40 protein-coding genes are annotated in these 43,438 nt (G+C 67.4%); 22 read left to right on the top strand and 18 right to left on the bottom strand.

The genetic code is table 11. The features are described from left to right. Positions 1-339: 339 nt before the first annotated feature. Positions 340-1,356 carry a LacI family DNA-binding transcriptional regulator gene (locus CK944_RS16205; RefSeq protein ID WP_103174118.1) on the bottom strand — a complete coding sequence of 339 codons (1,017 nt, stop codon included), beginning with the start codon at positions 1,354-1,356 and terminating at the stop codon, positions 340-342. A gap of 165 nt (positions 1,357-1,521) precedes the next feature. Between CK944_RS16205 and CK944_RS16200 the strand changes: the two genes are divergently transcribed. The 17 genes from CK944_RS16200 (at position 1,522) to CK944_RS16120 (ending at position 19,812) form a co-directional block, all read left to right on the top strand. Continuing rightward, complete coding sequence (locus CK944_RS16200; RefSeq protein ID WP_205049069.1) at positions 1,522-2,760, top strand: ABC transporter substrate-binding protein; 1,239 nt, start codon at positions 1,522-1,524, stop codon at positions 2,758-2,760. A gap of 56 nt (positions 2,761-2,816) precedes the next feature. Then, on the top strand, positions 2,817-3,710 hold the full coding sequence (locus CK944_RS16195) for a carbohydrate ABC transporter permease (RefSeq protein WP_103174117.1): 894 nt from the start codon (positions 2,817-2,819) through the stop codon (positions 3,708-3,710). After that, the gene (locus tag CK944_RS16190; RefSeq protein WP_103174110.1) at positions 3,703-4,653 is read left to right on the top strand and encodes a carbohydrate ABC transporter permease; all 951 of its coding nucleotides are present in this window, start codon (positions 3,703-3,705) and stop codon (positions 4,651-4,653) included. The genes CK944_RS16195 and CK944_RS16190 overlap by 8 nt, the downstream gene beginning before the upstream one ends. Before the next feature lie 3 nt (positions 4,654-4,656). Then, positions 4,657-5,769, top strand: a complete 1,113-nt coding sequence (locus CK944_RS16185; RefSeq protein WP_103174109.1) for an ABC transporter ATP-binding protein — start codon at positions 4,657-4,659, stop codon at positions 5,767-5,769. Between the two features lie 18 nt (positions 5,770-5,787). Beyond that, positions 5,788-6,543 (top strand): sugar phosphate isomerase/epimerase, encoded by a 756-nt coding sequence (locus tag CK944_RS16180; RefSeq protein ID WP_103174108.1) that lies wholly within the window; start codon positions 5,788-5,790, stop codon positions 6,541-6,543. A 5-nt stretch (positions 6,544-6,548) separates the two neighbouring features. Next, the gene (locus tag CK944_RS16175) at positions 6,549-7,694 is read left to right on the top strand and encodes a Gfo/Idh/MocA family protein (protein WP_103174107.1); all 1,146 of its coding nucleotides are present in this window, start codon (positions 6,549-6,551) and stop codon (positions 7,692-7,694) included. Positions 7,695-7,707: 13 nt separating this feature from the next. Further along, positions 7,708-8,778 carry a sugar phosphate isomerase/epimerase gene (locus tag CK944_RS16170; RefSeq protein WP_103174106.1) on the top strand — a complete coding sequence of 357 codons (1,071 nt, stop codon included), beginning with the start codon at positions 7,708-7,710 and terminating at the stop codon, positions 8,776-8,778. 3 nt (positions 8,779-8,781) lie between these two features. After that, entirely contained in the window at positions 8,782-9,876 is a 1,095-nt protein-coding gene (locus CK944_RS16165; protein WP_103174105.1) for a Gfo/Idh/MocA family protein, read from the top strand. A gap of 123 nt (positions 9,877-9,999) precedes the next feature. Beyond that, on the top strand, positions 10,000-10,239 hold the full coding sequence (locus CK944_RS16160; RefSeq protein ID WP_103174104.1) for an AbrB/MazE/SpoVT family DNA-binding domain-containing protein: 240 nt from the start codon (positions 10,000-10,002) through the stop codon (positions 10,237-10,239). After that, on the top strand, positions 10,236-10,643 hold the full coding sequence (locus tag CK944_RS16155; RefSeq protein WP_103174103.1) for a type II toxin-antitoxin system VapC family toxin: 408 nt from the start codon (positions 10,236-10,238) through the stop codon (positions 10,641-10,643). Before CK944_RS16160 ends, CK944_RS16155 begins: the two co-directional genes overlap by 4 nt. A 158-nt stretch (positions 10,644-10,801) precedes the next feature. Then, on the top strand, positions 10,802-12,295 hold the full coding sequence (locus tag CK944_RS16150; RefSeq protein WP_103174102.1) for a sugar ABC transporter ATP-binding protein: 1,494 nt from the start codon (positions 10,802-10,804) through the stop codon (positions 12,293-12,295). Between the two features lie 45 nt (positions 12,296-12,340). Further along, the gene (locus CK944_RS16145; protein WP_239986106.1) at positions 12,341-13,366 is read left to right on the top strand and encodes an ABC transporter permease; all 1,026 of its coding nucleotides are present in this window, start codon (positions 12,341-12,343) and stop codon (positions 13,364-13,366) included. 79 nt (positions 13,367-13,445) lie between these two features. After that, the gene (locus CK944_RS16140) at positions 13,446-14,417 is read left to right on the top strand and encodes a substrate-binding domain-containing protein (protein ID WP_370463870.1); all 972 of its coding nucleotides are present in this window, start codon (positions 13,446-13,448) and stop codon (positions 14,415-14,417) included. A gap of 92 nt (positions 14,418-14,509) precedes the next feature. Next, the gene (locus CK944_RS16135; protein WP_103174100.1) at positions 14,510-15,268 is read left to right on the top strand and encodes a GolD/DthD family dehydrogenase; all 759 of its coding nucleotides are present in this window, start codon (positions 14,510-14,512) and stop codon (positions 15,266-15,268) included. Between the two features lie 38 nt (positions 15,269-15,306). After that, on the top strand, positions 15,307-17,052 hold the full coding sequence (gene dhaL / locus CK944_RS16130; protein ID WP_103174115.1) for a dihydroxyacetone kinase subunit DhaL: 1,746 nt from the start codon (positions 15,307-15,309) through the stop codon (positions 17,050-17,052). Between the two features lie 58 nt (positions 17,053-17,110). Beyond that, positions 17,111-17,770: a dihydroxyacetone kinase subunit DhaL gene (gene dhaL, locus CK944_RS16125; RefSeq protein ID WP_103174099.1), complete on the top strand. Its 660-nt coding sequence runs from the start codon at positions 17,111-17,113 to the stop codon at positions 17,768-17,770. Next, a complete protein-coding gene (locus tag CK944_RS16120; protein WP_103174098.1) occupies positions 17,770-19,812 on the top strand; it encodes a bifunctional sugar-binding transcriptional regulator/dihydroxyacetone kinase subunit DhaK in 2,043 nt (680 codons plus the stop codon). The genes dhaL (CK944_RS16125) and CK944_RS16120 overlap by 1 nt, the downstream gene beginning before the upstream one ends. Positions 19,813-19,827: 15 nt before the next feature. On the opposite strand, the gene CK944_RS16115 is transcribed toward CK944_RS16120, so the two are convergent. Further along, positions 19,828-23,007: a DEAD/DEAH box helicase gene (locus CK944_RS16115; protein ID WP_103174097.1), complete on the bottom strand. Its 3,180-nt coding sequence runs from the start codon at positions 23,005-23,007 to the stop codon at positions 19,828-19,830. Positions 23,008-23,241: 234 nt separating this feature from the next. Between CK944_RS16115 and CK944_RS16110 the strand changes: the two genes are divergently transcribed. Further along, positions 23,242-24,180 carry a 3-hydroxyacyl-CoA dehydrogenase NAD-binding domain-containing protein gene (locus tag CK944_RS16110; RefSeq protein ID WP_103174096.1) on the top strand — a complete coding sequence of 313 codons (939 nt, stop codon included), beginning with the start codon at positions 23,242-23,244 and terminating at the stop codon, positions 24,178-24,180. An 84-nt stretch (positions 24,181-24,264) separates the two neighbouring features. Then, positions 24,265-25,044: a GntR family transcriptional regulator gene (locus CK944_RS16105; protein ID WP_103174095.1), complete on the top strand. Its 780-nt coding sequence runs from the start codon at positions 24,265-24,267 to the stop codon at positions 25,042-25,044. Here CK944_RS16105 and CK944_RS16100 read toward each other — a convergent pair. From CK944_RS16100 to CK944_RS16025, 16 genes are all read right to left on the bottom strand, one after another. Continuing rightward, complete coding sequence (locus CK944_RS16100) at positions 25,032-26,435, bottom strand: MmgE/PrpD family protein (protein ID WP_103174094.1); 1,404 nt, start codon at positions 26,433-26,435, stop codon at positions 25,032-25,034. The genes CK944_RS16105 and CK944_RS16100 overlap by 13 nt on opposite strands. A gap of 1 nt (position 26,436) precedes the next feature. Further along, positions 26,437-27,213: an aspartate/glutamate racemase family protein gene (locus tag CK944_RS16095; protein WP_103174093.1), complete on the bottom strand. Its 777-nt coding sequence runs from the start codon at positions 27,211-27,213 to the stop codon at positions 26,437-26,439. Then, entirely contained in the window at positions 27,210-27,983 is a 774-nt protein-coding gene (locus CK944_RS16090) for an aspartate/glutamate racemase family protein (RefSeq protein WP_103174114.1), read from the bottom strand. Before CK944_RS16090 ends, CK944_RS16095 begins: the two co-directional genes overlap by 4 nt. A 17-nt stretch (positions 27,984-28,000) precedes the next feature. Then, complete coding sequence (locus CK944_RS16085) at positions 28,001-29,401, bottom strand: FAD-dependent oxidoreductase (RefSeq protein WP_103174092.1); 1,401 nt, start codon at positions 29,399-29,401, stop codon at positions 28,001-28,003. A gap of 17 nt (positions 29,402-29,418) precedes the next feature. Beyond that, positions 29,419-30,312 (bottom strand): oxaloacetate decarboxylase, encoded by an 894-nt coding sequence (locus CK944_RS16080; RefSeq protein WP_103174091.1) that lies wholly within the window; start codon positions 30,310-30,312, stop codon positions 29,419-29,421. A gap of 62 nt (positions 30,313-30,374) precedes the next feature. Then, positions 30,375-31,076, bottom strand: coding sequence for an ABC transporter ATP-binding protein (locus CK944_RS16075; RefSeq protein WP_103174090.1), 702 nt, complete (start codon positions 31,074-31,076; stop codon positions 30,375-30,377). Further along, positions 31,069-31,809, bottom strand: coding sequence for an ABC transporter ATP-binding protein (locus CK944_RS16070; protein WP_103174089.1), 741 nt, complete (start codon positions 31,807-31,809; stop codon positions 31,069-31,071). The genes CK944_RS16075 and CK944_RS16070 overlap by 8 nt, the downstream gene beginning before the upstream one ends. Next, on the bottom strand, positions 31,802-32,779 hold the full coding sequence (locus CK944_RS16065; RefSeq protein WP_103174088.1) for a branched-chain amino acid ABC transporter permease: 978 nt from the start codon (positions 32,777-32,779) through the stop codon (positions 31,802-31,804). Before CK944_RS16065 ends, CK944_RS16070 begins: the two co-directional genes overlap by 8 nt. Continuing rightward, entirely contained in the window at positions 32,779-33,648 is an 870-nt protein-coding gene (locus tag CK944_RS16060) for a branched-chain amino acid ABC transporter permease (RefSeq protein WP_205049068.1), read from the bottom strand. Before CK944_RS16060 ends, CK944_RS16065 begins: the two co-directional genes overlap by 1 nt. A gap of 61 nt (positions 33,649-33,709) precedes the next feature. After that, positions 33,710-34,933, bottom strand: a complete 1,224-nt coding sequence (locus CK944_RS16055) for an ABC transporter substrate-binding protein (RefSeq protein WP_103174086.1) — start codon at positions 34,931-34,933, stop codon at positions 33,710-33,712. Between the two features lie 57 nt (positions 34,934-34,990). After that, positions 34,991-35,605: a 3-isopropylmalate dehydratase small subunit gene (gene leuD, locus CK944_RS16050; RefSeq protein WP_103174085.1), complete on the bottom strand. Its 615-nt coding sequence runs from the start codon at positions 35,603-35,605 to the stop codon at positions 34,991-34,993. A gap of 10 nt (positions 35,606-35,615) precedes the next feature. Next, positions 35,616-37,028, bottom strand: a complete 1,413-nt coding sequence (gene leuC / locus CK944_RS16045) for a 3-isopropylmalate dehydratase large subunit (RefSeq protein ID WP_103174084.1) — start codon at positions 37,026-37,028, stop codon at positions 35,616-35,618. Between the two features lie 30 nt (positions 37,029-37,058). Continuing rightward, positions 37,059-37,982, bottom strand: a complete 924-nt coding sequence (locus CK944_RS16040) for a polysaccharide deacetylase family protein (RefSeq protein WP_103174083.1) — start codon at positions 37,980-37,982, stop codon at positions 37,059-37,061. After that, a complete protein-coding gene (locus CK944_RS16035; protein WP_205049067.1) occupies positions 37,982-38,917 on the bottom strand; it encodes a polysaccharide deacetylase family protein in 936 nt (311 codons plus the stop codon). The genes CK944_RS16040 and CK944_RS16035 overlap by 1 nt, the downstream gene beginning before the upstream one ends. A gap of 1 nt (position 38,918) precedes the next feature. After that, positions 38,919-39,596, bottom strand: a complete 678-nt coding sequence (locus tag CK944_RS16030) for an isochorismatase family protein (RefSeq protein WP_103174082.1) — start codon at positions 39,594-39,596, stop codon at positions 38,919-38,921. Between the two features lie 314 nt (positions 39,597-39,910). Continuing rightward, positions 39,911-40,795, bottom strand: a complete 885-nt coding sequence (locus CK944_RS16025; protein WP_103174112.1) for a LysR family transcriptional regulator — start codon at positions 40,793-40,795, stop codon at positions 39,911-39,913. Between the two features lie 94 nt (positions 40,796-40,889). On the opposite strand from CK944_RS16025, the gene CK944_RS16020 reads away from it, so the two are divergent. From CK944_RS16020 to CK944_RS16010, 3 genes are all read left to right on the top strand, one after another. Next, positions 40,890-42,089: an acyl-CoA dehydrogenase gene (locus tag CK944_RS16020; protein ID WP_103174081.1), complete on the top strand. Its 1,200-nt coding sequence runs from the start codon at positions 40,890-40,892 to the stop codon at positions 42,087-42,089. Further along, positions 42,082-43,239: a CaiB/BaiF CoA-transferase family protein gene (locus CK944_RS16015; protein ID WP_103174080.1), complete on the top strand. Its 1,158-nt coding sequence runs from the start codon at positions 42,082-42,084 to the stop codon at positions 43,237-43,239. The genes CK944_RS16020 and CK944_RS16015 overlap by 8 nt, the downstream gene beginning before the upstream one ends. Further along, a partial coding sequence (locus tag CK944_RS16010; RefSeq protein WP_239986104.1) for a 3-hydroxyacyl-CoA dehydrogenase NAD-binding domain-containing protein occupies positions 43,236-43,438 on the top strand: 203 nt, incomplete at its 3' end. The genes CK944_RS16015 and CK944_RS16010, both read left to right, overlap by 4 nt.

Genomic DNA, 43,438 nt, shown 5'->3' with positions numbered 1-43,438 from the left:
CATTTGCAGGTAAGCGTGCCGCCGGAAAAATCCGGCCTGGCTCGTTTGATGCCGCCATCGACGGCAGGGTGAATAAGGACGGCCTGTGTATTTTCCATGGGCATCTCCTCCGGTGACCAGATCATCCCAGTCTCTCTCCCGCCGGGATGAAGGGCAGACTAACAGAAAACTATGGTTTGGGCATTTGGACTTAAGGGTGTTCTAGCCAGAGGTCCAAGGCAGGCCGTATGCCGGATTGCCGGGATGATGTCGGCAGACCGGCTGTTCATGCCGCTGCGTCCATCGTCGGAACCAAAGACTGGCGAGGCAAAGGCCTTGAAAGGCGCACCGGCGCCCAGGTCACCCCGCCGGTGCCGCCGCGGTCGAGTGGCGCACCACGATTTCCACGGGCAGGGTGGTCAGCGTCTCGGCCAAGGGCTTGCCCGACAGGCTGGACAACAGCCGCTCGGCGGCGATGCGGCCCAGGCGGCGGCGGTCCTGGCGGATCGTGGTCAAGGGCGGGCGGGAATAGGCGGCAAGCGCGATGTCGTCGAAGCCCACCACGGAGACGTCCTGGGGGACGCGGACGCCCAGTTCCGACAGGCCGGAAATGCAGCCGATCGCCAGTTGGTCGGAACTGCACAGGATCGCGGTGGGCCGGGACGGCATCCGCATCAGGTCGCCCGCCGCGCGAAAGCCGTCGCGGATCTCGAAGCTGCCGCCGGCGATTCGCGAAGGGGGAAGCGACAGCCCCGCCTGCGCCAGGGCGGCCTCGGCCCCTTCGCGCCGTTCGCGGGTCAGCACGTTGCCCTCGGGGCCGGTCAGCAGCGCGAAGTCGCGGTGGCCCAGCCCGACCAGGTGCTGCACGGCCAGGGCCATGCCCGCGCGGTTATCGCTGCGCACCACGGGAAAGCCGCGCCCTTCGGGCCATTCGCAGGCGAAGACCACGCGGCCCGCCACGTCGCTTGCCGCAAGATCGTCCAGGATGCCCGCCGGCAGGGCGCCGTCCAGGCAGATCAGCCCGTCGGCCCGCGCGGCCTGCAGATGGGTGACGGGCGATTGCCGCCGCGCCTGCTGGGACAGGCTGTCGGTCACCAGCAGATCCAGGCCCGCAGGCGTCAGGCCGTCCTGGATGCCCGCGATGATCTCGGAAAAGAACGGGTTGCCCAGGTTTGGCACCAGGGCCAGCACCGCGTCGGCCCGGCGCACCCGCAAGGATCGGGCGAAGGAGTTCACGCGATAGTCGTGTTCCTCGACCACGGCCATGACCTGCGCCCGCGTTTCGGGCGAAACGCGGTCCGGATGAGACAGCGCGCGGCTGACCGTCGCCGTCGAAACTCCCGCCAGCCGAGCGATGTCCTTGATGCCGATAGCCATGATGTCCCGCCGATAGGTTCGCATGTAAAGGATTACATTTTTTCTTGACGGAAAGGCAATGGTCATGAGATGGATGTTTGCAGCAATCGTTTACATCGGCAGGGAAGAGGCTGAACCGGTTGCTGCCTGCGCGAAACCCGCGCCGGGACAAACGGGAGGATGACAATGCAAAAGATTTCGATGCGCCGCCTGCTGGCGGGCGTTGCCGTGACAATGTTGCCTGCGACGGCGATGGCGGCCGATCTTGAGGTGACGCACTGGTGGACCTCGGGTGGCGAGGCTGCGGCCGTGCAGGAACTGGCCCGCATCTTCGAGGAACAGACCGAACATAGCTGGGTCGATGGCGCCATCGCCGGTTCGGGTTCGACCGCGCGGCCGATCATGGTGTCGCGCATCATCGGCGGCGATCCGATGGGCGCCACGCAGTTCAACCACGGCCTTCAGGCGCAGGAACTGGTCGAGGCCGGGCTGATGCAGGACCTGACCGAGGTGGCCGAGGCGAATGGCTGGCGCGACACCATCAACCCCGTCTCGCTGCTGGATGCCTGCACCTTCGAGGGCCGCGTTTATTGCGCGCCGCTGAACATCCATTCGCCGCAATGGATGTGGACCTCGCTGTCGGCCTTCGAGAAGGCGGGCGTCGAACCCGCGACCACCTGGGAGGAACTGAAGGCCGCCGCCCCGGCGCTGCGCGAGGCGGGCATCCTGCCCCTGGCGCAGGGGATGCAGGGCTGGCAGACGGCGCTGCTGCTTTACGGCATGATCTCGGGGATCGGCGGGGCCGATTTCTACAACCAGGTCTTCGCCGAGCGTGACGAGGAGGCGCTGAACAGCGACACGCTGAAGAACATCTTCGCCGAATACGCCATCGCCCGCGACCTGGCCTCGGGCGGCAATCTCAGCGACTGGAACATGGCCACCAACCGCATCATCGAGGGCACGGCCGCGGCGCAGGTGATGGGCGACTGGGCGCAGGGCGAATTCGCCCTGGCGGGCAAGACCGCTGGCACGGATTACGGCTGCCATATCGGCCTGGGGGGCGAACCCGTCATCGCGACCGGGGGCGATGCCATCTATTTCCCGGTGAACAGCGACGCGGCCGTGACCGAGGCGCAGCGCGCCTTGGCCCAGGTGATCCTGTCCGAGGAAGCGCAGGTGGCCTTCAACGCGGCCAAGGGATCGCTGCCCGTGCGCGGCGACATCGACCTGGCCGCGGTCAACGAATGCACCCAGGCGGGTCTTGAAACCCTGAAGGCCGGCAACACGATCCCCACCATCGACCTGGTGATGTCGTCGGATTCGCGCGGCCAGATCGAGGATCTGACGGCCGAGTTCTTCGGATCGGACCTTTCCGCCGAGGACGCGCACGCGCGCTTCGTCCAGATCGTCCAGTCCGAAATGTGATGCCCGCGCCCGGCCCCCTGCGGGCCGGGTTTTTTCCCCTGACCGGAGGCACCCTCATGGCCCGATCCGGCCCTCCCATCCGATTGTTCCAGAACTGGCCGGCCAAGCTTGCCGCGACCCCGATGATCCTGACGGCCCTTGTGGTCTTCATCGGCTGTTCGCTCTGGACGGTGGTCCATTCCTTCACCAATTCGCGCCTGCTGCCCCGGCTGGATTTCGTGGGCCTGGCGCAATACGAACGGCTGTGGTCCACGCCCCGCTGGCAGGTGTCCATCGAGAACCTGGCGATCTATGGCCTCTGCGCCCTGGTGCTGACGCTGGCCATCGGCTTTCTGCTGGCCGTGCTTCTGGACCAGAAGATCCGGTTCGAGGACGGTTTCCGCACCATCATCCTGTTCCCCTATGCGCTGAGCTTCATCGTCACGGGCGTCGTCTGGCAGTGGATCCTGAACCCCGATTTCGGGCTGCAGCACATCGTCCGCGGCATGGGCTTTTCAGGCTTCAGCTTCGATCCGCTGAACGATCCCAGCCTGGTGATCCTGGCGCTGCTGGCGGCGGGCATCTGGCAGGGGGCGGGGCTGACCACGGTCATCATGCTCGCGGGCCTGCGCGGCATCGACGAGGATGTCTGGAAAGCCAGCCGCGTGGACGGGATCCCCGCCTGGAAGACCTATATCTTCGTGATCCTGCCGATGATGAAGCCGGTCTTCGCCACCTGCATCGTGCTGATCTCGGCCGGGATCATCAAGCTTTACGACCTTGTCGTCGCCCTGACGCGCGGGGGGCCGGGCATCGCGTCCGAAGTGCCCGCGAAATACGTCTATGACTACATGTTCGGCAACCAGAACCTGGGGCAGGGCTTCGCCGCCTCGACCATGATGCTGGCCGCGGTGCTGGCGATCATCATCCCCTTCGCGCTGTTCCGCTTGGGAAGGAAACGCCATGTCTGACGCGGCATACCCCGCGGCCGCCGCCGCGCCGCCCCGCAGCGCCGCCCCGCGCGGCCGGCTGCTGGACGGACCGGCCGGCCTCGCCCCCACGCGCCGCCTGTCGGGCAAGCGCATCATGATCTATGGCGGGCTTCTGATCTTCTCGGCCTATTACCTGCTGCCGCTGTGGGTGATGGTCATGACCTCGCTGAAGGGAATGCCCGAGATCCGCATGGGCAACATCTTCGCCCCGCCGGTCGAGATCACCTTCGAACCCTGGGTCAAGGCTTGGTCCTCCGCCTGCACCGGGCTGAATTGCGACGGGCTGTCGCGCGGCTTCTGGAACTCGGTCGCGATCGTCATACCGGCCACGATCCTGTCGATCGCGGTGGCGGCGGTGAACGGATACGCCCTGGTCAACTGGCGCTTCCGCGGGTCCGAGGTGTTCTTCACCATCCTGATCTTCGGCGCCTTCATCCCTTATCAGGTGATGATCTATCCCATCGTCATCATCCTGCGCGAAATCGGGCTGATGGGGTCGGTCTGGGGGCTGGTGCTGGTCCATGTGGTCTTCGGGATGCCCATCATCACGCTTCTGTTCCGCAACTACTTCAGCTCGCTGCCGCCGGAACTGTTCAAGGCCGCCCGCGTGGACGGTGCAGGCTTCTGGGGCATCTTCCTGCGCGTGCTGGTGCCGATGTCGCTGCCGATCTTCACGGTGGCGGTGATCCTGCAGGTCACGGGGATCTGGAACGACTTCCTGTTCGGCGTGATCTATACCCGGCCCGAAAGCTATCCGATGACGGTGCAGTTGAACAACATCGTCAACTCGGTCCAGGGCGTGCGCGAATACAACGTCAACATGGCCGCGACCCTGCTGACCGGCCTTGTCCCGCTGACGATCTACTTCCTCTCTGGCAAACTTTTCGTCCGCGGCATCGCCGCAGGCGCCGTGAAAGGCTGACCCATGGCACAAGCACTCCGCGCCGAAACCCGCCCGGAACTGGACGGTATCTCCGTCTCGATCCGCGACCTGAGCCTCGCCTATGGCGCGGTCGAGGTTCTGGGCGACCTGAACCTGGACGTGAACGAGGGCGAGTTCCTGGTGCTGCTGGGCGCCTCGGGCTGCGGCAAGTCCACGCTGCTGAACTGCATCGCCGGGCTGCAGCCCGCGACCAAGGGGCAGATCTTCATCTCGGGGCAGAACGTCACCTGGGCGGAACCCTCGGAACGCGGCATCGGCATGGTCTTCCAGTCCTATGCGCTCTACCCGCAGATGACGGTCGAGGGGAACCTGTCCTTCGGCCTGAAGAACGCCCGCGTGCCGCGGGACGAGATCGCCCGCCGCATCGCCCGCGCCGCCGCCACCCTGCAGCTCGAACCGCTGCTGAAGCGCAAGCCCGCGGCCCTGTCGGGCGGTCAGCGCCAGCGGGTCGCCATCGGCCGCGCCCTTGTGCGCGACGTGGACGTGTTCCTGTTCGACGAGCCCTTGTCGAACCTGGACGCCAAGCTGCGGGCGGAACTGCGGGTGGAACTGAAGCGACTGCACCAGAATCTGGGCAACACTATGATCTATGTCACCCATGACCAGATCGAGGCGATGACGCTTGCCGACCGCATCGCCATCATGCGCGGCGGCAAGATCCAGCAGCTTGCCACCCCCGACGACATCTATCGCCGCCCCGCGAACCTTTACGTGGCGGGCTTCATCGGATCGCCGCCCATGAACCTGCTGCCGGGCCGGCTGGAAGGCAACATCTTCCATGGCCCTCTGGTGGCCGATGTCACCGGCTATGACTTCACCAGCCGCCCGCGCGGCGGCGAGGCCGTGCTGGGCATCCGCCCCGAGCATGTGCGCACCGGCGAGGCGGCGGCAGCCCTGCCCATCCGGGCCCAGGCCCGGGTCGAGGTGGTCGAGCCGATGGGCGCCGACACCCTGGTCTGGACGCGGCTTGGCGACACCCCCTTCCGCGTCCGCCTGGACGGCGAGGACCGCGTGCGCGCGGGCCAGGTGCTGTCCATCGGCTTCGACCCCGCCAGCCTGTCGCTGTTCGACGCCGCGACCGAGACGCGGATCTGAGACTTTCCCACGGAGAAGATGATGAAACTGTCCCTGCAACTTTATTCGGCCCGCTTCGCCACGCCCTATGCCGATGTGATCCGCCGTCTCGGCGCACTTGGCTATGACGCGGCCGAGGGCTATGGCGGCGTCTTCGACGACCTGCCCGCCATCGCCGAGGCCCTGTCGGCCGCAGGCATGACCATGCCGTCGCTGCATGTCTCGCTGGACCTGATCGAGGAAAACCCCGACCGCGTTGCCCAGATCGCGGGCCAGGTCGGCGCCACGATGATCTTCGCCCCCCATATCGGCCCGGACCAGCGTCCTGCGGATGCCGCAGGATGGCAGGCCTTCGCCGCCCGCCTTGCCGCCGCGCATGGGGCGATGGCCCAACGCGGCCTGACCTTCGGCTGGCACAACCACGACTTCGAATTCCACGCCCTGCCAGGCGGCGAAACCCCCATGCAGATCATCCTGGACGAGGCCCCGATGATCGACTGGGAAGCCGACATCGCCTGGATCGTGCGCGGCGGCGGGGACCCGCTGGACTGGATCGCCCAATACGGCCCGCGCATCACCGCCGCCCATTTCAAGGACATCGCGCCTGCGGGCGAAAAGACGGACGAGGACGGCTGGGCCGACCCCGGGACCGGCACGATGGATTGGCCCGCGATCCTGGATGCCCTGCGCGCCCAGGCCCGCGTCGAGGTGCTGGTGGCCGAACATGACAAGCCCTCGGACTTTGACCGTTTTGCGACCCAGGCCGCGAAGGCCTGGCAGACCCTGAAAGGCTGAACCTCATGAGCGACCTGAAACTGGGCCTGATCGGGGCCGGCAACATCTCGGCATCCTATCTGGGCCGGGCGCCGCATTTCGCGGGCATCCGCTTCGTCGCCGTGGCCGACATGAACCATGCCGCGGCCGAGGCGCGCGCCACCGAATACGGGATCGAGGCGCGCGGCGTGGACGCGCTGCTGGCAAGTCCCGACATCGACCTGATCGTGAACCTGACCATTCCGGCGGCACATTTCGAGATCTCGAAACGCGCGCTGCAGGCCGGAAAGCACGTCTATTCCGAAAAGCCCTATGTGCTGACGCTGGAGGAAGGGCGCGAACTGGCCCGGATCGCCGCCGAACGCGGGCTGCGGATCGGATCGGCGCCCGATACCTTCCTGGGCACCAGCCACCAGCTTGCCCGGCATATCGTGGACAGCGGCGCGATCGGCCGCGTCACCTCGGGCACCTGCGCGGTGATGTCCAGCGGCATGGAGGGCTGGCACCCGAACCCGGATTTCTTCTTCCTGAAGGGCGGCGGGCCGGTTCTGGATCTGGGGCCCTACTACATCTCGAACCTAGTGCAGCTTCTGGGGCCGGTGGCCCGCGTCGCGGCGCTTGCCTCCACCCCCAGCCCCACCCGGACCATCGGATCGGCCGCCCGCAAGGGCGAGCAGATCCCGGTCGAGACGCCGACCACGATCCACGCGCTGCTGGAATTCGAAGGCGGCGCGGTCATCAGCTTCCAGTCCAGCTGGGACGTCCACCAGCACGACCTGAAGCCAATGGCGCTTTACGGCACCGAAGGCACGCTGCACATCCCCGACCCCAACTTCTTCGACGGAGAGGTGCGCGTGACGCGCCGCGCCGATCCCGCCCCGCTGCCCGCCTGGGACCACCCGCTGGGGCCCCCGAACCGAGAGACGAACAACGGCAAAAGCGTCGCGGATTATCGCGCCTCGGGCCTTGCGGACATGGCGCTTGCCATCGCCGAAGGCCGCCCGCACCGCTGCAACGACGAACTGGCGCTGCATGTGGTCGAGGTGATGACCGCGATCCTGCAATCGGGCGAGGAAGGGCGCTTCGTGCCCATGACCACCACCTGCGCCCGCCCCGAGGCGCTGGATCCACAGGCCGCCGCCAGCCTTCTGGCCCAGCCCGTGCCGGCGTAGGAAAGGAACCATCATGGCAAGTGACACGCAGCGGGGCATCAAGGGCCCCGCCATCTTCCTGGCGCAGTTCGCGGGCGACGCCGCGCCCTTCGACAGCCTGCCGAACATTGCCCGATGGGCGGCGGACCTTGGCTATCGCGGCATCCAGGTGCCGGTCGATCCGCGCTTCATCGACCTGGACCGCGCCGCCGAATCCAAGGACTATTGCGACGAGATCGCGGGCGCCTGCCGCGAGGCGGGGGTCGAGATCACCGAGCTTTCGACCCACATGCAGGGCCAGCTTGTCGCCGTCCATCCGGCCTATGCCGCGCAGTTCGACGCCTTCGCGCCCGAGGCGCTGCGGGGCAAGCCGCGCGAGCAGTCCGAATGGGCGGCGGGGCAGGTCATCAAGGCCGCCCGCGCGTCCCGCCACCTGGGCCTGGATGTGCAGGTTGGCTTTTCAGGCGCACTTGCCTGGCCCTATCTCTATCCCTGGCCGCAGCGCCCGGCGGGTTTGGTCGAGGAAGCCTTCGCCGAACTCGCCCGCCGCTGGAAGCCGATCCTGGACGCGCATGACGAACAGGGCGTGGACTATGCCTATGAGCTGCATCCGGGCGAGGACCTGATGGACGGTGCCAGCTTCGAGCGTTTCCTTGAGGAAACCAGCAACCATCCCCGTGCCGCGATCAACTATGACCCGTCGCATTTCGTGCTGCAGCAACTGGACTACCTGGGCTTTATCGACCATTACGCCAGCCGCATCCGCGCCTTCCACGTCAAGGATGCGGAATTCCTGCCCTCGGCCCGTCAGGGAGTCTATTCCGGCTTTTCCGGTTGGACGGACCGGGCAGGCCGCTTCCGCAGCCTGGGCGACGGGCAGGTGGATTTCGCGGGCGTCTTCTCGCGGCTGACGCTGGCCGGCTATCGCGGTTGGGCGGTGCTGGAATGGGAATGCTGCGTCAAGTCGGCGGCCCAGGGCGCCGCAGAAGGGGCGCCTTTCATCGAGGCGCATCTGATCGAGCCGACCGAAACCGCCTTCGACGACTTCGCCGGGGGCGAGGCGCCCGACCGGGCCGCGCTGCGCGCCATGCTGGGCCTGGGCTGAGGGATGCAGCGCATCGCCCTGGGCATGGTGGGCGGCGGGCAGGGCGCCTTCATCGGCGCCGTCCACCGCATCGCGGCGCGGATCGACGACCGCTTCACGCTGGAGGCCGGGGCGCTGTCCTCGGACGCCGGCCGCGCGGCGGCCTCGGCCCAGGCCATCGGGCTTCAGCGCAGCTATCACGATTGGCGCGAGATGGCGCGGGCCGAGGCGGCGCGGTCCGACGGCATCCGCGCCGTGTCGGTCGTGACGCCCAACCACCTGCACCTGCCGGTCGCCCGCGCCTTTCTGGAAGCGGGCATCCATGTAATCCTGGACAAGCCCCTGACCGCGACCCTGCCCGAGGCCGAGGACCTGGCCCGGGTCGCCAAGGACAGCAAGGCGCTGCTGATCCTGACCTACAGCTATTCAGGCTATCCGATGATCCGCGAGGCGCGGCGGCTGGTGGCCGAGGGGACGTTGGGCCGCATCCGATTGGTCCATGCCGAGTTCGTGTCGGACTGGCTTGCCCGTCCCGGCCGCGCGGAACAGCAGGGCTGGCGCGCGGATCCCGCCCTTGGCGGCGAAGGCGGCGCGATCGCCGACATCGGCACCCATGCGGCGCATCTGGCGACCTATGTCTCGGGCTTGCCGATCGAAGCGGTCGCGGCCGAACTGACCGCCTTCCTGCCGGGCCGTCAGATCGACGACAACGGCCATGCGATGCTGCGTTTTGCCGAAGGGGCGCGGGGAATGCTGTGGACCAGCCAGGTCGCGGCGGGGTCCGACAACGAGGTGCGTCTGCGCGTGATGGGCGACAAGGCGGGGCTGGACTGGACCCATGCCGATCCCAACCGCCTGCGCCTGACCCGGCTGGGCGAGCCGTCGCAGATCCTGACGCGCGGCGGCCCCGAATTCATGGGCAGCGCGCGCCTGCCCTCGGGCCATGCCGAAGGGTATCTCGAAGCCTTCGCCTCGATCTATACCGACGCGGCCGACGCCATCGGGGCGGGGCAGGTGCCGCCGGGCCTGCCGGGGATCCAGGACGGCCTTGACGGGATGCGCTTCGTTGCCGCCTGCATCCGGTCAAGCCGCGCCGACGGGGCGTGGCAGCCGCTTTAAGCGCGGCGCCGGACGACTGTCATTCCGTTCACGCCGACCGGGGCCTTGTCGCCGCTGCTTGCCCTTTCGTCATCCCCTGTGGTAATACTTCCAGGTATTACCGCACATTGTGAAGGACGGGCCATGCGCATCACCACCAAGGGTCAGGTCACCATTCCCCAAAGCGTGCGTGACTTCGCCGGGTTTCGACCGGGGGACGAGGTTGATTTCGTCATTGGCGAGGACGGGGTGGTCCGGATCCTGCCGGCGGGACAGGGTGTGCGCCACAAGGCAAGCCGCCTGCAATCGGTTATCGACGGATTGCGCGGCAGCGCGGATACCGGGCTTTCCACGGACGAGATCATGGCCCTGACCCGCGAATGACGCCGGTCCTGGTCGATGCCAATGTCCTGATCGACATCGCCACCAGCGATCCCGAATGGGCGGAATGGTCGGCGGAGTCCCTGATGCGGGCGGGGCGCGATGCCCGGCTTGTCATCAATCCGCTGATCTATGCCGAAGTTTCGGTCGCCCACAGCCGGATCGAGACACTGGAGGCGCTGCTTCCCGAAGATGTCTTTCACCGCGAACCCCTGCCTTGGCCCGCCGCCTTCCTGGCGGGCAAGGCCTTCCTGGCCTATCGACGCCGGGGTGGGGTGCGGCGCTCTCCTCTGCCGGATTTCTATATCGGCGCTCATGCCGCCATCCGTGGCTATCGGCTGCTGACCCGCGATCAAGGGCGATACACGACCTATTTCCCTTCGCTGGACGTGATCTCGCCCCAGTAAGGCGCACACCATTCCAATCCGACCTTTTTTTGCTGGCCCTTTGAAGAAGCGGCCGGCGGTGACGTTTTTCAGCTTGTTCTTGACAGAAGTCACGATCTGGTTTTTACAAATGTCAGGGGGCGGTTGAATTTGGTCTCGGCGTTATGACGGAGGGAGCGATGACACCACGGATCGACGAACCGCTGCTGCGGGCGGTCGGCTTCCGCAAGTCGTTCAGCGGAGTTCCCGCATTGCGCGACGGGCAGTTCACGCTGATGCCGGGTTCGGTCCACGCGCTGTGCGGCGGGAACGGCGCGGGGAAATCGACCTTCCTGAAGATCCTGATGGGCATCCACCATCGCGACGCCGGCACGCTGCTGCGCAACGGCCGCGAGGTTTCGTTCGACAACCCCTCGCAGGCGCTTGCCAACGGCATTTCGATCATCGAGCAGGAACTGAGCCCGGTCCCCGCCATGACCGTTGCCGAGAACATCTATCTGGGCCGCGAGCCTGTCGGCTTCCTGGGCCGCATCCGCTTTGCCGAGATGAACCGCAAGGCCCAGGCGCTGCTGGACAGTTTCCAGTTCGGCATCCGCGCCGACAGCCTGATGATGGATCTGACCGTGGCCCAGACCCAGCTGGTCGAGATCGCGAAGGCGCTCAGCTATGACGCCGAGGTGATCATCATGGACGAGCCAACCTCGGCCCTGGGCGAGGCCGAGGCGGACCAGCTGTTCGCGGCCGTGGCCACGCTGAAGGCGCGGGGCAAGGGCGTGATCTATGTCAGCCACCGCCTGTCCGAGATCTTCTCGATCTGCGACAGCTATACGGTCTTTCGCGACGGCGCCTTTATCGAGACGGGAAGCCTGGCCGATATCACCAAGGACCACCTGATCCAGTTGGTCGTGGGCCGCCCCCTGACCGAGGAATTCGTCAAGGAAAACACCCCCGCACCCATCCCCGTGCTGTCGGTCCGGGGACTTGCCGCCGATCACGGGGTGCGCGACGTGACCTTCGACCTGAAGCGCGGAGAGATCCTGGCCCTTTACGGTCTGATGGGATCGGGGCGCAGCGAAATCTTCGACCGCCTGTTCGGCCTGTCCAGGCAGACCGAAGGCCGGATCGAGATCGACGGCGCGCCTGTCGCCATCCGCTCGCCCCAGGATGCGATCCGGGCGGGGCTGGCCTATGTGACCGAGGACCGGAAGGGCTCGGGGCTGGTGCTGACCAGCGACGTGCGGTCGAACCTGTGCCTTGCCACCCTTGGGCGCCTGTCGGCAGGTCCGGTGATGAACGCGCGGGCAGAACGCGGCGCGGCCCAGCGGATGATCGACGACTTGAAGATCAAGACCGCCTCGGATCGGCTGAACGTGTCCAACCTGTCCGGCGGCAATCAGCAGAAGGTGGTCCTGGGCAAGTGGTTCCTGACCGAACCCCGGATCCTGCTGCTGGACGAACCGACGCGCGGCGTCGATGTGGGCGCCAAGCGCGAGATTTATCGCGTGATGTCGGATTTCGCGCGGGCAGGCGGCTCGGTCATCATGATCTCGTCGGAAACGGACGAGGTTCTGGGCATGGCCGACCGGGTGGTGGTCATGCGCGACGGCGGTGTTGCCGGACAATTGGAACGGGCCGAACTGTCGGCCGAAGGATTGCTGCATCTGGCGGCCTGACCGGGCGCACCTGCGCCTGACCAGGACCGCAGAGGGAGGATGGACGTGGACAACCAGATCAAGGCTGCCGTGCCTGCGGGGGCCGGAACGGAACAGCCGCGCACCCTGTCGTCGCGGATCGGGCCGATGGCACAGCGCTATGGCATCCTGATCGCGCTTGCGGTGCTGTGTGTCGTGCTGTCGCTTGTCAGCGACAACTTCCTGACCTCGCGCAACATCATCAACGTGCTGCGGCAGACCTCGATCAACGGAATCCTGGCCATCGGCATGACCTTTGTCATCCTGACGCGCGGGATCGACCTGTCGGTGGGATCGGTCGTCGCCATGGCAGGCGTCGTGTCGGCCAGTTTCGCCACCACCTCGGCGGCGGGCTTCATCCCCGGCGCGCCCTATGTCGCGGCCGTGCCGCTGGCGGTGGGGGTGCTGACCGGGATCGCCCTCGGCGCCCTGTCGGGCCTTGCGGTGGCGCGCTTCGCGGTGCCTGCCTTCGTGGCGACACTCGGGATGCTGTCGGCGGCACGCGGCCTGACGCTGATCTATTCGGGCGGCCGCCCCATCCCGGCGCTGACCGACGGCTATCGCTGGATCGGGACCGGCGACATTGCGGGCATCCCCGTGCCGATCATCCTGTTCGGCCTGGTCTTCGCTCTGTCCCATTTCGTCCTGACCCGCACCCGCTTTGGCCGCCATGTCTATGCGGTGGGGGGCAATCCGCACGCGGCCAAGGTGTCCGGCCTGCCAGTCCGGCGCATCCGCTTCCTGGTCTATGTCATCTCGGGCGGCCTGGCCGCCATTGCGGGCATGATCCTGACCGCGCGGACCGGATCGGCGCTGCCGCAGGCGGGCGTGGCCTATGAACTGGACGCGATCGCGGCGGTCGTAATCGGCGGCACCAGCCTGGCTGGCGGGATCGGGCGGGTGACCGGCACCGTGATCGGCGCTCTGCTGATCGGGGTCATGAACAACGGCCTCGATCTGCTTGGGGTCGAATCCTACTACCAGCAGGTCATCAAGGGCGGGCTGATCGTGGCCGCCGTGATGCTGGACCGGTCCCGCCGGACCGAGGAGTGAATCCGGCCCGCAGGGGCCGCGATCCGAACCGTTTAGCTTGTCACTGAGGGAGGAAATCCAGATGAAGGCACGGACGACGATGATGACGGCAAGCGTTCTTGCGCTTGCGCTTGGCACCGCTGCGACCGCGCAGGACACGATCAAGATCGGTCTTGCCCCTTACGGCCTGAACGCCGAGTTCATGCAGCTTTGGACCAATGCCGCCGAACAGCACCCCGCCGTCACGTCGGGACTGGTGGAACTGACGGTGTTCGACGGCCGCTATGATGCCCTGGTCCAGCAGGACCAGTTCGAGACGATGATCACCCAGGGCTTCGACGCGATCGTCTTCGCGCCCATCGACGTCGAGGCCGGGGCGACCGCCGTGCAACTGGCCCATGACGCGGGCATCCCCGTGGTCGGGTCGAACACGCGGGTGAACAGCGACCTTCTGACCTCCTATGTCGGGTCCGACGACGTGCAGGCCGGATACCTGGAAGCCAAGGCGGTGCTGGACAAGATGGGCTGCACCGGCGCGGTGGTCGTGATCGAGGGACCGATCGGCCAGTCCGCCCAGATCCAGCGGGGCGAGGGCAACGAGAAGGCCCTGGCCGAATGCCCCGAGGTGACGGTGCTGGAACAGCAGACCGCCAACTGGTCGCGCGCCGAGGCCCAGAGCCTGATGGAAAACTGGCTGACCTCGCATGGCGAGAATATCAAGGGCGTCATCGCGCAGAACGACGAGATGGCGCTTGGCGCGATCGAGGCAATCAAGGCCGCGGGCATGGACGTGTCCGACTTTGCGATCGCGGGCGTGGACGGCGTGACCGATGCGCTGAACGCCGTGAAGGCCGGCCAGATGGCCTCGATCCTGCAGGACGGCGCGGCCCAGGCCCAGGGGGCCATCGACGTGGCGATCAAGGCGGTCAAGCCCGACTATGAACCCATGTCCGAGATCTGGAGCCAGTATCCCGACATGCCGTGGAACGGCGGCACGGACGCGGAATACAACGTACCCTGGACCCCGGTCACGGCCGAGAACGTGGACGACCTGCTGGCGGCACGCCAGTAACCGTCTTCCCCCCCGGCGGCCTCGGTGCCGCCGGGGAATGTCGCGGACCATGCCCCGCGATCACGCACGTCATTTTGCAAGGAGCCTTTTCCATGCCAGCATCCCTCGACTTCTCTCTGGCGGGCAAGACCGCCGTCGTGACCGGCGCCGCGTCGGGCATTGGCCTCGCCATCGCGCAGGCCTTCGCCGCCAAGGGCGCGGCGGTCGCGCTGCTGGACATGAACGCCGACGCGGCATCGCGCCATGCAGACACGCTTGGGAACAACGCCCGGGCCTTCGCCTGCGACGTTTCCGACAGCGGCAGCATCGCGGCGGCGGTCGAAGGCATCGTCGAGGCTTTCGGGGGCATCGACATCCTGGTCAATTCCGCCGGGATCGTTGACCTGGCCCCGGCCGAGAATCTGTCGGACACCGCCTGGCGGCGCACCATCGACATCAACCTGACCGGCAGCTTCGCCATGGCCCAGGCGGTTGGCCGCAGGATGATCCAGGCCGGAAAAGGCGGGCGGATCATCAACCTGGCCAGCCAGGCGGGATCGGTCGCGATCGACGGCCATGTCGCCTATTGCGCCTCCAAGTTCGGCATCATCGGCGTGACCAAGACCCTGGCGCTTGAATGGGGGCGCCACGGCATCACGGTCAATTCGATCTCTCCGACGGTGGTGATGACCGACCTTGGCCGCAAGGCCTGGGAAGGCCCCAAGGGCGAGGCGATGAAGGCCCAGATCCCCACGGGCCGCTTTGCCGAACCCGAGGAGATCGCCGCGGCGGCGGTGTTCCTGGCCTCGGACGCGGCGGCGATGATCAACGGCGCCGACCTGCTGGTCGATGGCGGCTATACGGTGAAATGAGGGGCGATCCGATGGATGCGATGTCAGGAAAACGGGCCATGCAGCGTTTCGTGAACGACCCGGACGATCTGGTCGATGAAACGGTTGCGGGGTTCCTCAGGGCCCATGCGGATCTGGTCCGGCGCGATCCGGCCAATCCGCGCGTGGTCGTCTCTCGCCAGGCGCCGCAAGAGGGGCGCGTGGGGATCGTCACGGGCGGCGGGTCGGGGCATGAACCCGCCTTCATCGGCTATACCGGCCGCAACCTGGTCGATGCCGTGGCCGTGGGCGAGCTGTTCTCGTCCCCCACGGCGAAAAGCTTTGCCGATGCGATCCGCGCCGCCGATGGCGGGGCGGGGGTCGCGGTGCTTTACGGCAATTATGCGGGCGACAACATGAACGTCCGCATGGCGTCCGAGATGGTCGCCGCCGAAGGGATCGAGGTCGCGACGGTCGTGGCCAACGACGACGTCTGTTCCGCGCCCTCGTCCGAACGCGACCGGCGCCGGGGCGTCGCGGGCGAGATCTTCATGTGGAAGATCGGCGGCGCCAAGGCCGCGCTTGGCGGAACCCTGGCCGAGGTCCAGGCGGCGGCGCAGCGGGCGATCGACGCCTGCCGGTCTGTCGGGGTGGGGCTTGGACCCTGCACGCTGCCCGCCGTGGGCCATCCGAACTTCCAGATCGAACCCGGCACGATGGAGGTCGGCATCGGCCACCACGGCGAACCCGGTGCGCGGGTCGAACCCCTGAAGGCCGCCGACCAGGTCGCCGACGACATGCTGAACATCGTGCTGGAGGATCATGGCCTGGCACCGGGAACCGAGGTCGCGGTGCTGGTTTCGGGCCTGGGCGCGACCCCGGTGAACGAGCTTTACGTTCTTTACGACCGAATCGAGGTCGGCTTGGAAAAGGCCGGGCTGACGGTGCATCGCGCCTTTGTGGGCAACTATTTCACCTCGCTTGAAATGGTGGGGGCGACGCTGACGGTGATGGCGCTTGACGCGGACCTCAAGGCGCTGCTGGACGTGGAATGCGCCTCGCCCGGCCTGACGGTTCTGGGCACGGCCGTCGCGCCGGTGGCGCAGACCGCTGCTGCCTCGCGTCGGACCGTGCGCGACGCCGTCGCGGGCGACGACACCCCCCGCGCGCCCGAGGCTGCGGGCGGGCCGCGCCTGCCGCTGTCGGATGGGGCGGGGATCGTGCGGGAAGTGGCATCCGTCATCGTCGCGAACCGGGCCTATCTGTCCGAGATCGACGGGTTGATCGGCGACGGCGACCACGGCATCAACATGGCCAAGGGCTTCGGCCGCGCGGCCGAGCGCCTGGAAGGCCGGGACCAGCCGCTGGACCAGGCGCTGAACGTGCTGTCCGATGTGCTGATGTCGGAAATCGGCGGGTCGATGGGGCCGCTTTACGGCTTCCTGTTCGGCAACATGGCCCGCTCGGCCGAGGGCCGCGCAGCCGTCGATGCCGAGGGCTTTTCCGTCATGCTGAACGCAGGCCTTGCCGGGGTCCGCAAGACCGGATCGGCCCAGGTCGGCGACAAGACCCTGATGGACTGCCTGATCCCCGCAGTCGCGGCCTTCGACGCAAACCGGGCACAGGGCTTCGCCCCGGCCCTTGCGGCCATGGCCGAGGCGGCGCGGCAGGGACGCGACAGCACGGTGGACATGGTGGCGCGGCTGGGGCGCGCCAGCCGCCTGGGCGAACGGTCGCGTGGGGTCCTGGATGCGGGGGCAACGTCCTGCTGCCTGATCCTGACGACGCTTGGCGACAGCGTGGCGCGTCGGCTGCGGGACGGCTGAAGGACGGGTCCGACGCCACCGCTTGCCACCCTGCGCGGCACCATGCCATGAGGTTGCCATGCTGATGTTCACGCGCACCGACCTTTCCGACCTGTTCCGCAGCCTGGCCGAGCGCATGGCGGCGGAACAGGATACCCTGGCCGAACTGGACGGCGAGATCGGCGATGCCGACCACGGCGTTGCCATGGCCCAGGGCTTCGCCGCCGCCTCACGCGCCCTGATCGAAGCCGAGGCTGACGGCCAGACCCTGGCAGACGGGCTGACCCTTGCGGCAACGACGCTGCTGAACGCGGTCGGCGCGACCACCGGGCCGCTTTACGCCAGTGCCCTGCTGCGGGCGGCGCAGGCCTTCGGGCCGCAGCAGGGGGTGCCCTTTGCCCGGCTTGCCGACCTGATCCCCGCCATGGCCGACGGCATCGTCGATCGCGGCCGGGGCAAGCCGGGCGACAAGACCATGGTGGACGCCTGGCTTCCCGCCGCCCACGCGGTCCAGAACGGGCAAAGGCGCGGGCTGGACACGCCCGCCATCCTGCGCGCCGCCGCGCTTGCCGCAGCCGAGGGGGCCGAGGCCACCCGGGCCATGATGGCCGCCCAGGGACGGGCCGCCCGGCTGGGTCCGCGCAGCATCGGCCACCTTGACCCCGGCGCGGCCTCGGCGGCGGCCCTGCTGGACAGTCTGGCCCGCTGGGCCGAAACCGCCGCCGGACGGAGGGGCTGATGGCGCAGAACCCTGCCCAGCGGACCCCGCCGCCCTCGATCCCCTTGCGTTTCGGTGAGGACGCGCTGCTTTGGGCGGCCTGGCTTTACTATGTGGACGGGCTGACCCAGAACGACATCGCGGCACAGATGGGTATATCCCGCGCCTCGGTGAACGCCTATCTGGCCGATGCGCGGACCCGCAACATCGTCTCGATCGAGATCGACCCCGACCGTTATCGCGCGCTGAGCATCGCCCAGGCCCTGCGCGACCATTTCGGGCTTCAGGATTGCCTGGTGATCCCGTCCGGGGCGGGCGACCGGCCCTTGATCGACCGGCTGGGGGCGGCGGGCGCGCAGGCCCTGTCGCGCCTGGTCCAGTCGGGCGACACCATTGCGGTGACCTGGGGGCGCAGCGTGCTGGCCCTGGCCCAGCAGCTTGACCGGGGCGGGTTGCAGGATCTGCGCGTGGTCCAGGCCACCGGCGGCACCACCGCCAAGATCCCCTGGACCCCCGAGGCCTGCGCCACCCGCCTGGCCGAAGCACTTGGCGCGCGCTGCATCCCCATATCAGCCCCGGCGATCGTGTCCGCGCCCGAGATGCGCGGCCTGCTGCTGTCCGAGGCCGTGGTGGCCGAGCAGATGCAGGTGCTTTCCCAGGCCAACCGGATCGTGCTGGGCATTTCCTCGCTGCGGCCGGAAAGCACCATCCATACCAGCGGCTTCTTCGACGACGTGGCGATGCATTCGCATTACCACGCGGCGGTGGGCAGCATCGCAGGGCGCCTGATCTCGGCCCGGGGGGAGCCGGTGGATGGGCCGCTGGAGGGCCGCACGATCGGGATCGAGCTGTCGCAATTGAAGACCGTTCCCTGCCGGATCGGCGTGGCGGGCGGCATGGACAAGGTGCAGGCGATCCTGGCCGCGCTGCGCGGCGGCTATGTCAATGTGATGGTGACGGATGCCGACACGGCGCGCGCCATCCTCGCGTCGGAAGGCTATGACGAGGTGCCGGGCAGCCGGCGCGAGGGGGAACGGCCGCCCCTGCCGGAACGCACGGGGGTCAAGAAATTCCTGAACCGCCCGCAGGACGCCGTCAACGAAACCGTCGCCGGGGCGCTTCTGGCGCATGAAGGCGTGCTTGCCGCCGTGGACGGCGCGCCCAGGGCGCTGCGGGCCGTTCGCGGGCCACGGCCGGGCAAGGTCGGGCTGGTGATCGGCGGCGGGGCGGGCCACGAGCCGGGCTTCTTCGGCTATGTCGGCGAGGGTCTGGCCGATGCGGTGGCCATCGGCAATGTCTTTGCCGCCCCGCCCCCGGACCCGATCCTTGCCGCCACGCTGGCCGCGGACGGCGGTGCGGGCGTGCTGCACATCTTCGGCAACTTCTCGGGCGATCTTCTGAACTTCGAGATGGCCGCCGAAATGGCGGCGGCAAGGGGCGTCCCCGTGCGCGCGGTGGTGACGACCGACGACATCGCCTCGGCCCCCGCCGACAACCGTGCGGCGCGGCGCGGGGTGGCGGGCAATGTCTTCGTCTTCAAGGTGGCGGGCGCTGCCTGCGACCGGATGATGCCGCTGGACGCCTGCGCGGACATCGCCCGGCGGGCGAGCCAGCGGTGCTATTCCATGGGCATCGCGCTGGAACCGGGCGCGCTTCTGGATTCGCGCAGGCCCAGTTTCCAGCTTGGTCCGGGCGACATGGAGATCGGCGTGGGCGTGCATGGCGAACGCGGCATCGCCCGCGCGCGGCTTGCCTCGGCCGATGCGGCGGCCGACCTGATCCTGGACCGCATCCTGGATGAGATGCAGCCCGCCGAAGGCGACCGGGTGGCGCTTCTGGTCAATTCGCTGGGCAGCACCCCGCAGATGGAGCTGTATATCCTGAACCGTCGCGTCCGGCAGCGGCTGCGCGCGCGCGGGATCGAGGTCCATCGGACGCTGATCGGCCATTACTATACCTCGCTCGACATGGCCGGGGTGTCGATCACCGCGCTGCATCTGGACGACGAACTGGTTTCGCTGCTGGACCACCCTTGCCGGTCGCCCGCCTGGACGCAGCCCTAAGGGGCGCGCCGCCCGTCAGGCCAAGCGTTCCAGCAGGTCGCTTGCGACGTCCAGCCGATCCTCGGGACCGGGATGGTGCAGGGTCAGGCGCCGGTCCTCGACCGCCAGCCCTTCCAGCCCGCAAGCCAGCGGCGCGCGGTCATCCATGCTGACGCCTTCGCGGAAACACAGCGAAACCCCTTCGGGACCAAGGCTGAGCGTTTCGACCCCCAGCACGGCCCCAAGGGCGCGCATCCCGGCCGCGCGCAGCAGCGTCTCCACCGGCTCGGGCGGGGGGCCGAAGCGGTCGGCGATCTCCTCGGCCAGGCGGGCCACCTCGTCCGCGTCGGCGGCGCGGGCGATCCGGTGATACAAGTCGAGGCGGTTTTCCGGTTCCGGGACATAGTCGGCAGGGATATGACCGGGTTCGCCCGGCACCTGCGGGGGCGGGGGAACCTCGGCCTCTCCCTTGGCGCGACGCAGGGCTTGGGCCAGCATGTGCTGGTAAAGGCCAAGGCCGATCCGCTGGACATGGCCCGCCTGCCGGTCCCCCAGCAGATCGCCCGCGCCCCGCCGGTCGAGGTCGGCGGCGCTGATGGCCATGCCCGCGCCCAGGCGGTCCATGGCCTGCAGCGTTCCCAGGCGCTTTCGCGCATCCTCGGACAGATCCTCGCCTTCGCCGGTCAGAAGGTGGCAATAGGCCTGCACCGGGCCACGCCCGACCCGGCCGCGCAACTGGTGCAACTGCGCCAGGCCGAACAGCGCGGGGCGCAGGATCACCATGGTGTTGGCGCGGGCCACGTCCAATCCGCTTTCGATGATCCCGGTCGCCAGCAGGACATCGCCTTCGCCCGCGGCGAAGCCCACCATCACCTCGTCGATCGCTTTCGCCGAAAGGCTGCCATGGGCCACGCGCAGCCGCAGACGGGGAAGCAGGCGTTCCAGGCGTTCGGCCACCGGCGCGATATCCTCGATCCGGGGAACGACGACAAAGCTCTGGCCGCCGCGGCGGTGTTCGCGCAGCAAGGCCTGGCGCAGGGTCGTGTCCCCGTCATCGGCCAGAAGCATGCGGATCGGGCGGCGACGGGCGGGCGGCGTGTGAAGGACGCTGAGATCCTGCAGGCCCACCATGGCGGTCTGCAGGGTGCGCGGGATGGGGGTCGCGCTCATCGACAGGACGTGCAGGCCCTGGCCCAGTTCGCGCAGCTTTTCCTTGTGTGCCGCGCCGAAGCGCTGTTCCTCGTCGATCACCAGAAGGCCAAGATCGGCGAAGCTGACGTTCTTGCCCAGCAGCGCATGGGTTCCGACGGCGATGCGGATGGACCCGTCGGCAAGCCCCGCGCGCAGGGCGGCGGCGGGCTTTCCGGTGACCAGCCGGGACAGGTGGCCCACGGTGATCCCGAAGGGGGCGAAGCGGCGGCGGAAGGTGTCGTAATGCTGCCGCGCCAGGACGGTGGTGGGGGCGCAGATCGCCACCTGACGCCCACTCAGCGCCGCCGCCGCTGCCGCGCGCAGGGCGATCTCGGTCTTGCCGAAGCCCACGTCGCCGATCACCAGCCGGTCCATCGGCCGACCCGAGGCCATGTCGGACAGCACCGCGCGCACCGCCGCCGCCTGGTCGGGGGTGGGCTGGAAGGGAAAGCGGGCGATGAACCGTTCATAATCGCGGGCAGGGGGCACCAGTTCCGGCGCCTTTGCCGCGTCGCGCGCCCGGGCAAGCGCCACAAGATGATCGGCAAGCCTTGCCAGGGCCTCGGCCGTGGCATCGCGCCGCTTCGCCCAGGCCGTCCCGCGCAGCCGGTCCGGCTTGACCCCGGCATCGGCGCTGCCATAGCGCCAGATCCGGCCCGCGTCATGGGTCGGCACCATCAGCCGTTCGTCGCGGGCGAAGGTCAGGCGGATGGCCTCGCTGCCCGGGTTGTCGGGGTCCAGGGGTTCCAGCCCTTCAAGCCGCGCAAGGCCGTGGTCTTCGTGGACGACGATATCCCCCAGGTCCAGCCCGGCCGAAGGCAAGGCCTGCAAGGCGACCATCCGGCCGCCCGACCGGGCGCGGCTGCCCAGCAGATCCTGGGCGGTGATGACGGCCACGTCTTCCGAAACCGCCCCTTCCGCCAGATCGGCCAGAAGAACCGCCCGGTGATGGTGCAAGGCCTCGGCCCAGCCGGCGACGGGGACGGGGGGCTGTCCGCCTGCCTGCGTCGCCATGCGGGTGATGCGCGCCGCTTCCCGATCAGAGCCAGCGACAAAGACCACCCGCCGTCCCGCCACCGCGTCGCTGTCCAGAAACTGCGCCAGCCGGGATCGCGGACGGGCGGCGGCGGCGAATGAGGGCACTGGGCTCCACTCGCCCGGCGACGGCGCCTCGATCCGCGACGCCAGATCCGCCCATTCCGCCGGTCCCAGATACAGGGCGTCGGCCGGCAGGGGATGGGCGCCATCGGCCTCGGCCTCGGCGCGCGCTTCCCCTAGCCGCGCAAGCCGCCGTTCCGCCAGGGCCAGGGTCGCCGGAAGCGCCAGGATGCGCGCGTCCGGCATGTGGTCGGGCAATGTCGCCAGGGAGGGCCACGCCCTGGGCAGGCGATGTTCGGCGCCGCGTTCCCACGGATCATCGGCAGGGGGCAGTTCCGTCACCGGCACGATGTCCAGCCTGTCGATGTCGCCGGTGGACCGCTGGGTCACGGGATCGAAGCAGCGCAGCGCCGTCACGACACCGTCCGACAGCTCGATCCGGCAGGGCAGGGCATCGCCGCCGGCAAAGACCTCGATCGTGGCGCCGCGCAGGGCGATCTCGCCGGGTTCGTCGATGCGGTCGTCGGTGACGTAACCGGCGTCCCGGGCAAAGGCGTCCAGGGCGGCCGTGTCCAGCCGATTGCCGGGCCGGATGCAAAGGCTGCGCAGCGCTTCGGGCGGCGGCAGGCGTTGCAGCAAGACGGACAGGGGGGCCACCACGATGTCGCCGGGTTGCGGATCCTGCAGCCGATGCAGGACGGCCATGCGGCGGCCCATGGCGTCGGGCGTCGGCGAGGCCCCGTCGAAGGGCAGGCAATCCCATGGCGGCAGGAACAGCACCCGGCGGTCCGGCAGAGCAGCGGCCAGGAAGGCGGCCAGGCCCTCGGCCGTCCGTTCGTCGCGGGCCACATGCAGGATGCGGTCAGCCGGGCCGATCGCGCGCAAAAGGGTCAGCGCCTCGACGCAGGGAGGAAGGGGATCGGACATCTGCACCTCTGATCGTCGCTGTGGTCAGGGGATCTGCCCGCGTCGCCTGCCTAAATCCGTCTGCCATGCCGCAGGTTCCGCTTCACGCGGGGGCAGGCCGCGCGGATTGTTGCCGCGATCCAGCAGCATGGTTGCAGGGACAAGGGCAATGGGGTGGCTTGATTATCATAATAGTATGATCTTAAATCATTGAGCCTTGCCTTTTGGCATAAGGACTCGTCGGGGGGCGGACGCATGCGAACGGCAGGATCGGTGGCGAAGGGCGACAGGATCGCGGTAATCGGCGGCGGGCTGATCGGGACCAGCTGGACGGCGCTGTTCATGGCCTGGGGACATGACGTCGCCTTGTTCGAGCATGACGCGGCGTCCCGCAAGGCCATCCCCGGGGCGATCGCGGGCCTTATCGGGCAGGTTGCGGAACTGGCGTCGGGTCTTCCTGCGCCGGGCCGCCTGCATCTTGCGGACAGCCTTGAGGATGCGGCCCAGGGCGCGGCCTGGGTCCAGGAAAACGTGCCGGAAAAGGTTCCCCTGAAGCGGGCGATCTATGCCCTCATCGAGGCTGCGGCCCCGGCGGGCGTCACCATCGCCTCCAGCACGTCCTCGCTGGTCTGGTCAGAGCTTTCGGCCGACATGGCCGACCCGTCGCGGCTGATCACCGCCCATCCCTTCAACCCGCCCCACCTGATGCCCCTGGTCGAACTGTTCGGCCCCGACGCCGCGCGCGTCCAGGCGGCCGCCGTCTTTTATCGCAGCCTGGGCCGCCACCCGGTCTTTCTGCGGCGCGAGGCCGTGGGCCATATCGCCAACCGCCTGTCCTCGGCCCTGTGGCGAGAGGCGGTGAACATGGTGGCGGAGGGCATCGCCGACGTGGACCAGATCGACGCGGCCCTTGTTCATGGTCCCGGCCTTCGGTGGTCGGTGGTGGGGGCGCACATGGCCTATCACCTGGGCGGCGGGGCAGGGGGCATCGGGCATTACCTGTCCCATCTGGGTCCCAGCCAGGAAAGACGCTGGCAGGATCTGGGGCAGCCCCGACTGGACGCGGCAACCTGCGCCCAGCTGGTCGAAGGCATCGCGGCCGAGGCCGGGGGCCGCGACATCGCCACGCTGGAGGCCCTGCGCGACGCGGGATTGATAGCGGTCCAGCGGGCCTTGCGGGAAAAACGGCCCTGACCCGCCGGTGCTTTCGACATAAGAACGGGAAAATGGCTTGCCGGAACAGCCTGCAATCCCCGACCCCAGCAAGGTGATGCCGACATGACCAGGACGAATTCCCCCACGCCGCTTTACCACCGGGTCTATGCGGTGATGAGAGAGCGGATCGTGAACGGTTATTATCCCGACGACGTGCCCGTTCCCAGCGAGGCGGAACTGTCGGACAGCTTCGGCGTCAGCCGGATCACCATCCGCAAGGCGATGGAGATGCTGTCGGCCGAAGGGCTGATCACCCGGATGCGCGGGCGCGGCACCTTTGTCACCGACCGGGCGCAGAAATCGGCCCTGAACCGGGCGGTCGTGTCCAACATCAACGGGCTGTTCAGCTATCTCAACACCGTGGGCCAAAGCACGCGGCTGAAGGTCATCAGCCTGGATCGGGGCGAGGCGCCGCCCCGGATCTGCGCGCAGATGGGGATCGCCCCCACCACCGAACTGGTCCGGTCGGTCCGGGTGCGTGAACTGGACAAGCGGCCCTATTCGCTGTCGATGGCCTATCTTCTGCCCGATGTGGGGGCCGGGCTGACCCGGCAGGATCTGGCCACGACCAACATGATCGACCTGGTGCAGCGCGAGGGTGCCGTGGTCGAACAGGTGGAACAGGTGCTGACCGCGACGCTGGCCGACGAATACGCGGCCGGGCTTTTGCAGGTGCCGATCGGCGCGCCGCTGATGCGCGTCAACCGCTTCTTCTTCAACGACCGGATGGTGCCCTTCTATGCCGCCGAGATCCTGTATTGCGCCGACCGCTATGAATACCGCGTCTCGCTGAAGCGCGAACAGGGACGGGATTTCCTGCTGGACGGCTCTCAGCCGGGCTGAGGCGCGAAGCCTTGGCGCAGCACGCGGCCAAGCTGCTGCGCAAGATCGGGGCCGGTCTCGTCCAGCAGGTGACAGGTCTGGTGGAACGGCTCGTCCCCGGCCCAAGCCGCCCGCATCAATGCGGCGGCTTTGGTCCGCACCTCGGACCGGGACAGGGGACGGGAACTGTCACCCTTTGGGGCCATCACCTCGGCTTGGGCCTGGCTGCCGTCGGTCAGGTCAAGCGTGACGCGGGCCGGGCGGTTTTCGGGATAAAGCGCATCCAGCCGGGGATCCGCGACCAGCCGGACACGCGCCGCCATGGCTTGAACCTCGGGGCGGCGCAGGCGGTCCGGCGAAAAGCCGTCATGGTGCAGCGGGCCGAGGCACAGCGACAATGCCGCCGCATGGCGAAAGCTGAACCGCGCGGCAAGATCGGTCCGGGGGTCGGGGGAATCGTATTGCAGCGCCGTGGAATAGACTTCGATCGTGACGGCTGCGATCCGGTCGGGGTCGATCCCCTCGGGCGTATCGCGCAGCGCCTCGATGCAGTCGAGCATCGGTCCCAGATGGGCGCAGACCGGATGCCATTTCAGATAAGCCGACAGGATCTCGGACCGCGACCAGCGACCGTCCGCGCCGATGCCTTGGGTCAGCAGGGCAGGGTCGAACCCTTCCCCGGCGCGCGGCCCGAAGAAGCGTTCCAGGGTCGCGGGCGACGGCGACAGACCGGCAAGCGCTGTGCGGGCGGCGGTGATGCCGTTCTGCGCACCAAGGCCAACGAACAGGTGATGCACCCCCGCGCCTTCCATGCAGGTGTCGCGAAAAGGAAACAACGCCACGGCGGCGGCATTGCCGATGGCCGCTTCGATCAGCTGGGCGCGTGCCGGATGTTCAAGGCCTCGTCCCAGAATGAACGCGGCGGCGACAGCCGCGCCGATGCAGCCGAAGGTGCCCGTGTCGTGTAGCAGCGGCTGCATCCCGCCAAGCGCCGCGCCGATGCGGGCCGAAACCTCGTAGCCTGCCACGACGGCGTTCAGGAACTCGCCGGTCGTGGCACCCGTTTCCTCGGCCACGGCAAGGGCGGCAGGCAGGACATGGCTCATCGGATGACCGCGTGCGCGGCGGTGGCCGTCCTGAAGCTGCAAGACCGTCATCGCCATGCCGTTGGCAAGGGCGGCGGTTCCTGCGGATGCACCCTGCGTGAAGCCCATGACGGAGGCCGGCCCGGCGCCGCCGGCCGCCACCAAGGCGCGGCGCGCGTCGCCGATCGAGGGATGCGCGGCCCCGGCTGCCATGACGGCCATGGTGTCGAGGATGAAGTCGCGCCAGACCGCCTGCTCCTCGACAGGCAGGGCGCCGAAGTCGCTGCGCGCGGCGGCAAGCGACAGGATGCGCGCGGCGTCCGTCATATCAGCCCTTTGCCTGGGCTTCGGCCTGCGCGCCCGCCTTCATCATCGCCCGCAGCATGTCCAGGCGCGGTTCGACCGGCCCAGGGTATGCGGCGCGGCCATGGCGCAGGCCAAGGGCCAGGAAGGTCTCGACCAGCTTGTAGGTCAGGGGACCGGGGTTCACCACGGGAACCGGCAGGTTCGCGGCCAGGTATTTGCCTGCCTGGTGCATCGTGGTCGATCCCAGGCAGATCACCTCGGCCCCGTCCTCCTCGATGCAGCGCATGGCCACGTCGCGCATCCGGGGGAAGACCTGATCCTCTTTCCCGCCCAAGAGGTTCGCGAAATCGGGCGGCTGGTCGAAGCTGCGGACGGATGCGCATTGCCGGTCGAAGCCGTATTCGCGGATCGCCTTGCGATAGCGCGGCAGGGCCGGTTCCCATTGCGCCAGGACCGAGAACCGCCCGCCCAGGGTCAGCGCATACAGCATGGACGCCTTGCCCGCGCCGATCACCGGGATGTCGAGGACCGACCGCAGCATGACCATGCCGCTGTCGGACATGGTGTCGATGCAGACCGCGTCGAAGCCTTCGTCCTGGGCGGTGCAGCCCGCCTCGAAGATCGCCATGTCCATCAGGCCCCAGTCATGCGGCGACATGAACGAGGTCGGTCCGCAGGTCACAGGGCGATAGGTCAGTTCCCAGTCGGCGGGCAGGGGGACGTAACCCGACTGCGCCTCTCGGTTGCGGATGCCCTCGGCATCCAGGGCGAAGGGGACGATGACAAGGATGCGGGTCATGCGCGATCCTCCAGGAAGGCGGCCCCGGCGGTGCCGATGGCGCGGATCATGTCGTGTTTCGGGGCCAGCGGCGCGGGCCAGGTGGCCTTGGAATGGGTCAGCCCCAGATCCAGCGCGACCGAGGCCAGCTTGTAGGTCAGCGGGCCGGGATTGATGACCGGCACGTCCAGGCGGCTTGCCAGCCAGTCATGCGCCTCGTGCATCGTGGTGGATCCCAGGATCAGCACCTGCGCGCCGTCCTCGTCGATGCATCTGCGCGCGGCATCCAGCAGCAGGGGAAAGACCTGATCCTCTTTTCCCGACAGCAGCGCCTTGTTGTCGGGCGTCACGCCGATGGACCGCATCGAGGCGCATTTATGCTCCATCCCCAACTCGCCCAGGGTCTTGGTGTAGAGCATCTTCCAGCGGTCCCACATCATCAGGATCGAGAATTTCTCGCCCAACATCTGCGCGATCAGCATCGAATGCCGCCCCGGCGCGATGACCGGGATGTCCAGAACCGACCGCAGCATCGCCATGCCACTGTCCGACATGGTGTCGATGCAGACGGCATCGAACCCCTGCACCTGCGCGTCAAGCCCAGCATCCAGGATCGAGAAATCGGCAAGCGCCATGTCGTGCTGGCTGGAATAGTTCCTTGGCCCGACGCGCACCGGGCGATACTGGAACTCGATCCCTGGACCCAGGTCCACGGCGCCCATCTGCGCCTGCCGCCGGGCCAGATCCTCGTCGCCCATCGGGAAGGGGACGATCACCAGGACGTTCTTCATCGTCTTCTCCATTCGCGTCAGCCCCCTGCCGCGATGCGCGCGGCGGTGATGCCGGCCAGGCGCCCGAAGGCCGTGGCCGACAGCAGCCCGTTGCCGGACAGGTAGCCATAGTTGGAATCGCCGGACAGGCCGCGCGCCGCGCCGCCCCCCGCCGTCAGGTTCGGCAGCGGCGTGCCGTCGGTCCGCAGCACCCGCGCGTCGTGGTCGATGACCAGACCGCCCTGGGTGTGGAACAGCGCGCCGTTCACCTTGACCGCGCGATAGGGCGGGGCCAGCACGTGGTCGGGCGCGAAGCTGCGGCCCAGCCGGTCGGGCGTGCCGTTGGCTGCTGCGGCGGAGATTCCGTCGAGTTCCGCCTGCAGCGCATCCAGCGGCAGGCCGGTCGCGGCGGCCAGATCCTCGACCGTGTCGGCGGACTTCACCGCGCCCAGCTTGCGGATCTCGCGATAGTCGTGGAAATCCAGCGCGGCTTTCTCGCAGCGGGCGTCGAAGATGTCCCAGGCGACATGGCCGGGCTGCGCCGCGACCTCGGCCCCGTGTTCGGAATAGCCGCGCATCTCGTTCGAAAAGCGGCGACCGTCCGTGTTGACCAGGATGCCGCCCTGCGTGACGACCGCCCAGGTCAGCGGCAGGCCGTGCGGATGGGCGACCGATCCGTGGCCTTGGTATGCGCCCATGTCGGCCAATTGCGCGCCCAATTCCGCGCCCCATTTCACCGCATCGCCGGTGTTCGACAGGTGCCCGCAGCATTCTGCATCGGCAATTTCCGGGATATGGCGGCGCACCATCTCGGCGTCGCCCGCAAAGCCGCAGCAGGCCAGGACCAGGGCCTTGCAGCCCAGCGTTTCCAAGGCGCCGTCGGGGCGGCGGAAGCGGACGCCGGTGACGCGGCCTGTCCCATCCACGAACAGATCCTCGACCGATGCACCCGTCAGCAGGTCGATGCCTGCCCGCGACACCGCCGACAGCAGCGCCTGTTCCAGATCGGCCCCGGTGCGGCTGTCCGGCCCGTGCATCCGCATCCGCGAATGGCCGGGATAAAGAAAGCCCGTCACCAGCCGGAAGCCCACGCCATGGTTGTCCATCAGCCAGTCGATCATCGGCCCCGAGGTCCGCGCCGCCAGCAGCGCCATGTCCTGCGGCGTGCGGCCGTGGGTCTTGGCCACGATGTCGGCGGCGAACAGGTCCGGGTCGTCGTCGATCCCGGCCTCGCGCTGCAGCCTTGTGCCTGCCGCCGGGATCAGCCCGGCGGACAGCGAGGTCGAGCCTTGCGGGCTGTCGTCGCGTTCCAGGATCATCACCTCCTGACCCGCGTCATGGGCGGCAAGCGCCGCGACAAGGCCGCAGGCGCCCGCGCCGACGACCACGACCGGCATCTCGAAGTCGAAATCCACGCCATCGGCGGAGAGAACGGCCATCTGGGTAATCCTTATGGTCAGTAATCGGTGCGGCTGTTTTCCGGCGTGCCATAGCGGGCTTCCAGTTCTTGGACCTCGGCCATGCGGGCGGTGTCGAAGAATTGCTTGAAGCTCATCACATGGGGGGCGACCGAGGCGATGGTTTCCTCTCGCTTCAGCACCTCGAGCGTCTTGCGCGCGGCCTCGCAGGCTGACAGCAGCAGCCAGTTGGGATAGATGATCAGCTTGAAGCCCAAGGCCTCGATTTCCGAGCGCGTCAGGAACGGCGTCTTGCCGGACGTCGCCATGTTGTACAAAAGGGGGATGCCCGGAAAGCGCGGCGCGATGTGGGGCAGGTCGTCGGGCAGGGGGCTTTCGATGAAGATCACGTCGGCCCCCGCCTCGCGATACATCTCGGCCCGGTCGAAGGCGGCGTTGCGCCCATGCAGCGCCAGGGCGTCGGTGCGGGCGATGACCACGAAATCGGGGTCCACGCGCGCGTCCACGGCGGCCTTGACCTTGGCGACCATGTCTTCCGCGCTGATCAGCTGCTTGCCCGACAGGTGGCCGCAGCGCTTGGGCAGCACCTGATCCTCAAGGTGGACCGCCGCCACGCCGCCGCGTTCGTAAAGCTGGATCGCCCGCCGGACGTTCAGCGGCCCGCCGAAGCCGTTGTCGGCATCCGCGATCAGCGGCAGGTCGGAAGCGTCGGCGATGCGGGTGGCGTTGTCCACCATCTCGGTCATGGTCAGAAGGCCCACGTCGGGATAGCCCAGCCGCGTGGCCGAAGTGCCGGCTCCGGTCATGTACATGGCCTCGAAGCCTGCCTCGGCGACAAGGCGGGCATACATGGCGTCCACCACCCCTGGGGCCATGAGGGCCCGTTCGCCTGCCAAGGCCTGGCGCAGGCGGCGCGTGCGTGTCAGCGACATTTCTTCGTTCTCCGTTTGCGTCTGTTGTGCCGCCGGACGACGCGCGCCCGGCGGGCGGGCCGTCAAAGACCCAGATAGGCCTGGCGCAGCTGCGGGTCGGCCAGCATCCCGGCGGCGCCCCCCTGCATCACCAGATGGCCCTGTTCGATCACATAGGCCCGGCTTGCGACGTTCAGCGACTGCATCACGTTCTGTTCCACCAGCAGCACGGCGCAGCCCTCGGCGTTGATGCGCCCGATCAGGCCGAACATCTCCTCGACCATCAGGGGCGACAGGCCCAGGGACGGTTCGTCCAGGATCAGCAGCTTGGGTTCGGACATCATGCCGCGCCCGATCGCCAGCATCTGCTGTTCGCCCCCCGACAGCGTGCCCGCAAGCTGGTCCAGCCGTTCGCGCAGGCGCGGGAAGATCGTGCAGATGCGGTCGAAGTTCTGCTTGCGGTTGGCGGTGGCGCGGCGAAAGGCGCCGAGTTCCAGGTTTTCCGCGACCGACAGGTTGGGGAAGATCTTGCGCCCTTCGGGAACCTGGGCGATGCCAAGCGCCACGATGTCGCGCGGCTTCATGCCGGTGATCTTCGCGCCCTCGAACCGGACCTCGCCCGCACTGGGGCGGATGAAGCCCGAGATGACGTTGTTCAGCGTGGTCTTGCCCACACCGTTCGACCCCAGCAGGGCCACGATCTCGCCCGCCTCGACGCGCATGTCGATGCCCTGCAGCACGGCCATGGAGCCATAGCCCGCGCGGATGCCGGAAATCTCAAGCATGGTTCCCCTCCTGCAGGCGGGCGGCGGCGCCGTGGCCCAGATAGGCCTCGACCACGCCGGGATCCTGGACCAGTTCCCTGGGCGTGCCATGGGCGATCATCTTGCCGTGGTTCAGCACATAGGCGGTCTCGGCCAGGCTCATCACAGCCTGCATCACATGTTCGATCATCAGGAAGGTATGCCCCTCGTCGCGGATCTGGCGGATGATGCCGACGATTTCCGACACTTCTGACGGGATCAGGCCGGCCATCACCTCGTCCAGCAGCAGCAGTTTCGCGCCGGTGGCAAGCGCGCGGGCCAATTCCAGCCGCTTGCGACCGGCGATGGTCAGCGACGAGGCCGGGCGGTCCAGCATCGCCCCCATGCCCAGCCGCTTGCCGACCTGTCTGGCGACGGCCATGGCCTCGGCCCGATCGTGGTGGTGCAGGTATGCGCCGACGGCGATGTTTTCCTGGACCGTCAGGCCCGCGAAAGGCTGCACGATCTGGAAGGTGCGGATCATGCCCATGGCGCAGATGCGGTGCGGGGGCAGGCCGGTGATGTCCTGGCCCATGAAGCGCACCGTGCCTTCGTTGGGCTTGGTGAAGCCCGCGATCATGGTGAAGCAGGTGGTCTTGCCCGCGCCGTTCGGACCCAGCAGGCCGACGATGCCGCCTTCGGGCACGTCCAGGGATGCGTCGCTGACCGCCTTCAGGCCGCCGAAGCTTTTCGACAGGTTGCGGACCTCAAGCATTGTCGTCCTCCTTCTTGCGGAAGGTGCCGATGCGACCGGCAAGCCCCATCAGGCCCTGCGGCAGGAAGCGCAGCGCGCAGATCAGGACCACCGCGTAAAGCACGAAGTTCAGGCCCGGCGCGTTGTGCAGCAGGTGTTTCGCGCCCTCGCCCAGCAGGTGCAGGCCCAGCGTGCCGATCAGCGGCCCCCAGACGGTGCCCGCGCCGCCGATGATCGGGCCGATCAGCGCCTCGATCGAGACGGCGCTGCCATAGACGACGGCGCTGTCGATGAACAGCCAGACCTGGAGGTAAAGCACCCCCGCCAGACCCGCGAAGGCGCCGGAAATGGCCATGGCCTTGACCTTGATGCGATAGGTGTCGATGCCAAGGGCGCGGGCCGCATCCTCGTTTTCGCGCACGGCGATCAGATAGGCGCCGAAGCGCGAGTATTTCAGCCAGGCGGTCAGCGCCATGACCAGGGCCACGATCACCAGCAGGATCGTATAGACCACGGTGCGGTCGTTGAACTGCAACGTCGATAGGCCTGGATCAAGCCGCAGTTGCAGGCCGCTGCCGCCGCCGGTGATGGCGAATGACGACGCGCAGATCCGCAGCACCTCGGCAAAGGCCAGCGTGACAAGCGCGAAATACGACCCCTTCAAGCCATAGCGGAAGGCGAGCGCGCCGATGAAGGCGCCCATGGCCGCACCCGCCACGATCCCGGCCGCAAACGCGATCCAGGCGTTGATGCCATACTGCACCTGCAGGATGGCCGAGGCATAGGCGCCGGTCCCATACATCGCGGCATGGCCGAAGGACGCCATGCCCCCGAAGCCGCCGGTGATGTTCCAGGCAAGCGCCACGACCGCCACGATCAGCGCGTTGATGGTGAAGCCCATCCAGACGGGCGAGGACATGAAGTAAAGGCTGGCCAGATAGATCAGCGCCAGGGCGATCAGGACCGCCTGTCCCATGGATTGCGGTTTCATCACGCGGCCCTCCGGCCCAGAAGACCCGATGGCTTGAACAGCAGGATCAGGATGAAGGCGGTGAAGATGCCGATCTGGCCCAGGCTTTCGCCCAGGAACAGCCCGCAAAGGGATTCGATCACCCCCAGCAGCAGCCCCGCGATCAGCGCGCCGGGCAGGCTGCCCATGCCGCCCAGGACGACCGTGGTAAAGGCCACCAGCACGAAGGTGTAACCCACCTGCGGCGTGACATAGAAGGTCGGCAGCAGCAGGCAGGCGGCAAGCGCCACGCAGGCCGTGCCGATGCCGAAGCAGATGGCATAGGTGTGGTTCACGTCAATGCCCACGATCTCGGCCCCGCGCTTCTCGATGGCGACGGCGCGGATGGCCGATCCGGTCCGGGTGCGGGTCATGAACAGCCACAGCAGGGGCGCGGCGGCAAGGGCCGCGAAGAACGCGATCACCCGGCCCAGCGGCAGATAGGCGCCCAGGAATTCCACGGTGTTATAGGCATAGGGGATGTCCACGCTGCGCGTGTTCGACGTCCAGAAGTAAAGCGCCAGGTTGTCGATGATCAGCGCAAGCGCCAGCGTCACCAGCAGGACGTTCTGTTCCGACCCGCCGCTCATCGGGGCGATCACCCAGCGTTGCAGGACATAGCCCAGGCAGAAGAACACCGGCAGAAGGATCGGGATCGCCAGATAGGGATCCAGGCCCATGTGGACGAACAGGAAATAGGCCGCATACAGCGCCAGCATCAGCAGGCTGCCATGGGCGAAGTTGATGATGTGCAAAACGCCATAGATCAGGGTCAGGCCAAGCGCGACAAGCGCATAGATGGCCCCCATCGTCAGGCCGCTGAGCACGGCGGGCAGGATCAGGCTGGACATGGACACTCGCTTGTCAGGGGTCGGCCGGTGGCCCCCGCCTGCCGGCGGGGGCCTGGTCGGATCAGCCTTCTTGCGGGACCGGGAAGACCGGCTCGGCGGTGGCGTATTCTTCGGGGAAGACCAACTCGATCTCCTCGCCCCGGATCTGGGTATTCACCGGCTGCGAGTTGACGTTGTCGCCATTGACGAACTTGGTCGGGCCGTATGGCATGATCGAGCCGTCGTAGGTCGAGGCCGCCAGCGTCTCGATCATCGCCTTGCGATCGGTCGAGGCGCCGCGTTCCAGCGCGTCGGCAATGACCTGGATCGTGGCATAGGACACCATCACGTCATAGGTCAGGTCCAGACCGGCCTGGGCCACGCTTGCGGCAAGCGCCTTGGATTCCGGCTTGTTGGGGTCGTACCAGTGGTTGCAGTCCATGACATACTGCGCCACGTCGTTGTTTTCGCGCACGAACTTGATGTTGGAGGCGGCCCCGCCCAGGATCGAATAGATCGCCATCAGTTCCGCCCGTTGCTGGCGCAGGGCGCGGGCCATGAGCGTGTATTCGTTCAGATAGTTCGACGGGATCAGGATATTCGCCCCCGACGCCTTGACCCGCAGCGCGATGTTGTTGAAGTCGCGATGCGGCGTGGGATGGGAAATCGTCTCGACCACCTCGATGCCCTGCTGGGGAAGCTGCTCGGCCATGATCTTGGCCATGTTCGACCCGAAGGGGCCGTCCTCGTGGACGATGGCGGCGGTCTTGACGGGATTGCCAGCGGCCGCGTTCAACTGCTTGAGGTTTTCAAGCGCGACGCTGGTGCATTTGTTCACGCCGGGGGTGAAGCGGAAGACGTTGGGCAGGCCGCGTTCCACGATCGTCTCGGCGGTGCCGATGGAGAACACCTGCGCCAGGTCGTATTTCGCCGCCGCCTGCGACGAGGCAAGCCCCAGGGCCGATGCGCTTGCGCCGGTGAAGGCCACCACGCCCGCCTCGGCCAGGGTGTCCACGGCGGAGGCCGCGATTTCGGGGCGGCTTTGGGCATCGACGACGACCAGTTCGATCTGCGCGCCGCCCATGCTCTTGATGCCGCCTGCGGCGTTGATCGCGTCGGCCGCGAATTTCGCGCCCGCCGCGCATTGCGTGCCGTTATAGGCCAGGTTGCCGGTCAGCGGCTCCAGCACGCCGATCTTTACGGTCTGGCCCTGCGCCCGCAGGATCGAGGGCATGGACAGCCCGCTGACAAGGGCGGCCGCGCCCGAGGCCTTCAGCAAGCCGCGGCGATTGAGTGTGAATGTCATTGTCGTCTCCCTGCTTGTTATGTTGTGTGACTGGGTAAAGGCGTGGGCCGGGCGTGGTCAGCGCCCCAGCCAAGGGTTCCGGGCCATCCTTTCGGCCTCGAAAGCCGCGATCCGGTCCATGTAGGTGAAGGTCATCTCGATCTCGTCCAGGCCCTGAAGAAGGCAGTCGCGGGCAAAGGCGTCGATGGTGATCGGGTGGGTGCCAAGATCGCCGGGCAGGATCACCTGCGCGGCTTCCAGGTCCACGGTGACGGTGGCTTGCGGGTCGGCGGCCAGGTGGTCCGCCAGGGCTTCGCAGACAGGCACGGGCAGGCGGACTGGGACGATGCCGTTCTTCAGCGCGTTGTTGAAGAAGATGTCGCCGAAGCTGGGCGCCAGCAGCGCACGGATCCCCGCATCGGCCAGGGCATAGACCGCGCCTTCGCGGGACGACCCGCAGCCGAAGTTGTCCTCGACCAGCAGGATCCTGGCCCTCTCTGCGTCGGGACGGTTCAGCGGAAAGCCGGGGTCGAGGTTGCCGGCCGCGTCGCGGCGGATGTCGTGGAACAGGAACTTGTCGTAACCCTCGGCCCGGTCGGCCTTGAGGAAGCGGCCGGGGATGATCTGGTCGGTGTCGCAGTTGACACCGGGAACATAAGCGACGGTCGAGGTTTCGCGGGTGAAGGCCTTCATCGCATCCTCCTTACAGCCTGCGGACATCGGTCAGCCGCCCGGTGATGGCGGCGGCGGCGGCCATGGCGGGGCTGACCAGATGCGTGCGCGCGCCCGGCCCCTGCCGCCCCACGAAGTTCCGGTTCGAGGTCGAGGCGCAGCGTTCGCCCGGCCCGACCACGTCGCCGTTCATCGCCGCGCACATGGAACAGCCCGATTGGCGCCATTCGAAGCCCGCCTCGCGGAAGATGCGGGCCAGGCCCTCGGCCTCGGCCTGTTCGCGGACCTGGGTGGATCCGGGCACGACGATGGCGGGAATGGCGGCCTTGCGGTCCTTGAGGATGGCTGCGGCGGCGCGCAGATCCTCGATCCGGCTGTTGGTGCAGGATCCGATGAAGACCCGGTCGATGGGCAAACCGTCCAGTTCGGTGCCTGGCGCAAGATCCATGTATTCCAGCGACTTGGCAGCGGCCTTGCGCTTTTCCGCGCTGGCAAAGCTGGCGGGGTCAGGGATGCGGCCGGTGATCGGAACGGCATCCTCGGGGCTTGTGCCCCAGGTCACCATGGGGGCGATGGCACCGCCGTCCAGTTCCACCTCGCGGTCGAAGGTCGCGCCGTCGTCGGTCGGCAGCGCCCGCCACTGGGCCATCGCCAGATCCCATTCCTGGTCTGTGGGCGCGTAATGGCGTCCGGCGACATAGCGGAAGGTCGTTTCATCCGGGGCCACCATGCCCAGGCGGGCGGCGGCCTCGATCGACAGGTTGCACATGGTCAGCCGCGCCTCGATCGACATGTCGCGCACGACCTGGCCCGCATATTCGATGGCATGCCCGCCCGCGCCCGCAGCCCCGATCCGCGCGATCAGCGCCAGCATCACGTCCTTGGCGGTGACGCCCTGGCCCAGCCGCCCGTTCACCGTCACGCGCATGGTCCTGGGGCGCATCTGCCACAGGGTCTGGGTGGCCAGCACATGGGCGTTTTCCGACTGTCCGATCCCGAAGGCGATCGCGCCAAGCGCGCCTTGGGTCGAGGTGTGGCTGTCCGAGCAGACGATGGTCAGGCCGGGCAGGGTGATGCCCTGTTCGGGCGCCACGACATGCACGATGCCCTGTTCGCGGCTGGCGATGCCGAAATGGCGCAGGCCCCCCCATTCCATGTTCTCGTCAAAGGTGCGGATCATCCGGGCGATGGCGGGGCTTGCCGCATCGTCTGCGCTGCGCCCCAAGGTGGGGACGTAATGGTCGGCGATGCCGAAGATCTGCTGCGGACGGCGCGGGCGCAGATTGCGACGCTTCAGGTCGGCGAAGGCGTGGAAGCTGCCCTCGTGGATCAGGTCGCGGTCGATATACAGAAGCGACTGCCCGGACGGGTGCCGCAGGATTTCATGCGCGTCCCAGATCTTGCCGAACAGGGTTCGCGGCGTGGTGTCGGATGCTGGCGTCATGGCGATCCGTTCCTTGTCAATGCAGGCCCGTCAGACCTGGCTTTCGGCCGCGGCGGCGATCTGGCCCACCGGGGCGGTCCAGACGCCGTCATGGCCCAGGATATAGTCCAGCACCTCGCGCAGGTATTCGACGCGATAGGGCATTCCCGACACCCAGGAATGCAGCGGCAGGCTCATCACCCGGCCGCCGTATTCGGCGCTTTCGCGATACAGCACGTCGAAGCGGTCCTTGACCTGCTGGACCCATTCGGGTTCGGACTGGAAATATTCGTTGGCGACCACCCGGTCGTCGGTCTCATAGGCCAGCGGCATGGCCAGCAGCGGGCCTTCGGTGGTCCGCATCGGGTAGGGCAGGTCGTCATTGGCCCAGTCCAGGTTCCAGCGGATGCCGTTGCGGGCCAGCAGTTCGGGCGTGTTGAAGCCTTGCGCCCGGCCCGGCGACAGCCAGCCCTCGACCGGCTGGCCAGTCGCGCCCCGCAGCAGGCGCAGCGTTTCGGCGATGATGGCGTCCTCGTCATCAACGGACAGGCCGGAATGGTGGACCTTGCCCATGTCCAGACCATGGGCCACGACCTCGTGCCCGCCTTCCACCACCGCCTTCAGCAGCGCGGGATAGCGGGTGGCGATGCAGCCGTTGACGGCAAAGCTGGTTTGCAGCCCCTTTTCCGCCAGCAGCCGCAGGATGCGGAACACGCCGATCCGGTTGCCATAGTCGCGGTTGGTGAAGTAGCGGAAATCGGGATAGGGCATCGACAGCGCACCCGGCGCCTTGAAGGGCTTGGCGGGCATGTCCAGCGGGAAATGCTGCACATGGGTGACGATGGACAGCGCGACCCGCGCGCCGCCGGGCCAGGCGATCGGCTTGCGCGCGAACATGTCGGACCAGTCGTAACGGTCGTGGTCCATGCCATAGCGGCGGGCGGGATAGTCCAGGTAATTCTCGGGAAGCGACATCAGCGGTCCCCCTGTGCGTGCCGGGCTGCGGCGGCGGTCATCGCGTCATAGGCGCCGCTGGCGTGGTAAGCCTCGGCGATCTCGCGGCCCGTGGCCTGCCAGACGCCGTCATGGCCGGCGATATAGTCGATGGCCTCGGCAAAGGCGTCGATGCGGTGCGGCTGGCCCACCAGATAGGGGTGCAGCGGGATGCACATGACCATGCCGCTTTCGTCGGATTCCCTGTAAAGCTGGTCGAACTGGCGGCGGATGATTTCGCCGTAATGGCGCGGCGTGACCTTTTGGCTGTTATATACGATCACGTCGTTCATCTCGAGCGAATAGGGCATCGAGATCAGCTTGCCCGACCTGACCTTCACGGGCATCGGCTGGTCGTCGTGGAACATGTCGCAGGTGTACTGGATCCCCGCCTCGGCCAGGATGTCCATGGTCCACAGGTTGTTCGACAGCGCGGGCGACAGCCATCCTGCCAGTTCCTGTCCCGTGTGCTTCCTGACCGTGTCGAAGGCGTCGCGGATGATCTCGCGTTCCTGGTCGATGGTCATGTTATAGACATAGCGGGTGTTGTAGATGCCGTGGGAAAAGAACTCCCACCCCCGGTCGGCGCAGGCGCGGATGATTTCGGGGTGGTGATCACACAGCGCGACGTTCAGCGACACCGATCCGCGAAAGCCAGCCCGGTCCATCGCCGCCATCATCCGCTGCCATCCCGCGCGGTTGCCATAGTCGCGATGGGAATATTGCAGCACATCGGGGTTCGGGCGGCCCCAGGGGGTGCGGGTCGGGTTGTTCGGCGGATCGTATTCGTAGAACTCGATATTGGGCGCGATCCAGACGGCCAGCTTCTTGCCGCCGGGCCAGGTGATCTTCGGCCGCCCCGGCCAGGGCAGGTAATCGTAAAGCCCCAGGTCCGACTGCATCGGTTCCGTGCCCATCTCAGCGCACCTCGGGCTGATAGGACTCATACCAGGCGATCGCCTCGGCCACCGGAATGACGTCGCCATACTTGACCGAGATGTCGTAGAGATTGGCGAAATGCGGGCTTTCGTGCTTGTCGGCCACGCATTCCTCGGGGACGATGACCCGATAGCCGCGAGAGATCGCGTCCACCACGCAGGCCCGCACGCAGCCCGAGGTGGACCCCCCTGTCAGCACCACCGTGTCGCAGCCGTGCCAGACCATCAGCGATTGCAGGTTCGTTTCATGGAAGGGGGATGCCATGCGCTTGTTGATGACGATGTCGCGTTCGTGGTCGATCTTCAGGCGCGGATCGAATTCCGCGCGGCGCGAGCCCACCTTGATGTTCTGCAGCGAATCCGGGGTGTCGGTGCGCGTGCCCCAGACGCCGCAATCCTCGCCCGACTGCATATAGGCGACATAGGTCCAGGTGATCGGAAGGCCCTTGGCGCGGGCCAGATCGGCCAGCTGGTTCACATAGTCCAGTTGCTTGGGGTCGGTTTCGTAAGCCGTCGCGAACTCTCCCAAGCCGGTATAGGCCAGTTGCAGGTCGATGTTGATCAGCATCGGCTTCTTGCCAAAGCCGAAGCGGCGGCGTGTGGGATTTGCCTTGGCATGTTCGTAAAGCTGCCGGGCCGTCAGCGACGACATTTCCATTCCTGGACCTCCTCTGCCTGCGCCTGCGGATCGGGCCTTGGCTTGCCCTCGGGGCCTGCCTCCTCCACGCCGGATCCACGGCTGCCTTTCATTTATTGTTATCTCTTTAAGTCATTTGTAAAGGAAAATTTTCAGCCGAATATCAAGAGGAAGATATCGCATGCGGCGGTTGGGGGTTCCGCTGGGGGATGCGGCAACCCGCGCGTGGACCACCTGCATTTTATGCTGCGAGAGGTCTTGGCAGATCGGAAAACGACATGTCCGGCGATGCGGCCGTCGCCGCCGAGTTGGACCGCGATCCGGTCTGACTGCGCCTAACTGACCTCGGCTGCCAGCCAGTCGCGGAAATGGATCAGCGGGCGCGATTCGGCCCGTGTCCTGGGCCAGACCAGCCGATAGGCCCCGCGTCCGGGAACCGCCTGTTGCAGGACAGGCAGCAAATGCCCCTCGGCGATTTCCTGGCGGGCCAGATAGTCGGGCAGAAGCGCCACCCCCAGTCCCGATATGGCCGCCTGGATCATCATGGAGAACTGGTCCATCACCATCCCGCCCGAAGGAACCGCCTGCGCCCCCTGCCCATGGAACCAGTCGGCCCAGGCACCGGGCCGGGTTTGCAGATAGAGCAGCGCCAGACCCGCCATGTCGCCCGGCTGCGTGATCGGATTGGCCGCCAGGAAGGTCGAACTTGCGCAGGCCGTCAGGCTTTCGCCGAACAGAAGCAGGCTGTCGTCGGGGGCAGTTTCGCCCTGGTGATAGATGATCGCGGCATCGAAGGGTTCGTCGCTGAAGGACACCGGCTGGAAGCGCGTGGTCAGGTTCACCATGATCCCCGGATGGCGGGTCATGAAGCCCGGCAGGCGCGGGGCCAGCCAGCGGGTGCCGAAGGTCGGCAGCACCGCCAGGTTGATGCTGCCCCCTTCGGGATTGGCGATCAGCGACATGCCGCCGCGCTGGATCAGGTCAAGCGCGGCCGAGATGTCGGCGTGATAGCGCGTGGCCGCTTCGGTCGGGATCAGGCGGCGGCGGTGGCGCGAGAACAGCGGCTGGCCCATCTGCTCCTCCAGCGTCTGGACCAGGCGGCTGACGGTGCTTTGCGTCAGGCCCATTTCCTGCGCGGCGGCCGTGACCGACCCGTGCCGCATGACCCCGTCGAAGGCCAGAAGCAGGCTGAGGTTCGGCAGGTATCGCCTGATCCGCATGATCATTCATCCTATACATGATCTCATGGAAATTTATCATTTTTGATGTGGCTGACAATTGGATACCCTTGCCGCAACAAGGCAGGAGCTTGCGATGTCCACCAAATCCCACAAAGGCGCGGCGTTCGACTGGGCCGATGCGTTTCTTCTGAACGAGCAACTGACCGAAGAGGAACGGATGATCCGCGACAGCGCCGCGGCCTTTGCCGCCGACCGGCTGGCCCCGCGCGTCACCGACGCCTATCTGAACGAGACGACCGACCCCGAGATCTTCCGCGAGATGGGCGCGGCGGGGCTGCTGGGCGTGACGGTGGACGACGCCTATGGCGGGGTCGGCGCCTCCTATGTGGCCTATGGGCTGGTGGCGCGAGAGATCGAGCGGATCGACAGCGGCTATCGGTCCATGGCCTCGGTGCAGAGTTCGCTGGTGATGTTCCCGATCGAGGCCTATGGCAGCGAGGAGCAGAAGCAGAGATACCTGCCGAAACTCGCCAGCGGCGAATACATCGGCTGCTTCGGCCTGACCGAACCGGATGCCGGGTCCGACCCGGCGGGCATGAAGACCCGCGCGAAGAAGACCGAGGGCGGCTATGTCCTGAACGGCGCGAAGATGTGGATCTCCAACAGCCCCATCGCCGATGTCTTCGTGGTCTGGGCGAAATCCGACGCGCATGGCGGCAAGGTGCGCGGCTTCGTGCTGGAAAAGGGCATGAAGGGACTGTCTGCGCCCAAGATCGAGGGGAAACTGTCGCTGCGCGCCTCCATCACCGGAGAGATCGTGATGGACGACGTCGAGGTCGGCGAGGACGCGCTGCTTCCCAACATCGAGGGCATGGGCGGGCCCTTCGGCTGCCTCAACCGTGCGCGCTATGGCATTTCCTGGGGTGCGATGGGGGCGGCCGAGGATTGCTGGTTCCGCGCCCGCCAGTATGGGCTTGACCGCCACCAGTTCAACCGCCCCCTGGCCGCCACGCAGTTGTTCCAGAAGAAGCTGGCCGACATGCAGACCGAGATCGCGCTTGGCCTGCAGGCGTCCCTGCGCGTCGGCCGCCTGTTCGACGAAGGCCGCTTCGCGCCCGAGATGATCTCCATCGTCAAGCGCAACAACTGCGGCAAGGCCCTGGATATCGCGCGCATGGCCCGCGACATGCATGGCGGCAACGGCATTTCCAGCGAATACCACGTCATCCGGCACGCCCAGAACCTGGAAACCGTGAACACCTACGAAGGCACGCATGATGTCCACGCGCTGATCCTGGGCCGCGCGCAGACCGGGATCCAGGCCTTTGGCTGATGCGCCGCTGAAGGGCCTGCGCGTGGTCGAACTGGCCCGCATCCTGGCCGGTCCATGGATCGGCCAGACGCTGGCCGACCTGGGCGCCGAGGTCATCAAGGTCGAGGCGCCCGAGGGCGACGACACCCGCCGCTGGGGCCCGCCCTTCATCGACCGCCCCCGCGCGGATGGCACCACTGAAAAGGTCGCGGCCTATTTCCACGCCGCGAACCGGGGCAAGACCTCGGTCACCTGCGACTTCAACGACCCGGCCGACCTGGACCGGCTGCGCGCGCTGATCGACGATGCCGACGTGGTGGTCGAGAATTTCAAGGTCGGCGGGTTGCGCCGCTTCGGCCTGGACTATGACACGCTGGCGGCGCGCAATCCGGGGCTCGTCTATGCCTCGATCACCGGCTTCGGGCAGGACGGGCCGCGCGCGTCCCAGCCGGGATACGACTTCCTGATCCAGGGCATGTCGGGGATCATGGACCTGACCGGCGCGCCCGACGGAGAGCCGCAGAAGGTCGGCGTGGCCTGGATCGACATCTTCACCGGGCTTTACGGCGTGATCGCCGTTCAGGCGGCGCTTTCGGAACGGGAACGGTCCGGTCGCGGTCAGCATCTGGACCTGTCGCTGCTGGATTGCGGAGTGGCGGTGCTGGCGAACCAAGCGACGAATTACCTGCTGGGCGGGACGGTGCCGCACCGGCTGGGCAATGCCCATCCCAATATCGTGCCCTACCAATTGTTCCCGGCATCCGACGGGCACTTGATCATCGCCTGCGGCAATGACCGGCAATTCGCCGCATTGTGCCGTGTGCTGGACCTGCCCGACCTTTCGACGGATCCCGACTTTGCCACCAATCCCGCCCGCGTGGCGCATCGGGACAGGCTGGTGCCGAGGCTGTCGGCCGCCACCCTGCGCCGGACGCGCGCCGACCTGATCGCCGCGATGGAGGCTGTGGGCGTGCCCGCCGGCCCGGTCAACGACGTGGCCGAGGCGCTGTCCGAACCCCAGATCGCGGCGCGTGGCCTGCAGGTCGCACCCGAAGGCATTTCCGGGCTGCGCACCCCTATCCGCTTTGGCCGCAGCAGGCTGACCCATGACCGCGCCGCCCCGGCCCTGGGTGACGGGGAATGGCGGTTCGCCGAGGATGTTGGGCCATGACGATTCAGACGGTTGGTGTGATCGGTGCGGGCCAGATGGGCAACGGGATCGCGCATGTCTTTGCGCTTGCCGGATACGACGTGGTGATGACCGACATCAGCCAGGATGCGATGGACAAGGCCCTGTCGCTGATCGACCGCAACCTGGAACGCCAGGTCGGGCGCGGCAAGATCGGTGCCGATGCGAAGAAATCCGCGAT

It is taken from the genome of Paracoccus sp. SY (assembly GCF_002901215.1).
Taxonomy (GTDB): Bacteria; Pseudomonadota; Alphaproteobacteria; order Rhodobacterales; family Rhodobacteraceae; genus Paracoccus; species Paracoccus acridae.
Note: the sequence above shows the minus strand (reverse complement) of the source record. Positions and strands in the feature narration are given on the sequence as shown.

Bases quoted from the DNA above. Each gene is read 5' to 3' on its own strand.
- CK944_RS16205 (WP_103174118.1), bottom strand. From the start codon at position 1,356: ATGGCTATCGGCATCAAGGACATCGCTCGGCTGGCGGGAGTTTCGACG.
- CK944_RS16200 (WP_205049069.1), top strand. From the start codon at position 1,522: ATGCAAAAGATTTCGATGCGCCGCCTGCTGGCGGGCGTTGCCGTGACA.
- CK944_RS16195 (WP_103174117.1), top strand. From the start codon at position 2,817: ATGGCCCGATCCGGCCCTCCCATCCGATTGTTCCAGAACTGGCCGGCC.
- CK944_RS16190 (WP_103174110.1), top strand. From the start codon at position 3,703: ATGTCTGACGCGGCATACCCCGCGGCCGCCGCCGCGCCGCCCCGCAGC.
- CK944_RS16185 (WP_103174109.1), top strand. From the start codon at position 4,657: ATGGCACAAGCACTCCGCGCCGAAACCCGCCCGGAACTGGACGGTATC.
- CK944_RS16180 (WP_103174108.1), top strand. From the start codon at position 5,788: ATGATGAAACTGTCCCTGCAACTTTATTCGGCCCGCTTCGCCACGCCC.
- CK944_RS16175 (WP_103174107.1), top strand. From the start codon at position 6,549: ATGAGCGACCTGAAACTGGGCCTGATCGGGGCCGGCAACATCTCGGCA.
- CK944_RS16170 (WP_103174106.1), top strand. From the start codon at position 7,708: ATGGCAAGTGACACGCAGCGGGGCATCAAGGGCCCCGCCATCTTCCTG.
- CK944_RS16165 (WP_103174105.1), top strand. From the start codon at position 8,782: ATGCAGCGCATCGCCCTGGGCATGGTGGGCGGCGGGCAGGGCGCCTTC.
- CK944_RS16160 (WP_103174104.1), top strand. From the start codon at position 10,000: ATGCGCATCACCACCAAGGGTCAGGTCACCATTCCCCAAAGCGTGCGT.
- CK944_RS16155 (WP_103174103.1), top strand. From the start codon at position 10,236: ATGACGCCGGTCCTGGTCGATGCCAATGTCCTGATCGACATCGCCACC.
- CK944_RS16150 (WP_103174102.1), top strand. From the start codon at position 10,802: ATGACACCACGGATCGACGAACCGCTGCTGCGGGCGGTCGGCTTCCGC.
- CK944_RS16140 (WP_370463870.1), top strand. From the start codon at position 13,446: ATGATGACGGCAAGCGTTCTTGCGCTTGCGCTTGGCACCGCTGCGACC.
- CK944_RS16135 (WP_103174100.1), top strand. From the start codon at position 14,510: ATGCCAGCATCCCTCGACTTCTCTCTGGCGGGCAAGACCGCCGTCGTG.
- dhaL (WP_103174115.1), top strand. From the start codon at position 15,307: ATGCAGCGTTTCGTGAACGACCCGGACGATCTGGTCGATGAAACGGTT.
- dhaL (WP_103174099.1), top strand. From the start codon at position 17,111: ATGCTGATGTTCACGCGCACCGACCTTTCCGACCTGTTCCGCAGCCTG.
- CK944_RS16120 (WP_103174098.1), top strand. From the start codon at position 17,770: ATGGCGCAGAACCCTGCCCAGCGGACCCCGCCGCCCTCGATCCCCTTG.
- CK944_RS16115 (WP_103174097.1), bottom strand. From the start codon at position 23,007: ATGTCCGATCCCCTTCCTCCCTGCGTCGAGGCGCTGACCCTTTTGCGC.
- CK944_RS16110 (WP_103174096.1), top strand. From the start codon at position 23,242: ATGCGAACGGCAGGATCGGTGGCGAAGGGCGACAGGATCGCGGTAATC.
- CK944_RS16105 (WP_103174095.1), top strand. From the start codon at position 24,265: ATGACCAGGACGAATTCCCCCACGCCGCTTTACCACCGGGTCTATGCG.
- CK944_RS16100 (WP_103174094.1), bottom strand. From the start codon at position 26,435: ATGACGGACGCCGCGCGCATCCTGTCGCTTGCCGCCGCGCGCAGCGAC.
- CK944_RS16095 (WP_103174093.1), bottom strand. From the start codon at position 27,213: ATGACCCGCATCCTTGTCATCGTCCCCTTCGCCCTGGATGCCGAGGGC.
- CK944_RS16090 (WP_103174114.1), bottom strand. From the start codon at position 27,983: ATGAAGAACGTCCTGGTGATCGTCCCCTTCCCGATGGGCGACGAGGAT.
- CK944_RS16085 (WP_103174092.1), bottom strand. From the start codon at position 29,401: ATGGCCGTTCTCTCCGCCGATGGCGTGGATTTCGACTTCGAGATGCCG.
- CK944_RS16080 (WP_103174091.1), bottom strand. From the start codon at position 30,312: ATGTCGCTGACACGCACGCGCCGCCTGCGCCAGGCCTTGGCAGGCGAA.
- CK944_RS16075 (WP_103174090.1), bottom strand. From the start codon at position 31,076: ATGCTTGAGATTTCCGGCATCCGCGCGGGCTATGGCTCCATGGCCGTG.
- CK944_RS16070 (WP_103174089.1), bottom strand. From the start codon at position 31,809: ATGCTTGAGGTCCGCAACCTGTCGAAAAGCTTCGGCGGCCTGAAGGCG.
- CK944_RS16065 (WP_103174088.1), bottom strand. From the start codon at position 32,779: ATGAAACCGCAATCCATGGGACAGGCGGTCCTGATCGCCCTGGCGCTG.
- CK944_RS16060 (WP_205049068.1), bottom strand. From the start codon at position 33,648: ATGTCCAGCCTGATCCTGCCCGCCGTGCTCAGCGGCCTGACGATGGGG.
- CK944_RS16055 (WP_103174086.1), bottom strand. From the start codon at position 34,933: ATGACATTCACACTCAATCGCCGCGGCTTGCTGAAGGCCTCGGGCGCG.
- leuD (WP_103174085.1), bottom strand. From the start codon at position 35,605: ATGAAGGCCTTCACCCGCGAAACCTCGACCGTCGCTTATGTTCCCGGT.
- leuC (WP_103174084.1), bottom strand. From the start codon at position 37,028: ATGACGCCAGCATCCGACACCACGCCGCGAACCCTGTTCGGCAAGATC.
- CK944_RS16040 (WP_103174083.1), bottom strand. From the start codon at position 37,982: ATGTCGCTTCCCGAGAATTACCTGGACTATCCCGCCCGCCGCTATGGC.
- CK944_RS16035 (WP_205049067.1), bottom strand. From the start codon at position 38,917: ATGGGCACGGAACCGATGCAGTCGGACCTGGGGCTTTACGATTACCTG.
- CK944_RS16030 (WP_103174082.1), bottom strand. From the start codon at position 39,596: ATGGAAATGTCGTCGCTGACGGCCCGGCAGCTTTACGAACATGCCAAG.
- CK944_RS16025 (WP_103174112.1), bottom strand. From the start codon at position 40,795: ATGCGGATCAGGCGATACCTGCCGAACCTCAGCCTGCTTCTGGCCTTC.
- CK944_RS16020 (WP_103174081.1), top strand. From the start codon at position 40,890: ATGTCCACCAAATCCCACAAAGGCGCGGCGTTCGACTGGGCCGATGCG.